The organism is Streptomyces sp. NPDC034670, assembly GCF_055574875.1.
The window spans coordinates 155,889-212,223 of sequence record NZ_JBVITR010000003.1; the positions used below are offsets into that span (position 1 = coordinate 155,889).

A 56,335-nucleotide genomic window follows, 5' to 3' on the forward strand; every position below is an offset into this window, starting at 1 on the left:
GGCGCGGGGGGGCCCCGGGCAAGGCGGGGTGCCGTACGGACCCCACCGGGGGAGACAGGGAGGGAGGAAGGGGGGGGGGGGACCCCCCCCCCCCCCCCCCCCCCCCCCCCCCCCCCCCCCGGTGCGTCAGGACCGGCCGAGCGCGTCCAGGAACGGCTCGATCGCCGCCCGCCAGGCCTCCGGCTGGTCGTAGTGGACGAGGTGGCCCGCGTCGGCCACCTCCGCGTACCGGCCGTGCGGCAGGACCCGCACCATCTCCTGGGCCTCCGCGCGGCCCAGCTCGCCGTCGAGGCCGCGGACCACCAGGGCGGGGCAGCGGACCTGGGCCAGTTCCTCCCAGTGGGCGTCGGTCACCCACGCCTCGCGCGAGCGGAGCATCTGCTCCGGGTCGAACACCGGACGCCAGCCGTCCGGGCCCTCGGCCATCACCTCGGCGTAGAACTCGCCGCGGGCGGGGTTGGGCCGCTCCACCCACGGGTCGTCCTCGCCGAACCACTTGCGCACGTCGGCGAGCGTGGCGAACGGGACCGGCCAGGTCCTGAACCACTCGGCCCACTCGTGCTGCGAGGCGCCGCCGAGGGCGGAGGCCCGCATGTCGCAGATGACCAGCCCGCGGACCAGGTCGGGCCGCTTGGCGGCCAGCTGCCACGCCGTCAGCGCGCCCATGGCGTGGCCGATGAGGACGGCCGGGCCGAGGCCGAGCTGCTCGAGGGCGGCCTCGGCGTCGTCGACGTAGGCCTCGCGGGTGAAGGCGGCCCGCGGGGGCTTGTCGCTGCGGCCGTGGCCGCGCTGGTCGAGGGCGACGGCGCGGTGGCGCTCGGAGAGCCAGCGGGCGGTGGGCGCCCAGTGCGAGGCGCGGCCCATCAGACCGTGCAGTAACAGCACGCCCGGGGCGCCCTGCGCGGCGCTCTCCGCCGGGCCGGTACCGCTCTTGACCGGATCGCCGAACTCCCAGGCGGCGAGTCGTACGCCGTCCGCCCCGGTCACGTCGATGCGTCGCGCCATGGTGGTGGCACCCCCAAGTTCCCTGACTGCCCGCTGTCTGCCGTGCTCGCCCTGCCGTTGCCGCTGTCGCCCGCAGGTTATCGAATGCACATTCGAGAATGCCGTTCCGCCTGGCAACACCCCTCGTTCGAGTGACACCTTCCGAGGATTGATCGCCGCGACCCGGGGGAGATCTTCAGCGGGGGGCGGACCGCTCGGGGAAACCGGTCCGCGGGGAATGACCCTGAGAGCTCGGGGCTCCGGGTCAGCGCAGGGGAGGACAGGCCCCGGCGCCGTACGGCGCCGGGGCTCCTCACGTGGTCACGGCACATCGCCCCGCCCCTCCCCGGCCGGGGGCAGCGCCGCCCGGCCGGCCAAGAACCTCTCAGGTCATATGCCCCGTGCAACAGCCTCGCACGCGAACCCGGCGGGCGCCGCGACCCGGCGCACCGGACCGCGGATCCGGCGCGCTCACGTCGCCGCGCCGGCGCGGCCGCGGACGGCGCGGCCGCGGACGGCGCGCCGGACCCCGGTCAGGGCTTGGCGACGAACACGTGGGAGGCGACGCCCGACTCCAGCTCGGCCGCCTCGCCGCCGCTGCCGACCAGCACCCCGCCCGCCGACTCCGTCACGCTCACCACCGAACCGGGCTGCACGCCCGCCCGGCGCAGCGTGTACATCAGCTGCGCGTCCGTCTGGATCGGCTCGCCGATCCGGCGCACCACGACCGTCTTGCCCTCGGGGCCCGGGTCGAGATCGGCCAGCGAGACCATGCCCTCGTGCAGGAACGGGTCGGCGCCGTCCTTCTCGCCGAGCTCCTCCAGCCCCGGGATCGGGTTGCCGTAGGGCGACTCGGTCGGGTGCCGCAGCAGCTCCAGCACGCGACGCTCCACGGCCTCGCTCATCACGTGCTCCCAGCGGCAGGCCTCGGCGTGCACCTGCTCCCACTCCAGACCGATCACGTCGACGAGCAGGCACTCGGCGAGGCGGTGCTTGCGCATCACGCGCGTGGCCAGCCGGCGGCCCTCCTCCGTCAGCTCCAGGTGGCGGTCGCTGGCGACGGACACCAGACCGTCGCGCTCCATCCGCGCCACCGTCTGGCTGACCGTCGGCCCGCTCTGGTCGAGCCGCTCGGCGATCCGGGCGCGCATGGGGACCACACCTTCCTCCTCCAGCTCGAGGATGGTGCGGAGATACATCTCCGTGGTGTCGATCAGTCCGGACATACGTGCCCCTCATGAGATCTGCGATCAGCCCTGCCGGAGGCTGGACGGCTCACCGGCGCGCGCCCCGGCCCAGGACTCAATTCTGACGCATGCGGCTGACAAGCGGGCCGCGCCGTGTCGACGGGGGCTCCCCGCAGGTGCCGCGGCCCCGGCGGACGGCCGCGCCGGCCCCGGGGAGCCGCGCCCCGGCCGCCGTATTGACACGGCACCGGTCCGGACCGCACGGTGATCCGCAGCAGAGCCACCCGAAGGGATGCCCCATGAGCGACCGCACGCCGGCCGGGCTGTTCCTCGACGCCGCGATCGAGCTGCTGCACCGCGTGCGCGACGAGGAGGCCGACGCCGTCGCGGCCGCGGGCACGCTGCTCGCCGACACCGTCGCGGAGGGCGGCCGGCTCTTCGCCTTCGGCGCCGGCCACTCCTCCCTCGCCGCACAGGACCTCGTCTACCGTGCGGGCGGCCTGGCCCTGGTGAACCTGCTCGCCGTCCCGGGCACCGTCGGCGTCGACGTGGTGCCGGCCACGCTGGGCTCCGCCCTGGAGCGGGTCGACGGGCTCGCGGGCGCCGTGCTCGACTCCTCGCCGGTCCGCGCGGGCGACGCCCTGGTGATCGTCTCCCTGTCCGGCCGCAACGCCCTCCCCGTGGAGATGGCCCTCGGCGCCCGCTCCCGGGGCGTGCGGGTCATCGGCGTGACCTCGGTGGCGTACGCGAGCGGGACGACGTCCCGGCACCCCTCCGGGACGTTCCTGAAGGACCACTGCGACCTCGTCCTGGATTCCAAGATCGCGGTGGGCGACGCGGAACTCACCCTCGACAACGTCCCCGCGCCCTTCGCCCCCGCGTCCACGGTCGTCACCACGGCCCTCCTCCAGGCCGTCGCGGCCACCGCCTCCGCCGTCCTGGCCGACCGCGGCATCGAGCCCCCGCTCCTGCGCTCCGGCAACGTGGACGGCGGCCACGAGTGGAACGGCCGCGTCCTCGAGGAGTACCGGGACCGGATCTTCTACCGGCACTGAGCCGCGGACACGGGGCCGCGGACACGGCCCCCGGCGCCGCGCCGCCGGAACCGGTGGGGCACCGCCGGGCCGGCGGGGCGGTCAGGGCCCGTCCGCACGCGTCCCGGTGCTCCCGGCCCCACCCGGCCGCGCGGGCCCCAGCCCCGCCAGGTCCAGCGCCGCGGCGATGTGCACCGCCACGTCCTCCGCGTACACCGCGTCGGAACGCTCGAACCCGTTCCGGCCCGCACCGCGCAGAAACGTCACGGCACCCAGGGTCCGGCCCCGGCTGCGCAGCACCGTGCACAGGGCGTGCACCGCGTCCGTCGGCCACTGCCGCGCCGACGCCCACGCCCGCGCCTCCTCGGCGGCCACGGGCCCCGCGCTCGCCCGCACCGACCCCATCCGCGCCACGCACTGCACCGCCGGGTGGTCCTCGCCGTACCGCACCGGCAGGCCCGCCCGGCCGGCGAGCCTGCTCGGCCCCGGGGCCCCGGACGGCGTGGCCGCGATCCGCACCAGCCGGACCCGCCCCCCGCTCTCCGCCTCCTCCGCCCCGCCGTCGGCGACCCGGTCGATCAGCGCGTGGTCGGCGAACCCGGCGAGCGCGAAGTCCAGGTGGACCGTGGCCGCCTCCGCCGGGTCCTCGCACTCCGCGGCCGCCCGCGCCGCCCGGTGCAGCTGCTGCGCGCGGAACCGCAGCAGCGACGCCTCCTGCTCGCCCTGCCGGGACTCGGTCACGTCCTGGAACATCCAGCCGACACCGAGCGGCACCGGCTCCTCCGCGAGCGGCGACGCCAGCCGCACGAACCCGCTGCGCCAGCACCGCCGCCGCTCGCCCTCCGGCGTCCGCACGCCCACCCACAGGTCGGCGGGCGCGGGCGGCGCGCCCTGGGCCAGCACGTGGGTGAGCGCGCTCTCCAGCTCCTCCACCCCCTGCGCCAGCAGCTCACCGAGCGGCCGCCCCAGCACGGACGTCCGCCCCGTGCCCAGCGCCCGCGCCGCGTGCGGGTTCACCACCGCGGGCCGCAGGTCGGCGTCGACCAGCACGACACCCCAGCTCGCGTCCTCCAGCAGCGCCTCGCTCAGCGCGATCGAACGCTCGAGGTCGATCTGCGTGTGCACCTCGCTGAACGCGCAGTACACCCCCGCCGGCTTCCCGTCCGGCCCGCGCACCGCCGCGGACTGCGTCCGCACCAGCACCCGGCCGCCGTCCTTCGTCAGCAGCGCGAACTCGTGCACCTGCCGGCCCGGCGCGTCCATGGCCGACATCAGCCGCGCCTCGACCTCCTCGGCGTCCGCACGGCGCACCGCCCACCCGGCGAGCCCCGGCCGGCCCACCGCCTCGGCCGCGGTCCACCCGAGGATCCGCTCCGCCTCGCGGTTCCAGTGCGTCACGACCCCGTCCGCGTCGAAGGCGCACAGGGCGGCGTCCATGCCGTCCAGCAACGCGGCGAGCAGATCGGACCCGTCCGGCCCCTCCCGCCCGGGCTCGGGCCCGTCCGGCCCCAGCTCGTCGGTGGCCCCACTACGCCGGGAAGCACTCACCTGGACCCCCTGCAGGCTGCGTCCGCACGTACGGCACGCCGGTTCGCTCACTTGCCACCATTGAACTTGAACGTGATGCAGCACACATCGAGTTCCCGCAAGATTGGGGGAATCGTTGTACGCCCGGCCCGCATGTGTCCACAAGGTGTGCGCGGGAGAGCGCGTCGCCGCAGGTCGCCCCGGTCAGCCCGCCGCCTGCCGCCCGGACGCCGCGGCCCCGCTCCCCCGGCGCGCGTCCACCTCGATCTCGATCCTCATGCGCGGGTCCGCGAGGCCGCACTCCAGCATCGTCGCGGCCGGGCGCACCTCGCCGAAGCACCGCCTCAGCACCGGCCAGCACGGCTCGAAGTCCTCCCGCGCGGGCAGCAGGTACCGCACCCGCACGACGTCGGCGAAGGTGCACCCCGCCTCCTCCAGCGCGGCCCCGATGTTCCGCAGGCACTGCTCGGCCTGCTCCACGACGTCGTCGGGGATCGTCATCGTCGCGTAGTCGAACCCGGTCGTCCCCGACACGTGCACCCGGTCGCCGTCGACGACGGCCCGCGCGTACCCGATCCGCTCCTCGAACACCGACCCGCTGAGAACCGCCCGCCGCATCCCGTCCATGCGCGGCACGCTAGGTGATCACCGCGTGGCCGGCACCGGGATCGCGAAAAAAAGAGGTTGATGTCAGGCGCGGTCGTTTCCTAGGGTTTCAGGTACACGAGAAGGGAGGTGGTTCGGCAGATGTGTGAATACCGGACGCGTGAGGTGGCTGCGGGCTAGCGGCCCGTCACCACATTCCGTGCGGTGCCGGACCAGCGTGCGAGACAAGCGCGCAGCCGGCCCAATCCCCAGCAGTCACCCGACCCGCGAGTCGCCGGTACGTCCGGCCGGCTCCTCCCGAGGGAGGAACCCGACTCGCGGGTCGTCTGCGTTTCCGGGGGCTTTCCCGGGGCCGCGGGGCCCGCTGGGTCAGCGGGTGAGGTCCGCGTAGCCCTCGATCTCGCGCGGGTCGCGGGGGCCCGGGCCGATGTAGCGGGCCGAGGGGCGGACCAGGCGGCCGGTGCGCTTCTGCTCCAGGATGTGGGCCGACCAGCCCGCCGTGCGGGCGCAGGTGAACATCGAGGTGAACATGTGGGCCGGGACCTCGGCGAAGTCCAGGACGATGGCGGCCCAGAACTCGACGTTGGTGGCGAGGACCCGGTCGGGGCGGCGGGCGTGGAGTTCGGCCAGGGCGGCCTTCTCCAGGGCCTCGGCGACCTCGTAGCGCGGGGCGCCGAGTTCGCGGGCGGTGCGGCGCAGGACGCGGGCGCGGGGGTCCTCCGCGCGGTAGACGCGGTGGCCGAAGCCCATGAGGCGTTCGCCCTTGTCGAGGGTCTGCCTCACGTACGCCTCGGCGTCCCCGGTGCGCTCGATCTCCTCGATCATGTGCAGCACCCGGGAGGGCGCCCCGCCGTGCAGCGGGCCGGACATGGCGCCGACGGCGCCCGAGAGGGCCGCCGCCACGTCCGCGCCCGTGGAGGCGATGACGCGGGCGGTGAAGGTGGAGGCGTTCATGCCGTGCTCGGCGGCCGACGTCCAGTACGCGTCGACGGCGGCGACGTGCTTGGGGTCGGGCTCGCCGCGCCAGCGGATCATGAAGCGCTCGACGACGGAGTGCGCCTTGTCTATCTCGCGCTGCGGGACCATGGGCAGGCCCTGGCCGCGGGCGGACTGGGCGACGTAGGAGAGGGCCATCACCGCGGCGCGGGCGAGGTCCTCGCGGGCCTGCTCGGCATCGATGTCGAGCAGGGGTTTCAGGCCCCAGACGGGTGCCAGCATGGCGAGCGCGGACTGGACGTCGACGCGGATGTCGCCGGAGTGCACGGGGATGGGGAACGGCTCGGCGGGCGGCAGGCCGGGGGCGAAGGCCCCGTCGACGAGCAGCCCCCAGACGTTGCCGAAGGAGACGTGTCCGACCAGATCCTCGATGTCGACGCCCCGGTACCGCAGGGCGCCACCCTCCTTGTCCGGTTCGGCGATCTCCGTTTCGAACGCGACGACTCCTTCGAGCCCGGGTACGAAGTCGGACATCAGGCGGCTCCTCGTCAGGTGGGTGACGGATGGGGTTGTGGGTGGTGCGGCCACGGGCCGGCCGACGGAAGGCGGGTGCGTCCGGTGGATCCGCGGTCGGCTCACGGGACTCGCGGTCCTGGACGTACCCCTGTGATGCCCGGCTGGCGGTCACCCAATCGGATCAGTGCCAGCACGATATCCCCGAGTGCCACTTTTGGGGAGGGCCTGCGGCACTGAGTGCCACTGGCATGGCTTCCGTCCGGTGGGGACGCCTCCTCCCCGCGGGGCGCGTCCATGCGGCAGGATGACGGCGTGACCGACCGAGACGCCGTTCCCTTCGATCTCGCCTCGATGCGCAAGCACTACCGGGCCGAGGGGCTCCTCGAGACCGACCTGGCCGCCACTCCCGTCGAGCAGTTCGCGCGCTGGTTCAAGCAGGCCGCGACGGAGGGCGGGCTGTTCGAGCCGAACGCCATGGTCGTCTCCACGGCGGACGCGGAGGGCCGGCCCAGTTCCCGCACGGTGCTGCTGAAGCACTTCGACGACGACGGGTTCGTCTTCTACACGAACTACGACTCCCGCAAGGGCCGCGACCTGGCGGCGAACCCGCACGTCTCGCTGCTGTTCCCCTGGCACCCGATGGCCCGGCAGGTCGTCGTCGCCGGCACCGCGCGGCGCACCGGCCGGGACGAGACGGCCCGCTACTTCCGCACCCGGCCGCACGGCTCCCAGCTCGGCGCGTGGGCCAGCGGCCAGTCGTCGGTGATCGCCGGCCGTGCGGAGCTGGACGCCGCCTACGCCGAGCTGGCCGCCCGGTACCCGGAGGGCGAGCAGGTCCCGGTGCCGCCGCACTGGGGCGGCTTCCGGGTGGTCCCGCGGACGGTGGAGTTCTGGCAGGGCCGCGAGAACCGGCTGCACGACCGGTTGCGGTATGTGGCCGGGGCGGACGGGGGCTGGCGGGTGGAGCGGCTCAGCCCGTGAACGAGCGGGCGCCCCGCGGGCGGGACGGGGCCGCGGGGCGCCCGCCGCGCGGTGCGCGGGGCACGCGGGCGGGCGTGACCGCGCGGGTTCTCACAGCTTGCCCCGCACGTACGCGGTGCGGTGCCCGCCCAGCGCCCCGGCCGTCCGGGCGCGGAACCGCGGGCTGAGCTCGGGCCGGTTGCGGAACTCCAGGCCCAGGTGGCCGACGGCGAGGGGCGCCTCGTCCCAGGTCCAGTCCGGGACGGGGACGGCCGCGGCGCAGGCGGGGCAGCCGACGGTGGCGGCGCCCTCGTCGTACCAGGTCCGCATGGCGGTGCCGAACCGCTGCCAGGCCGCGTCGTCCAGTGCGGTGGCCGATCCGCAGCGCGGGCAGAGGGCCGCGCCCGGCATGTCCGCGCCGCTGGTGAAGCCGGTGCGGCCGGTGCGCACGGCGAGGCCGTCGGAGGGGGGCCGGTCCCGGTCGTCGGTCACCGCCCGGTGCCAGAAGGGGCCCGGCGGGTGCCCCGGGGGTCCTCCCGGCACGCACGGGGTGCGCTCGGCGAGCACGACGCCCTCGGCCGCGAGCCACGCGACCGCGCGGGCCGCGAGCCGTTCCGCCTCCGTCCCGGCCGCGTCGAGGTCGACGATCACCTGCAGGAAGTCGCCCACGGGTCAGCCCAGCGCCGTGTCCAGCAGCGTCGCCCACTGCCCCACCACCCGTTCGCGGCGGGCCGTGTCGTCGGTGAGGAGGTTGGCCAGGCCCAGGCCGCGGGCCATGTCGAGGAGGCCCTGGACGGTCTCGCGGACGCCGGGGCGGGTCTCGTCGGCGCCGAGGAGTTCCACGGCGATGCGGTGGGTCTCGCGGCCGACGCGCGCCTCCAGCTCGGTCACCCGCGGGCGCAGCTGCTCCTCGTCGGAGGCGGCGACCCACAGGTGGAGGGCGGCGCGGAAGAGGGGGCCGGTGTAGAGGTCGACCAGTGCCGCGACCACCGCGCGGCGGTCCCCGGCCGCCGCGCCCTCGGGGAACAGCGCGCGCAGGGCGGTGGAGCGTTCCTCGGCGACGTACTCGACGGCGGCGGTGAAGAGGTCCTCGCGGGTGGGGAAGTGGTGCTGGGCGGCGCCCCGGGAGACGCCGGCGCGTTCGGCGACGACGGACACCGTGGAGCCCGCCCAGCCGTGCGCGGCGAGGCAGGCCACGGCGGCTTCCAGGAGCCGCTGCCGGGTGGCCCGGCTGCGGTCCTGCTTGGGGACTCGTTCCGCACGGTCGGTCGTGCTCACACCACCCACTCCGGATCCCGTCGTTCGAGGAAGGCCGTCATCCCTTCGCGCGCGGTGGCGGAGGAGAAGAGCCGGGCCGAGAGCGCGGTCAGGTCGGCCGCGTCCCGGTCGAAGGTCTCCAGCACCCTAGCCGTGAGCAGCCGTTTCGTCTCGGCCAGGGCTTCGGGGGCGGCTCTGCGCAGGCCGTCGAGGATCGGGGCGAGGACGGCGTCGACGTCGTCGCCGGCGGCGGTGAGCAGGCCGATGCGGGCGGCTTCGGCGGCGTCGAGGCGTTCCCCGGTGAGGTAGTAGCGGGCGAGGGCGCGCGGGTCGGTGCGGGGCACGACCGGCAGGGAGACGACGGCGGGGGCGACGCCGATGCGGACCTCGGTGAAGGCGAAGGTGGCGGTGTGGGCGGCGGCGGCGATGTCGCAGGCGGTCAGCAGGCCGAGGCCGCCCGCGCGCACGTGCCCGGTGACCCGGGCGACGACCGGCTTGGGCAGTTCGACGATCTGCCGCAGCAGGCCGGTCAGGGCCTCGGGCGCGGGCGGGTCGCGCAGGTCGGCGCCGGCGCTGAAGGCGGTGCCGGTGTGGGTGAGGACGACCGCGCGGACGGCGGTGTCCCGGCCGGTGTCGGTGAGCGCGTCGGCCAGTTCGCCGACGAGGGTCGCGGACAGGGCGTTGCGGCGTTCCGGGGCGTCGAGGCTGAGCGTTTCGACGCCCCGCTCGCGGGTGCGGCCGATCAGGGTCACGAGGGCTCCTCGTGCGTCGCGCGGAGTTCGCGGCGCAGGATCTTGCCGGAGGCGGCGCGGGGGACGGTGTCGAGGAAGGTGACCTGCCGGATCCGCTTGTAGGGGGCGACGCGTTCGGCGACGTACCCCATGACCTCCGCCGCGGAGAGGTCCGGGGCGGACGGCCGGCGCACCACGTGGGCGTGCGGGACCTCGTTGCCGTCCTCGTCGTGGACGCCGACGACGGCCGCGTCGGCGATGCCGGGGTGGGTGAGGAGCAGTGCCTCGAGTTCGGCGGGGGCGACCTGGAAGCCCTTGTACTTGATGAGTTCCTTCACGCGGTCGACGACGAAGAGCCAGCCTCCCCCGCTCCCGGCTCCGCTCGAGCGGGAGGTGTCGCCACCGTCCACGTACCCGACGTCCCCGGTGTGCAGCCAGCCGTCCCGGTCGATGATCGCGGCGGTGGCGTCGGGCCGGCCGAGGTAGCCCTTCATCACCTGGGGGCCGCGGATGAGGATCTCGCCGGGCTCGCCGGGCCCGAGGTCCTTGCCCGGGTCGTCGAGGGAGACGATCCGCATCTCGGTGCCGGCGAGCAGCTTGCCGACGGTGCCGGGCGGCGCGTCGTGCATCGCGTCCAGCGGGACGACGTGGGTGCCCGGTGACAGTTCCGTCATGCCGTAGGCCTGGCCGACGGGCGGCAGGCCGAGCCGCCGGGAGCAGGCGGCGGCGAGGCGCGCGTCCAGGGGTGCGGCGGCGCTGACGATGTGCTTCAGGGAGGACAGGTCGTACCGGTCGGCCAGCGGGTGCTTGGCGAGGGCCAGCACGATCGGCGGGGCGACGTACAGGCCGGTGATGCGGTGGTCCTGGATGGCCGCGAGGAACGTCTCGAGGTCGAAGCGGGGCAGCACGACGACGGTGGCGCCCTGGCTCAGGGGGGCGTTCATGAGGGCGGTCAGCCCGTAGATGTGGAAGAGGGGCAGCACGGCGAGGATGCGGTCGCCGGGGCCGGCCGTGATCGAGGGCTGGAGCTGGGCCAGGTTGGTGGCGATCTGGCGGTGGGTGAGCATCACGCCCTTGGGGGTGCCGGTGGTGCCGGAGGAGTACGGCAGGGCGGCGACGTCCTCGGCGGGGTCGATGTCGACCGCGGGCTCGGGGGCGGTGGAGCCCAGCATGTCGGTCAGGGACCGGTGTCCGGGCGCGTTGTCGCAGACGAAGACCTCCCGCACCCCGCTCGCGAGTTCGGCGGCCCTGCGCGCGGTGTCCAGCAGCGGCGAGACGGTGACGATCCAGCGGGCCGAGGCGTCCTCCAGCTGCTTGGCGAACTCCTCGGCGGTGGCGAGCGGGTGGACGGTGGTGACGGACGCGCCCGCGCGGGTGGCCGCGTAGAACGCGGTGGGGAAGGCGATGGTGTTGGGGCTGTGCAGGGCGAGCACGTCGCCCTTGCGCACGCCGGCCTCGGCCAGCCCGGCGGCGACCCGCCGGTGGAAGCGGTCGAGCTGCTCGTAGGTGAGGGTGGTGCCGTCGGTGCCGTCGACGAGCGCGGGGGTGCTCCCGAATTCGGCGGCCCGGCCCAGTACGGCTTCGTGGATGGGGAGTTCGACGGGTGGGACGTCTGCGTACTCGCTGCGGAACACGGTTCCTCCAAAGCGCTCAGGGGCTTTCGTCCGGACCGGGCCGGGCCCCGCGGGGTCCGGCCCGGTCCGGACGGAAGGCGCTAGTACGACTTGGGCAGGCCCAGCGTCTGGTGGGAGACGTAGTTGAGGATCATTTCCCGGCTCACCGGGGCGATGCGGGACACCCGCGCGGCCGTTATCAGCGAGGCGAGCCCGTACTCGCGCGTGAGGCCGTTCCCGCCGAGGGTGTGCACGGCCTGGTCGACGGCCTTCACGCAGGCCTCCCCGGCCGCGTACTTGGCCATGTTGGCGGCCTCGCCGGCGCCGGTGTCGTCACCGGCGTCGCACAGGTGGGCGGCCTTCTGCGTCATCAGGCGGGCCGTCTCCAGTTCGATGTGCGCCTGGGCGAGGGGGTGGGCGATGGCCTGGTGGGCGCCGATGGGGACCGTCCAGACGGTGCGTTCGCGGGCGTACGCGACGGCCCTGGCGAGGGCGTAGCGGCCCATGCCGATGGCGAAGGCGGCGCCCATGATGCGCTCGGGGTTGAGGCCGGCGAAGAGCTGGAGCAGGCCCGCTTCCTCGTCCCCCACCAACGCCCCCGCGGGGAGCCGCACGTCGTCGAGGAGCAGCTCGAACTGCTTCTCGGAGGCGTTGAGTTCCATGTCGATGACGTGCCGCCGGAAGCCGTCGGTGTCGCGCGGGACGATGAACAGGCAGGGTTTGAGCCTCCCGGTGCGGGCGTCCTCGGTCCGGCCGACGACGAGCGTCGCGTCGGCGGTGTCCACCCCGGAGACGAACACCTTGCGGCCGGTGAGCAGCCAGTCGCCGGTGCCGGTGTCGCGCCGCGCGGTGGTGGTGATGCGGTGGGAGTTGGAGCCGGCGTCGGGTTCGGTGATGCCGAAGGCCATGGTGCGGGTGCCGTCGGCGAGGGCGGGCAGCCACTCCCGTTTCTGCTCCTCGGTGCCGAAGCGGGCGATGACGGTGCCGCAGATCGCCGGGGAGACCACCAGCATGAGCAGGGGGCAGCCGGCCGCGCCCAGCTCCTCCAGGACGATGGAGAGTTCGGCGATGCCGCCGCCTCCGCCGCCGTACTCCTCGGGCAGGTTGACGCCGAGGTAGCCGAGCTCGGCGGCCTCCGTCCAGAGTTCCGCGGGGTGGCGGCCGGAGGAGACGGCGTCGGTGAGGTAGTCGCGGCCGTACTTGGCGCCCAGGGCGGCCACGGCCGCGCGGAGGGCCTGGTGCTCTTCTGTCTCGATCACGGGCATGAGCGCTCCTAGGGGGAGGGGCTTCGCGTCGTGCGGAGGGTGCGGGTGGTGCGGGTGGTGCGGGGCTCCCGCGCGGTGGCCGCGTGCCGGGCACGGCCGCGCGTGCCCCTACGGGGCCGCTTCCACGACCGCCAGGAGGGTGCCGACCTCCACCTGCTGTCCAGCCGTGACGTGGAGGGCGCTCAGGACTCCCGTGGCCGGCGCCGTGATCCGGTGCTGCATCTTCATGGCCTCCAGCCACAGCAGGGGCTGTCCGGCCTCCACCCCGGCTCCCGCGGCCAGGCCCTCCGCGACGCGGACGACCGTGCCCGGCATGGGGGCGAGGAGGGAGCCGGGGGCGTGCTGGGCGGTGGGGTCGGGGAAGCGGGGCAGGGCGGTGAGGGCGGTGGTGCCCGCGTACACGCGGTCGCCGTAGCGGCTGACCTCGTAGCGGTGCCGCACGCCGTCCACGTCGAGGATCACGAGTCCCGCGTCGGCGTGCACGACCCGCACCCCGTCGGCGGCGAGCCCCTCGCGCGTGTGCCGGTAGCGGACCTCGTGTTCCTCCCCCGCCGTCGCGTACCGCTTGACCTGCGGCCGGGAGGGGACGTTGCGCCAGCCGCCGAAGCGGGAGCGGCCACAGGCGTCGGCGAGGGCGGCGGCGAGCGGGGCGTGCGGATCCACGGCGGGGGTGGTCAGCCCGGGCAGGTGGCGGTCGTAGAAGCCGGTGTCCGTGCGGGCCCGGGCGAACTCCTCGTGCCGCAGGGAGCGGACGAGGAGGTCCCGGTTGGTGACGGGGCCGTGGATCACCGCGCGGTCGAGGGCGGAGGCGAGCTTGCGGACCGCCTCCGCGCGGGTGGGCGCGTGGGCGACGACCTTGGCGAGCAGGGGGTCGTAGTGGACGCCGACGTCGTCGCCGTCGGCGTAGCCGGTGTCCAGGCGCACGGCGCCGGGGACGGCGAGGCGGTGCAGGCGGCCGGTCTGCGGGGCCCAGTCGCGGGCGGGGTCCTCGGCGTAGAGGCGGGCCTCCACGGCGTGGCCGTGCGGGCGGGGAGGATCGCCCCGGAGGGCGTGGCCCTCGGCGACGCGGATCTGTTCGGCGACGAGGTCGATCCCGAACACCGCCTCCGTCACCGGGTGTTCCACCTGGAGGCGGGTGTTCATCTCCAGGAAGTGCGCCCGGTCGCCGGCGACGAGGAACTCCACCGTCCCGGCGCCGGCGTAGGAGACGGCACGCGCGGCGCGCACGGCGAGGGTGCGGAGTTCCTCGGTGAGCCGTGCGGACAGCCCGGGGGCCGGGGCCTCCTCGATCACCTTCTGGTGGCGGCGCTGGAGGGAGCAGTCGCGGGTGCCGAGCGTCCACACCGTGCCGTGCGTGTCGGCGAGCACCTGCACCTCGACGTGGCGTCCGCCCTCCACGTACGGCTCGACGAACACCTCGCCGTCGCCGAAGGCGCTCGCGGCCTCCGCGCGGGCGGCGGCCAGTTCGGCGTCCAGGTCCGCGAGGCGGCGTACGACGCGCATGCCGCGTCCGCCGCCGCCCGCCGCCGCCTTCACCAGCACCGGCAGGTCCGCCCCGGTGACCTCGCGCAGGGGCTCGACGCCCATCAGCTCCTTGGCGCGGGTCTTGGACGCCATCGCCTCGATCGCCTCCGGGGGCGGCCCGATCCACACCAGTCCCGCGTCCCGGACGGCCCGCGCGAAGTCCGCGTTCTCGGAGAGGAAGCCGTAGCCGGGGTGCACGGCGTCCGCGCCGGCCGCGAGGGCGGCCTTCACGATCAGGTCGCCGCGCAGGTAGGTGTCGGCGGGCGCCGCCCCCGGCAGCCGCACCGCCGTGTCGGCCCGGCGTACGTGCAGGGCGTCCCCGTCGGCGTCCGAGTGCACGGCGACCGTGCGGATGCCCAGCTCACGGCAGGTGCGGACGATGCGGCAGGCGATCTCGCCCCGGTTCGCCACCAGTACGGAAGCAATCATGGTCCCTCACATCCGGAAGACGCCGAAGCCGCCGCGCGCGCCCCGGTAGGGCGCGGTGTGGACGGCCGACAGGCACAGGCCGAGGACGGTGCGGGTGTCGCGCGGGTCGATGACGCCGTCGTCGTACAGCCGCCCGGACAGGAACATCGGGAGTGACTCGGACTCGATCTGCTGCTCCACCACGGCGCGCAGCGCCGCGTCCGCCTCGTCGTCGTAGGGCCGTCCCTTCGCCGCCGCGGACTGCCGGGCGACGAGGGAGAGCACCCCGGCGAGCTGCTGCGGGCCCATGACGGCGGACTTGGCGCTGGGCCAGGCGAACAGGAACCGCGGGTCGTAGGCGCGGCCGCACATGCCGTAGTGCCCGGCGCCGTAGGAGGCGCCCAGGAGGACGGACAGGTGGGGGACCTTCGAGTTGCTGACCGCGTTGATCATCATCGCGCCGTGCTTGATGATGCCGCCCTGCTCGTACTCCTTGCCGACCATGTAGCCGGTGGTGTTGTGCAGGAACACGAGCGGGATGTCGCGCTGGTTGGCGAGCTGGATGAACTGGGCGGCCTTCTGGGACTCCTCGCTGAACAGGACCCCCCGGGCGTTGGCGAGGACGCCGACGGGATAGCCGTGCAGGGCGGCCCAGCCGGTGGTGAGGCTGGTGCCGTACAGCGGTTTGAACTCGTCGAAGTCGGAGGCGTCGACGATCCGCGCGATCACCTCGTGCGGGTCGAAGGGGGTCCTCAGGTCGTCGGGGACGACGCCGAGGAGTTCGTCCTCGGCGTGCGCGGGGGGCGCCGCCGGACCCGGATCGGGGTACGCCTTGCGGTGGTTGAGGCGGGCCACGACCCGGCGGGCCTGGCGGAGCGCGTCCGGCTCGTCGACGGCGAAGTGGTCGGCGAGGCCCGACACCCGCGCGTGCATGTCGGCGCCGCCCAGGGACTCGTCGTCGCTCTCCTCCCCGGTGGCCATCTTCACCAGCGGCGGGCCGCCGAGGAACACCTTCGCCCGCTCCTTGACCATGATCACGTGGTCGGACATGCCGGGGACGTACGCGCCCCCGGCCGTGGAGTTGCCGAAGACGACGGCGATCGTGGGGACGCCGGCCGCCGACAGCCGGGTCAGGTCCCGGAAGAGCGCGCCGCCGGGGATGAAGATCTCCTTCTGGGAGGGCAGGTCGGCGCCGCCGGACTCCACCAGGCTGATCACGGGCAGCCGGTTGGCGAGCGCGATGTCGTGGGCGCGCAGGGCCTTCCGCAGGCTCCAGGGGTTGCTGGCGCCGCCGCGCACGGTCGGGTCGTTGGCGGTGATCAGGCACTCCACGCCCGCGACGACGCCGATGCCGGTGACCAGTGAGGCGCCGACGGTGTAGTCGCTGCCCCACGCGGCCAGCGGGGACAGCTCCAGGAAGGGCGTGTCGGGGTCGAGGAGCAGCTCGACGCGTTCGCGGGCGAGCAGCTTGCCGCGCCCCCGGTGCCGCTCGACGTACTTCTCGCCGCCGCCCGCGAGGGCCTTGGCGTGCTCGGCGTCGAGCGCGGCGAGCTTGGCGAGCATGGCCTCGCGGGCGGCCCGGTAGTCGGGGCCCGTGGTGTCCAGGGCGGAGCCGAGGACCGTCACAGCAGCACCTCCGGGATGTCCAGGTGGCGGGAGCGCAGCCATTCGCCGAGCGCCTTGGCCTGCGGGTCGAAGCGGGCCCGTGCGGCGACGCCCTCGCCGAGGAGGCCCTCGACGAGGAAGTTCACGGCGCGCAGGTTCGGCAGGACGTGCCGGGTGACGGGCAGTGCGCGGGTCTCGGGGAGCAGTTCCCGCAGCCGCTCGGCGGTCAGCTCGTGCGCGAGCCACCGCCAGGCGTCGTCGGAGCGGACCCAGACGCCGACGTTGGCGTTCCCGCCCTTGTCGCCGCTGCGGGCGCCGGCGAGGAGGCCGAGGGGTGCTCTCCTCGTGGGCCCCGGGGGCAGCGGCTCGGGGAGCGCGGGCTCCGGTACGTCGGCGAGTACGGCGGTGTCGTGGGCCGGCGGCACGGGGACACGGCGTCCGTCGTGGAGGACGGCCACATGGTCGACAGCGCCCTGGGGGACGTACGTCTCCTCGAAAACCCCGTAGGGGGAGCCCCTCCCCGGGGGTGCGAGCACGTGGAACCCGGGGTAGCTGGCCAGCGCCAGCTCGACGGCGGCCCCGGTCAGGGCCCGCCCGACCGCCTCCTGGCCGGGGTCCCGGACGACGAGCCGCAGCAGTGCGCTGGCGGTCTCCTCGGTGGCGGCGTCGGGCCGGTCGGTGCGGACGAGGTCCCAGCGCACCTCGGCGGGCGGCGCCCCGGCGAGCGCGTCGGTCATCTGCTCCTTCACCAGGTCCGCCTTGGCCTCGACGTCGAGGCCGGTGAGGACGAACACGACCTCGTTGCGGAAGCCGCCGAGCCGGTTGACCCCGACCTTGAGCGCGGGCGGCGGGGCCTCGCCCCGGACCCCCTCGACGCGCACCCGGTCGGGCCCGTCCTGCCGCAGCCGCACGGTGTCCAGCCGCGCGGTGACGTCCGGCCCGGCGTACCGGGCGCCGCCCGTCTCGTACAGCAGCTGCGCGGTGACCGTGCCGACGTCGACGAAGCCGCCGGTGCCGGGGTGCTTGGTGACGACGCAGGTGCCGTCGGCGTGGATCTCGGCGAGCGGGAAGCCGGGCCGCCGGACGTCGCGCGGGCGTTCGCCGAAGAAGGCGTAGTTCCCGCCGGTGGCCTGCGTCCCGCACTCCAGCACGTGCCCGGCGACGACGGCCCCCGCGAGCCGGTCGTGCTCCGTCGGCGCCCAGCCGAAGTGCGCGGCGGCGGGCCCGGTGACCAGGGCCGCGTCGGTGACCCGCCCGGTGACGACCACGTCGGCGCCCGCGCGCAGGCACTCCGCGATGCCGAAGCCGCCGAGGTAGGCGTGGGCGGCGAGGCTGCCGGGGTGGCGCGCGGTGAGGTCGTCGCCCTCGACGTGGGCGACCCGGACGGGGAGGCCGAGCCGGCCGGCCAGGGCGCGCACGGCGCCGGCGAGTCCGGCCGGGTCGAGCCCGCCCGCGTTGGTGACGATCCTGACGCCCCGCTCGCGGGCGAGGCCGAGGGTCTCCTCCAGTTGCCGCAGGAAGGTGCGGGCGTATCCGGCGGCGGGGTCCTTCAGCCGGTCGCGGGCGAGGATCAGCATGGTCAGTTCGGCGAGGTAGTCGCCGGTGAGGACGTCGGCCCCGCCGCCGGTGAGCATCTCGCGCAGGGCGTCCGCGCGGTCGCCGTAGAAGCCGGAGAAGTTGCCGACGCGCAGGGGCGCGGCCGTCACGGGGCGTCCCCCTTCGGCGCCCGCCCGCCGCCGGGCGGACCGGCGAAGGCCTGGGCGATGTCCAGCCAGCGGTCGGCGTCGGGGCCGTCGGCGGTGAGGGCGAGGTCGGCGCGGTGGGCGCGCCGGGTGACCAGGAGGCAGAAGTCGAGCGCGGGGCCGGTGACGCGCTGGGGGGCGTCCTCGGGGCCGTGGGCCCACACCTCGCCGCCCGGTCCGGTGAGCTCGACCCGGAAGGGGTCGGCGGGCGGGGTGAGCCCGTGCGCCCCGTGGGCGAAGTCGCGGGTGCGCACCCCGAGCCGCACCACGTGCCGGAGCCGGTCGGTGGGGGGTCGCACCACACCGAGCGCGTCGGCCACGTCCAGTCCGTGGGCCCAGGTCTCCATGAGGCGGGCGGTGGCCATGGATGCGGCGGACATGGGCGGCCCGTACCAGGGGAACCGCGCCCCGGCCGGGGCCCGGCGCAGCGCCTCCTCCAGCGCCGCGCGCCCCTCGCGCCACCGTGTGAGCAGCGCGCCGGGCGCGGACCGGGCGTACTCCTCGGCGCCGTCGTCGACGAAGGTGTCCGGGGCGGCGAGGGCCCCCTCGGCCAGGGCGCGGAACCCGTCCGCGTCCGTGACGGCGAGCAGCGCCGAGCGGTCGGTCCAGGCGAGGTGGGCGATCTGGTGGGCCACGGTCCAGCCCGGGGAGGGCGTCCCCCGCGCCCACCGCTCCGGGTCCAGAGCGGCCACCAGCCGGTCGAGCTCCTCGCTCTCCTCCCGCAGATCGTCGATCACGGGCGTCGGATCGGACACGGTGCGCTCCCCTCGGGGCACGGACACGGCGGTGTGCGGCGCGGTTGCGGGGAGCATGGCAGCGGGACGGGAAACAAGCAAGCGCGCTTGCATGAATTTATCCGCGCAGCGGGCCGTGACGGCGACGGGAAGACGCCCGGCCGCCGCCGGAGAAGCGGATCGGGCCTCTCCTGCCGGATCGTGACGGGTGCCGAACGGGGCGTGGCCAGGTGGACGAAGAAGCCCCCGGCACGAACGCGTGCTTCGCGCCCTCGTCCGCCCCTCGTCCACCCCTTCGTCCGCGGGCCCGTGGACGAAGGGGTGCCTCCGCCGCCCCGGCCGGTTCGTCCGGGACGCGGGGACGGCTCCGGTCCCGCCGCGTCCTTGCGCGTCGCGGCGTCCGTCAGGAAGCGGTTCCCGGCCCCTTCGCGCGCCCCCGGCCCACCTGGCTCCGCACCGCCCCCATGCTCGCCGCGATGACCAGGGCGATGGCGGCGGCCTCGGTGGTGGTCAGGGCCTGGTCGAGGACGAGGAAGCCCGCGGTGGCCGCGAGGGCCGGTTCCAGGCTCATCAGGATCGCGAAGGTGGACGCGGGCAGCCGGCGCAGGGCGAGGAGCTCCAGGGTGTAGGGCAGGACGGACGACAGCAGGGCGACCGCCGCGCCCAGGGCGAGGATCACGGGGTCGACGAGCCTGGCGCCGGACTCGGCGATGCCCAGCGGCAGGAAGAGCAGCGCGCCCACCGCCATGGCGAGGGCGAGCCCGTCGGCCTGCGGGAAGCGGCGGCCGGTACGGGCGCTGAAGACGATGTAGGCCGCCCACATGGCGCCGGCGCCCAGGGCGAACGCGGCGCCCGCGGGATCGAGGCCGCCGAGGCTCCCGCCGCCCAGCAGGAACACGCCGGCCAGGGCGAGGGCGGCCCAGAGGAGGTTGATCGCCCGCCGGGAGGCCAGGACGGACAGCGCGAGCGGGCCGAGGACCTCCAGGGTGACCGCCGTGCCGAGGGGGATGCGGGCGGCGGCCTGGTAGAAGAGGCCGTTCATCCCGGCCATGGCGACGCCGAAGACGATCACCGTGCCCCAGTCGGCCCGGGAGTGGCCGCGCAGCCGGGGGCGGCAGACCAGGAGCAGGACGACGGCCGCGACCGCCAGGCGCAGGGCGACGATGCCGAGGGCGCCGGCCCGGGGCATCAGCGTCACCGCCAGCGCCCCGCCGAACTGCACGGAGACGCCGCCGGCGAGGACCAGGCCCACCGGGCCCAGGGAGCCCCAGCGGCCCGGTCCGGGGGCGGGGCCGACGGACCGCGCCGCCTCGGGGACGGCGGTGGCCGGGATCGGGGGGCCGGGGGTGGCGCTGGGGCTGCTCACGGGACCTTCCGGGGACGGGACGGGGGGTGTCCATTCCACTGTATGGGCCGGTTCACGGTGATGGACTCGGTCAGGTACGTACCTCTGTCATGCAACTGTCGCGGCCCCGGGGCGCGGCTGTCAACGGACTTCCACGGGGTGACCGGCCGGCCGCCGGGTACCGCGACGGGTGGGGCGACCGGTCGGCCGGGTACCGCGACGAACGGGCCGGCCGGGTACCGTCCCCACCGGCGAAGTCCTTGTCCACCCCCGTCCCCGTCCTCCCGAGGTCCCGTGCACCGACTCCTTGCCCGTCTCTGGCGCCTCCTGCGCCCCCTCCAGAGCCGCATCGTGTGGTTCCTGAACGCCAAGTTCGTGGTCGGCGTGACCGGCGTCGTGCGCGACGACGAGGGGCGGGTCCTGCTGCTCCGGCACCGGATGTGGCCGCCGGGCCGCCAGTGGGGCCTGCCGAGCGGCTTCGCGCGCAGGGGCGAGGACTTCCGGCGGACCGTGGTGCGCGAGGTCAAGGAGGAGACCGGCCTCGACGTGGAGGCGGGCCGCCTCGTCCTGCTGAACAGCGGCCCGCGCACCCGCCTGGAGGTGGCCTACGAGGCCCGTCTGCTGGGCGGCGAGCTGCGCCTGGACCCCCTGGAGATCCTGGAGGCCCGCTGGTGCCGCCCGGACGACCTCCCCGAGGACGTCCAGCCGGTGTGCGGCCCGCTGGTGCGGGGCGAGACGGTGCCGTGACGGCCGCCGCCCGCCGGGGAGACCGGCGGGCGGCCCCCGGTCTCCCCGGTGGAGCACCCCGCCACCCCGCCGGGCGCCCGAGCGGCGCGCCGCGGGTGGCGCGCCGCGGGTGGCGCGCCGCGGGTGGCGCGCCGCGGGTGGCGGGGAGCCGGGGCGAAGACCGCGACGGGTGGGTTCGGCCGAGCGCGCCGTGCACACCGGGCGGCGACCGCTCACGCCTCTTCGTCCAGGGCGGCCGCCAGCACCTCCGCCAGGTGCCTCCCCCGCACCCCGGCCAGCTGCTCCAGCTGCGTCCGGCAGGAGAAGCCGTCGGCCAGGACCACCGCGTCCCCGGGCGCCTCCCGCACCGCCGGCAGGAGCCGTTCCTCCGCGCAGGCCGCGGAGACCTCGTAGTGACCGGCCGCGAAGCCGAAGTCGCCCGCCAGGCCGCAGCAGCCGCCGCTCAGCTCGCCGGTGAGGCCGGCGGCCGTGCGCAGCCGGCGGTCGGCCGCATCGCCGAGGACCGCGTGCTGGTGGCAGTGGGTCTGGCCGACGACGGGGCGGTCCAGCGAGGGCGGGGCCCAGTCGGGCGCGTGCCGCTCCAGGGTCTCCGCGAAGGTGAGGACCCGTGCGGCGAGCCGGGCCGCGCGGGGGTCGTCGTGCAGCAGTTCCGGCGCGTCCGTGCGCAGGGCCGCCGCGCAGCTCGGCTCCAGGACGACCAGCGGGGCGTCCGCGGCCAGCACCGGCTCCAGCAGGTCCAGCGTGCGGCGCAGCACCGCGCGGGCGCGGTCGAGCTGGCCCGTGGAGAGGTACGTCAGGCCGCAGCAGACCCGCCCCCGGCGCGCCGTCGGCAACGACAGCGCCGACCGCGACCGCCCGTCCCCCACCGGGCGCCGCCCCGGCCGCAGCGTCGGGGGCAGCGCCACCCGCAGCCCGGCCGCCTCCAGGACCCGCACCGCCGCCCGGCCCACGGAGGGCGACAGGTGCTCGGTGAAGGTGTCCGGCCAGAGGACCGCCAGCGGGCCGTCCCCCGGGGGCGCGGGGGTCCGCCGGCCCCGCCACCACCGCGTGAACGTCTCCCCCGCCACCCGGGGGATCTCCCGCTCCCCCGCGATCCCGCCCAGCCGTTTCGCCGCGCTCGCGAGCGGACCCACCGAGGCCAGGGCGTTCACCGCCCCCGCCGTCCGCGTCCGCGCCACCCAGGCCAGCCACACCGGCAGCCACCCCATCGCGTAGTGGGCGGCCGGGCGGCGGCGGCCCGCGTAGTGGTGGTGCAGGAACTCCGCCTTGTACGTGGCCATGTCGACCCCGACCGGGCAGTCCGAGCGGCAGCCCTTGCAGGACAGGCACAGGTCCAGCGCGTCCCGCACCTCCGTGGACCGCCAGCCGTCGGTCACCAGCTCACCGGCGAGCATCTCGTGCAGCAGGCGGGCGCGTCCGCGCGTGGAGTGCTCCTCCTCGCCCGTCACCCGGAACGACGGGCACATCACCGCCGGCCCCGACGCGGACGCCGTACGGCACTTGGCGACCCCCACGCAGCGGCGCACCGCCGCCCGGAAGTCGCCGCCGTCGGCCGGGTAGCCGAAGGCCACGTCCACCGGTCCGCGCGGCAGGGCGGCGAAGCGGAGGTTCGCGTCCAGGGGCGCGGGGCGCACCAGCACGCCCGGGTTGAGCAGGTCGTCCGGGTCCCACAGGCCCTTCACGCGCTCGAAGAGGGCGACCGTCCGCGCGCCGTACATCCGCGGCAGCAGCTCGGCCCGCGCCTGCCCGTCCCCGTGCTCCCCGGACAGGGAGCCGCCGTGCGCCACCACCAGGTCGGCCAGCTCCTCGGAGAAGCGCCGGAAGCGGGCGACGCCCGGCCCGGTCAGCAGGTCGAAGTCGATCCGGACGTGGACGCAGCCGTCCCCGAAGTGCCCGTACGGGGCGCCGCGCAGCCCGTGGCCGGCCAGCAGGCCCCGGAAGTCCCGCAGGTACGCGCCGAGCCGGGCGGGCGGCACCGCGCAGTCCTCCCAGCCGGGCCAGGCCTCCGTGCCGTCCGGCATCCGGGTCGCCGTGCCGGCCGCGTCCTCCCGGATCCGCCACAGCGCGCGCTGCCGGGCGGGGTCGGTGATCACCAGGGCGTCCAGGGCGTCCGCCGCGCGGACGACCGCCTCCGCCCGCGCGCGTGCCTCGGCCCCCGTCTCCCCGCCGGTCTCCACGAACAGCCAGGCGCCGCCGCGCGGCAGGTCCGCGGCGGCCGGCACCAGGTCCGCCGCCATGCCCTCCACGGTCAGCGGCCGGTGCGCCCGCAACCCGGCCGCCGCCTCGGCGGCCCCGCTCTCGTCGGCGTACGCCAGCACGGCGAGCGCCCGCGCGCGGGGCGCCGGCACGAGGTCCACGACCGCCTCCGTCAGCACGCCCAGCGTGCCCTCCGAGCCGCACAGGAAGCGGGCGACGTCGGCGCCCCTCTCGGGCAGCAGGGCGTCCAGCGCGTAGCCCGAGATGCGACGGGGCAGCTCCGGGAAGCTGGTGCGCAGGCCGGCCAGTTCGCCGTCCACCAGCTCCCGCAGTCCCGCCGGGGCCCCGGCCCACCCCGGTCCGGGCCGCAGCCGCTGCCCGCGCGGGGTGAGGACCGACAGCTCCCGCACGTTGTCCGCCGTGGTGCCCCAGGCGACGGAGCGGGAGCCGCAGGAGTTGTTGCCGATCATGCCGCCGAGGGTGCAGCGGCCGTGCGTGGAGGGGTCCGGTCCGAAGCGCAGGCCGTGCGGGGCGGCGGCCTCCTGGAGGCGGTCGAGGACGAGGCCGGGCTGGACGACGGCCGTGCGGCTCTCCGGGTCGAGGGAGAGCAGGCGGTTCATGTGCCGGGTGAAGTCGAGCACCACCCCGGTGCCGGTCGCCTGGCCCGCGATCGACGTGCCGCCGCCGCGCGCCACCACCGGGACGCCGTGCGTCCGGCACACCGCCAGGGCCGCCGCCACGTCGTCGGCGTCCCGGGGGGACACGACGCCCAGCGGCACCCGGCGGTAGTTGGAGGCGTCCATGGTGGTCAGCGCCCGCGCGGTCGTGCCGAAGTCCACCTCGCCGCGCACGGCCGCCGCCAGCCCGGCCCGCAGTTCCCGCAGATCCGTCATGTCCTCAGGATGCCTCCGCCCGGCCGGTCCGAAGGCGGCGCGGGGCCCGCGGCGCACGGCCCGCGGCCGGCCCCGCACGACGCCTCGTGCGGGGCCCGGACCACCCGCGGGTTGGTCGAATAACGAGAACAGGATCAGATTCTTCCCAAGACGATCACGAACTCTCATATAGTGACCGCGAGTTGCGCGCAGTTGTCGGCTCTCCTCCGGAAGCGACCCCGGAATCGGTCCGACGACCCATGGAACCGACCGAGGGCCGCGCGGACGACGGTGCACGCCCGCGGACCCGACCGAGGATTCGACCGAGGACCCTGATTGATGACCTCCCCCCTGCTCCCCGGCGACCGCCCCACCCCCCGCAGTCTCCTGCCCGTCCCGTTGCTCACCCTGGTGCTCTCCGCGGCGGCGGTCGTCGCGGCCGTCCTCGCCGGACCGGAGCCCGCGCGGGGCGCCGTCGGGTGGACCGGGCTGGTCGCCGCCCTGCTGCTGTGCGCGGCCGTCACCGCGGCCACGTACGCCGTGCTGTCGGCGCGGGCGGCCCGCGGGCGGCTGGAGGCCGTCACCCAGGACGTCGGCCGGCTGCTCCAGGAGCGGGCACGGCTGGCCGAGGAGTCGCGCCGCCAGCACGAGCGGCTGACCGGCGAACTCAACCGCGAGCGCGCCCGGTTGTCGGCCGAACTGGACCGCGAGCGCGACCACCTCGCGAAGACCCTGACGGCCGAGCGCGACCGGTTCGCCGAGCAGCGCGCCGCCGACGCCGCCCGCCTGGAGCAGGAGCACGGCGAGGAGCTGACCCGGCTCACGGACGCCCACGCCGCCGAGCTGAAGCGGCTCGCCGAGGAGCACGCCGAGAAGCTGCGCCTCATCACCGAGGAGCACGGCGCCCACACCGACCGGCTGGCCCGTGACCACGCGGAGCGGATCGAGCGGCTGACCGAGGAGCGCGACCGGCTGGCGCAGGACCGGGACCGGCTCACCGACGGGAACGCGCGGCTGGCCGCCCGGCTGCGCGAGGCCACCGGCGCCCGCGCCGCCGCGCTGTCCGCGACCGCCAACGCGGCCGGCCGGATGCAGGCGCTGGCCACCGGCATGCTCGCGGACCTGCGCGCGATGGAGGACAAGCACCACGACGAGGAGGTCCTCGCCGACCTGCTCCACCTCGACCACCGCACCGCGCAGGCCGGCCGGCTCGCCGACTCCATCGCCGTCCTCACCGGCGCCCGCTCCGGCCGCCGCTGGGCCCGGCCCATCGCCATGGAGTCGATCCTGCGCGGCGCCATGGGCCGGATCAGCGGCTACCAGCGGGTCCGCGTCCACTCCGCCAGCGACACCGCCGTCGCCGGGCACGCCGCCGAGGGCGTGATGCACGCGCTCGCCGAACTCCTCGACAACGCCGCCAACTTCTCGCCGCCGACCGCCGAGGTCCACGTCTACGTCGAGGAGGTCCCGGCCGGGGTCATCGTGTCCGTCGAGGACAGCGGGCTCGTCATGGGCGAGGCCCAGCTGCGCCGCGCCGAGCGCGCGGTCTCGGGCCAGTCCGCCGAACTCGGGGGCCTCACCGGCACCCGGCTCGGCCTCGCCGTGGTCGGCCGGCTGGCCCGGCGCTACGGGCTCAGGGTCTCCTACCGTCCCTCGGCCCGCGGCGGCACGGGGGTGCTGATGCTCATCCCGCAGGACATCCTCGTACCGCCGGACGCGGCCCCGGCCGCCGTGCCGGCCATCGCCGCGCCGCCCACCGCCGCGCCGGCCGCGCCCACCGGGAGCGCCGCGCCCCCCGCACGGACCCCGGCGGCCGGGTCGCCGGCGGCCGCGGACCTCCCCCGCCGCCGGGACGGCCGCACGCAGACCGCGCGGGCGGACGCCGGCGGCGGGACGGAGCCGGAGACGAGCCACGGCACCGCGCACGAGACCGCCCCGGCGGAGCGCGCGGCGGCCCGCGACACCGCGCCCCCCGCGGCCGCCTCCTACGCGGCCTCCCGGGCCGGGGCCGACCTCGACCCCGACCCGGTGCCCACGCACGGGTCCGCGGGCCGGGACACCGGTGAGTACCCGCTGGTGCTGCCCCGCCGGCGCCGGGGCCGCACCCTCGCCGAGGCCGAGCGCGCGCGTTCCGGCAGCCGCGGCGCCGCCCCGAGGCCGGCGCCGACCGCCGAGGAGACGAAGGCGCGCACGGCCCGCTTCAGCAGCTTCCGCCAGGCCGTGCGCGCCACCGCCCCGGACGCCTGCCCGGACGACCCGGCCGCCCCCGGCCCCGACACGACCACCACCGACACCGCCGGCCCCTCCGTCGGCGCCGCTCCCGATCCGACCCCCGAAGCACGATCCACCCCCGAAGCACAGCCCACCCCCCCGACCCCGGAAGGCGACACCACCTCATGACCGGCACGACGACCGCCGACGAGAAGCTCACCTGGCTGATAGAGGGCCTGTTGGAGCGCACGCCGGGCGCGCGGCACGCGCTCGTGCTGTCCCGCGACGGCCTGAAACTGTGCCGTACCCCCGAGCTCTCCGCCGACCAGGCCGACCAGCTCGCCGCGATCGCCGCCGGCATCCAGTCCCTGTCGCACGGCGCCTCGGTGGAGTTCGGCGACGGCAGCGGCGGCGTGCGCTCGGCGATGACCGAGTTCTACGGCGGTGTGCTGTTCATCGTGGAGGCGGGTGAGGGCGCGCACCTGGCCGTCGTCACCACGGAGGACGCGGACGCCGGGCTCGTCGGGCACAACATGAGCGAGCTCGTGGAGCAGCTCGGTGAGCACCTGACCGCCCGGCCGCGCACCTCATGAGCAGGCCCGGCAGGGACGACGCCCCGGACCGGCTCTACACCCTCACCCAGGGGCGCAGCAGCTCGGGGCCCGACAACCCCTTCGACCTGGTGACCCTGGTCGTCGCCGAGTGCGATCCGGTGCCCGGCATGCAGTCCGAGCACGCGGCGATCCTGCGCATGACCGAACGCCCCACGGCGGTGGTGGAGATCGCGGCCGAGCTGAAGCTCCCCGTGAGCATCACCCGGATCCTGCTGGCCGACCTCCTCGCGGCGGGACGGGTCAGCGCCCGTCACCCCCGCAGGGCCGCCGTTCCCGACCCCGACATCCTGGAGCAGGTGCTCGTTGGACTCCGCAACCTCTGAGACGCACACGGCGTCCGAGACGCGCACGCCGCTGGGCGCGTCGGCCGACAACGGCCTCAAGATCGTGGTCGTGGGCGGCTTCGGCGCCGGCAAGACGACGATGGTCCGCTCGGTCAGCGAGATCCGTCCCCTCAACACCGAGGAGACGATGACCCAGGCCGGCGAGGCCGTCGACGACGTCACCGGCGTGCGCGGCAAGACCGCGACCACCGTCGCCTTCGACTTCGGCCGCATCACGCTCGACGCGCGCAACGTGCTGTACCTGTTCGGCGCGCCCGGCCAGGAGCGCTTCTGGTTCCTGTGGGACCGGCTGTTCTCCGGGACGCTGGGCGCGGTGGTCCTGGTGGACACCCGGCGCATCGACGACTCCTGGTACGCCATCGACCGGCTGGAGAAGCACGGCACGCCGTTCATCGTGGCCTGCAACGACTTCGGCGGGCCCGCCTTCGCCCCGGAGCAGATCCGCGAGGCCCTCGACCTCGACCCGCACGTCCCGCTGGTCAGCTGCGACGCGCGGTCCCGGGAGTCGAGCAAGCTGGTGCTGATCACGCTGGTGGAGCACGTCCGGGCCCTGTACGCCGATCCCGCCCGAGCCCCCCGTCAGGAGCTGGTGTGAGCCCCACCCCCGACCCGGTCCGCTTCAGCGGGCCCCTGCTCCAGGACGACCCGGCCCGGGTGTACCGGGAGATGCGGCGCGAGCACGGCAGCGTGGTCCCGGTGCTGCTGGACGGCGACGCGCCGGCCTGGCTGGTGCTCGGCTACCGCGAGCTGCACCAGGTCACCGGGGACCCGGTGCTGTTCAGCCGCGACTCCGAGCTGTGGAACCAGTGGGAGGACATCCCCGACGACTGGCCGCTGCTGCCGATGATCGGCCGCAGGCAGCCGTCGATCCTGTACACGGTCGGCGAGCGGCACCGTGAGCGGGCCGGGATGATGGTGCACGCGCTGGAGGCGGTGGACCCGTTCGAACTGCGCGCGCACGCCGAGAACTTCGCGGACGAGCTGATCGACGGCATCTGCCCGCGGGGCAGGGCGGACATCATCGCCGAGTTCGCGATGCTGCTGCCCGTGCGGGTCCTCGCCCGGCTCTACGGCTTCACCGACGAGGAGGGCCCGGCGCTGGTCACCGCCCTCAACGACATGATCGACGGGCGGGAGCGGGCGCTGGCGGGCCAGGCCCACCTGTTCACGTCGATGACGGAGCTGGTGGCGAGCCGCCACAAGGAGCCCGCCGACGACGTCGCGTCCCGGATGCTCGCCGACACCTCGGGCTTCACCGAGGAGGAGATCGTCCAGGACCTGATGGTGATGCTGGCCGCCGGGCACCAGCCGACCGCCGACTGGATCGGCAACTCCCTGCACCTGATGCTCACCGACGGCCGGTTCGCCGCCTCCCTCTTCGGCGGCCGCAACAGCATCGCCGAGGCCATGAACGAGGTGCTGTGGGAGGACACCCCCACCCAGAACGTGGCCGCCCGCTGGGCGTCCCGCGACACCCAGCTCGGCGGGCGCCGCATCCGCGCGGGCGACATGGTGCTGCTCGGCCTCCAGGGCGCCAACTCCGATCCCCAGGTGCGCACCGACGGCTCGGCCCTGACCGGCGGCAACAGCGCGCACTTCTCCTTCGGCCACGGGGAGCACCGCTGCCCGTTCCCGGCGCAGGAGATCGCCGAGGTGATCGCGCGGACCGGCATCGAGGTCGTCCTGGACCGGCTGCCCGACATCGACCTCGCGGTCCCGGCCGCGTCCCTGACCCGCCGCCCGTCGCCGTGGCTGCGCGGGCTGTCCGAACTTCCGGTCACCTTCACACCCACCCCCGCCCTTGGAGGCACGCGCGCATGACGGCTGGCACGCAGTCCCCGACGTTCACGCCCGGCACCGAGCAGAACCCCCTCCACCTCGACCCGCTCGTCGGCGACCTGGACGGGGAGAGCGAGGCGCTGCGGGCCGCGGGCCCCCTGGCCGCCGTGGTGCTGCCGGGCGGTGTCCCGGTGTGGGCGGTCACGCACCACGCCGAGGCGAAGAGGCTGCTCACCGACCCCCGGGTGGTGAAGGACATCAACGTCTGGGGCGCCTGGCAGCGCGGCGAGATCGCCCCGGACTGGCCGCTGATCGGCCTGGCCAACCCGCCCCGCTCCATGCTCACCGTGGACGGCGCCGACCACCGCCGGCTGCGCACCCTGGTCGCCCAGGCGCTCACCCCGCGCCGGGTGGAGCGGATGCGGGAGCGGATCACCGAGCTGACCGAGGGCCTGCTGGACCAGGTGGCGGCCCACCCCGGCGACACGGTCGACCTGAAGGCGGCGTTCGCCTACCCGCTGCCGATGTACGTCGTCGCCGACCTGATGGGGCTGGCGGAGGAGCGGCTGCCGCGGCTGAAGGAGCTCTTCGAGAAGTTCTTCTCCACGCAGACCCCGCCCGAGGAGGTCATCGCGACCCTCACCGAGCTGGCGCAGATCATGACCGAGACGGTCGCGCGCAAGCGGGAGCACCCCGGCGACGACCTGACCTCCGCGCTGATCCAGGCGTCCGAGGGCGGCGACCACCTCACCGACGAGGAGATCGTCTCCACGCTCCAGCTGATGGTCGCGGCCGGCCACGAGACGACGATCTCCCTCATCGTCAACGCGGTGGTCAACCTCTCCACCCACCCCGACCAGCGCGAGCTGGTGCTGTCCGGCGAGGCGGACTGGTCGGCGGTGATCGAGGAGACCCTGCGCTGGTCCACGCCCACGTCCCACGTGCTGATCCGGTTCGCCACCGAGGACGTGCCGGTCGGCGACAGGGTCCTGCCCGCCGGGGACGCGCTGATCGTGTCGTACGCCGCGATCGGCCGCGACGAGCGGGCCCACGGTCCCACGGCCGGCGCCTTCGACATCACCCGCGAGACCGCCCACCGCCACATCTCCTTCGGCCACGGCCCGCACGTGTGCCCCGGCGCGGCCCTGTCCCGCCTGGAGGCGGGCGTGGCGCTGCCCGCCCTGTACGCGCGCTTCCCCGGGCTGGACCTGGCGGTCCCGGCGGGCGAGCTGCGCAACAAGCCGGTGGTCACCCAGAACGACCTGTTCGAGCTTCCGGTGAAGCTCGGCGGATGAGGGGGGCGGGCGGTGGACGGGCCGGGGAAGGCCCGCCCACCGCCCGTCTCAGCCGACGGACGACGTTTCACCCGGGTTTCGCCGAGCCGCTAGGCTCCCTTCGTGGCTGAGATCCAGATTCCCGCTGACATCAAGCCCGCCGACGGTCGATTCGGCGCGGGCCCCTCCAAGGTGCGGACGGAAGCGCTGGACGCGCTGGCCGCGACCGGCACGTCCCTGCTGGGCACCTCCCACCGCCAGGCCCCGGTGAAGAACCTGGTCGGCAAGGTGCGCGAGGGCATCCGCGACCTGTTCCGGCTGCCCGACGGCTACGAGGTGGTCCTCGGCAACGGCGGCTCCACCGCGTTCTGGGACATCGCGACCCACGGCCTGATCGAGAACAGGTCGCAGCACCTCAGCTTCGGCGAGTTCAGCTCCAAGTTCGCCAAGGCCGCGAAGCTCGCCCCCTGGCTCGCCGAGCCGGACGTGATCTCCGCCGACCCGGGCACGCACCCCGAGGCGCGGGCGGAGGCGGGCGTGGACGTCTACGCCCTCACCCACAACGAGACCTCCACCGGCGTCGCCATGCCGATCCGGCGCGTCGCCGGGGCCGACGAGGGCGCCCTCGTCCTGGTGGACGCCACCTCCGGCGCGGGCGGCCTGCCGGTCGACATCGCCGAGACCGACGTCTACTACTTTGCCCCGCAGAAGTCCTTCGCCGCCGACGGCGGCCTGTGGATCGGCGTGTTCTCCCCGGCCGCGATCGAGCGCGCCGAGCGGATCCACGCCTCCGGCCGCCACGTCCCGGAGTTCTTCTCGCTGCCCACCGCGATCGACAACTCCCGCAAGAACCAGACGTACAACACCCCCGCCCTCGCGACGCTGTTCCTGCTGAACGAGCAGCTGGAGTGGCTCAACGGCCAGGGCGGTCTCGACTTCGCGGTCCGCCGCACGGCCACCTCCGCCCGCACCCTGTACGGCTGGGCGGAGGACGTGAAGTTCGCGAGCCCCTTCGTCACCGACCCGGCCAAGCGGTCCCAGGTCATCGGCACCATCGACTTCACGGACGAGGTGGACGCCGCCGCCGTCGCCAAGGTCCTGCGCGCCAACGGCATCGTCGACACCGAGCCCTACCGCAAGCTCGGCCGCAACCAGCTCCGGGTGGCGATGTTCCCGGCGATCGACCCGGCGGACGTCGAGGCACTGACCAAGTGCGTCGACTACGTGATCGAGAAGCTGTAGCCGCACCCGTCGGAAGAGGGGCGCCCGGTCCGACGACCGGGCGCCCCTCGGCCGCTCACCGGCCGAGCCGCTGGAACCTGCGCACCGCGAGCGGCAGGAAGACCGCCGTCAGGACCAGCGGCCACACGCCCGCCATCAGCAGCGCGTGCCGCTCGACCCAGGAATCGCCGCCACCGGCCGGTGTGCCGAACAGGTCCCGGGCCGCGGCGGCCGTGGAGGAGATCGGGTTCCAGGCGGCCACCCAGCCCAGCCAGTCCGGCATGAGCTGCGGCGCCACGAAGATGCTGGAGATCATCGTGAGCGGGAAGGCGACCGCGAACAGGCCGCCCGCCGCCTCCGGGTCGGGCACCAGCAGCCCCAGCCAGACCCCGAGCCAGATCAGCGCGAACCGCAGCCACAGCAGCAGGCCGAACGCCGCGAGGAAGCCCCAGCCGCCGTCCGGGCGCCAGCCCATGGCCAGTGCGGTCAGCATCAGGATCCCCAACTCCGCGCAGGCGACGATCAGATCGGTCACGCCGCGCCCGGCCACCACCGCGGACGAGGCCATCGGCATCGAGCGGAACCGGTCGATCACGCCCTTGGTGGAGTCGTACACCACGACGGTCGCGGTGTTGATGAAACCGAACGCCATCGTCATCACGAACATGCCGGGCATCAGGAAGTCCTTGTAGTCCCTGTCGCCGGGCACCTTCATCGCGCTGCCGAAGACGTAGCCGTAGAGCAGCACCGACAGGATCGGGAAGCCCAGCTGCCAGGCGATGTTGACGGGCTGGCGCCGGTAGTGGGTCAGGCTGCGGCGGACGATGTTCCAGCAGTCCGCGAGCGCCCAGTACGTACGGCCGTGCACGGCCGGTCCGGTCGGGTCGAGCGCGCTCATGCCGCCGCCTCCTCCTCCGTGCGGTGCCCGGTCAGGCGCAGGAACACGTCGTCGAGGCTGGGCCTGCGCAGCCCGATGTCCTCGACCCGCACGCCCTCGTCCTGCAGGGTGCGCGCCACCTCCGTCAGCGCGGCCACCCGGTCGGTCACGGAGGCGTACACCCGCAACTCGGTGTCGTCCACCTCGGGTTCGCCGTCGACGACCCGCGCGACCGCCTTCACGGCCCGGGGGATCCCGGACCGCTCGGCGACCACGACCTCGATCCGGTCGCCGCCGACCAGGTTCTTCAGTCCGTCCGGGGTGTCGTCGGCGATGGCCCTCCCCTGGTCGATGACGGTGATCCGGGAGGCGAGCCGGTCGGCCTCCTCCAGGTACTGCGTGGTCAGCAGCACGGTCGTCCCGCCGGCCACCAACGCCCTCACCGAATCCCAGACCTCACCCCGGCTGCGCGGGTCCAGTCCCGTCGTCGGCTCGTCCAGGAACAGCACGGCCGGCGCGAGGATCATCGAGGCGGCGAGGTCGAGGCGCCGCCGCATGCCGCCGCTGTAGTCGCCCACGCCCTTGTCCGCGGCGTCGGTGAGGCCGAACCGCTCCAGCAGCTCGGCGGCCCGCGCCCTGGCCCGCCGGCCGCCCAGGTGGAACAGCCTGCCGAACATCTCCAGGTTCTGCCGGCCGGTGAGCACCTCGTCCACGGCCGCGTACTGCCCGGTGAGCCCGATCCGCGCCCGCACCTCGCGCGCCTGCCGGGCGACGTCGAGCCCGGCCACCACGGCCCGGCCGCCGTCGAGCCGGGTCAGCGTCGACAGGATGCGCACGGCCGTGGTCTTGCCGGCGCCGTTCGGTCCGAGCAGTCCGTGCACCGTGCCCTCGCGGACGACGAGGTCGAAGCCGTCCAGGGCGCGCTGGTCGCCGTAGCGCTTCTCCAGGCTTTCGGCCCGGACCGCGCAACCGTCGTTCATGGGTCCCCCTTCCAGTAACTGGGTACACCGTACCCGATGGCGCGTACGCCGTACTCAGTTTTTGCGCGCGGATCTAGACTGCTCCCATGACGAGTGGCAGGGGCGGTACGGAGAGCAGCGGCAGCGGCGACATCGCCCGCACCCTCGACCTGCTGTGGGACACGGGCCGGCGGCCCAGCCGGGGACCGAAGCCCGGCCTGACGCTGGACCGCATCGTCGAGGCCGCCGTCGAGGTCGCGGACCGGGACGGGCTGGGCGCCGTCTCGATGCGCCGGATCGCCGCGGAGCTCGGCACCGGCACCATGTCCCTGTACCGCTACGTCCCCGGCAAGGGCGAGCTGCTCGACCTGATGCTGGACCGCGTGCAGCGCCCCGCGCAGGACCCCGCCGGCTTCGGCGACGGCGGCTGGCGCGCGGCCCTGGAGGCCCTGGGGCGGGCCACCCTCGCCCTGTACCGCCGCCACCCCTGGCTGCTGGAGGTCAACCAGTCGCGCCCGATCCTCGGCCCGGGCGCGCTCGACGGCATGGAGAAGGTGCTCGCCCGGATCAAGCCGATGGGCCTGTCCGACCCCGAGCTGGTGTCGGCGGTCGTCCTGATCGACGGGTACGTCGTCGGGGCCGCCCGCACCCAGCTGTACGAGCGGGAGGCGGAGCGCACCTCCGGGCTGACGGACGCGGAGTTCTGGGAGGCCCAGCGCCCGGCGCTGGAGAAGGCCATGCACAGCGGGCGCTACCCCGTCCTCGCCGCCCTCTCCGAGGACACCTTCGGCCCCGACTTCGACCACTTCGAGTTCGGGCTGCAGCGCATCCTGGACGGCCTGGAGGTACTCGTGGCCCGGCGGGCCGGTGAGCGGGCCGGCGAGGCCGGCGAGTGACGGCCGTCCCCCGCCTCAGCGCCGGCGCCGCAGCCGGCCCAGTCCGAAGAGGGCCGCGACGACGACGGCCACGGCGACGAGCGTCCCGCCCTCGATCTCGATCCCGGTCCCGCCGCTCCCGTCGGCGGCGCCCTCCCCCTTCTCCGCGCCCCCGCCGGACGGGGACGCCTCCCCGCCGCCCCCGCCGGGCGCCTCCCGGGACTCGACCGTGCTCCGGGCGCCCTCGCTCCCGTACAGCAGCCGGGACCCGTCCGCGGAGTAGCTGACGGACTCCCCCTGCCGCTGCAGCGGTACGCTCAGCCGCCCCTCGCGCCGCGGCTTCCCGTCGTTCCAGGCGTAGTGGATCCCGCCGAAGTACCCGCGCACGGCGAGGTGCTCCCCGTCCGGGGAGAACGCGGCGTCGGTCGCCCACAGCTCGATCGGGGCGACCGGCCGGAAGACGTTCTTCCCCGAGGCGGAGAGTTCGGCGGGCCCCTCGTACAGGTGCCCGCCCTCCTCCTTCTTGTCGATGAGGTACACCCGCCCGGTCTTCGGGTGGACCACCAGGGACTCGGCGTCCCGCGGCCCGTCGGAGTACGTCACGACGTACTGCGTGGCCCGCACGGTCCGGTCCCCGAGCTCCTCCGGTTCGGGCAGCTCGTAGATCCACACGTGCGGCCAGGTGCCCCCGAGGTTGTCCCCGATGTCCCCGACGAAGATCCTGTTGCCGGGCCCGACGGAGATGGCCTCGACGTCCCGGGGCGTACCGATCCCGGTGAGGGTGAGACGGGCCACGGTCTCGCCGGTCGCGCCGTCGACGGCGTAGAGGTGGGGGCCGTCGTCGCTGTCGTTGTGGGTCCAGTAGACGCCGGGGTGGAGGCGGGAGGCGGCGAGTCCGCTGGACTCGGTGATGCGCGGGTCCTCGATCGTGAACCCGCCGTTCCCGGTGCCGTCGCCGGCCGCCCCGGCCGCTGGGGCGGACACGGCGAGCGCCCCCGTGAGAAGGGCGGCGGCGAGGAGGACGGAGCGTCGGCGCATGCCCCAAGACTGCCATCCCCCGGGGCACTTCACCGCGGGTGTCCGGTCTCACATCGCGGCGGCCGGACCGATCGTCCATGATGATCGGGTGCTCAGGTTCATGCCCGTCGGTGACTCGATGACGATCGGGAGCGCGGGTGAACACACCTGGCGCTACCGGCTGTGGCGGCACCTGTGCACGGCGTACGGCGGTCCGTTCACGTTCGTCGGCCCGCGCGAGACGCTGCACGACCCCGCGACGGACGCCCCCACCTCGTACGCGTACGCCGAGCCCGACTTCCCCCGCGCCCACCTGGCCGGCTGGGGCGAGGGCTGGCACCACATGGTCCCGCTGATCGGCGAGGCGGTGCGCGCGCACCGGGCGGACGTGCTGCTGGTGTCGCTGGGCCTGATCGACCTGGGCTTCTACACCAACGCGGAGCAGACTGCGGACAACGTCCGGGCCTTCGTCGCCGAGGCGAGGGCGGCCCGCCCGCGCGTCCGGATGGTCCTGCTGCCGGTGATACCCAACATCCGGGCGGAGGCGGAACCGTCCTTCGCCGCGCAGGTCGCCCGCTTCAACGACCTGCTGGCCAAGACGGTCGTGGACCTGGACGCGCCGTCCTCCTCCCTCCTGCTGGCCGCCCCCTCCCCCTCCTACGACCTCCACACCGACACCTACGACGGCACGCACCCCGACGCGAGCGGCGAACACAAGATCGCGGCGGCCTTCGCGGAGGCGCTGTGGCGGGGGTGGGACCTGGGCGGGCCGTACGAGGCGGCGTGAGCGGCCGCCGGGCGGCCCCCGGCGGGTGCGCCCCGCCCCGTGCCCCGCTCACCGTGCGCGTCGTCGTACCGCGCGGCCGCGCTCGTCCGTGGAGCGGCCGGGAGCGACCGGGAAGGGGCGCGACGACGACCGTCCGCGACGACGGGGCCGCCGACCACCACGCCCCTCGGTCCCGTCCTCAGGACGGACGACTCCCCCCGTGAATGATCGTCGTCCTCTTGCATAGAGCGCACTCCAAGCCGTTGGCTTGACGAACATGAAGTACACGCAGCTCGGACGCACCGGACTCAAGGTCAGCCGCCTCGTCCTCGGGACGATGAACTTCGGCCCGCAGACCGACGAGGCCGACAGCCACGCCATCATGGACGCGGCACTGGACGCAGGCATCAACTTCTTCGACACCGCCAACGTGTACGGCTGGGGCGAGAACAAGGGCCGGACGGAATCGATCATCGGCAACTGGTTCGCGCAGGGCGGCGGACGGCGCGACAAGGTCGTGCTCGCCACCAAGGTGTACGGGAACATGGGACCCGACGGCGAACCGTGGCCCAACCACGACAAGCTCTCCGCGGTCAACATCCGCCGGGCCGTCGACGCCAGCCTGAAGCGGCTGCGGACGGACCACATCGACCTCTACCAGTTCCACCACATCGACCGCGACACCCCGTTCGAGGAGATCTGGCAGGCGATCGACGTCCTGGTCCAGCAGGGCAAGGTCCTCTACGCCGGGTCCTCCAACTTCCCCGGGTACAAGATCGCCCAGGCCAACGAGATCGCGGCCCGGCGCGGCGGCACCATCGGGCTGGTCAGCGAGCAGTGCCTGTACAACCTCGCCGAGCGCCGCGCCGAGATGGAGGTCATCCCGGCCGCGCGGGACTACGGCCTCGGCGTCATCCCGTGGTCGCCGCTGCACGGCGGTCTGCTGGGCGGGGTGCTCAAGAAGGAGGCCGAGGGCGTGCGCCGCGCCTCCGGGCGGGCCGCCGAGACGCTCGCCGACCCCGCCGGCCGCGCGCGGATCCAGGCGTACGAGGACCTGCTCGACAAGCACGGCCTCGAGCCCGGCGAGGCGGCCCTGGCCTGGCTGCTCACCCGGCCGGGGGTGACCGGCCCGATCGTCGGTCCGCGCACCGCGCAGCAGCTGGAAAGCGCGCTGCGGGCGGTCGAGCTGGAGCTGGGCGAGGAGCTGCTGGCCTCACTGGACGAGGTCTTCCCCGGTCCGGGGCCGTCCCCCGAGGCCTTCGCCTGGTGAGCCGGGCACGGTGAGGGCGCCGGCGGCGGCGCTACTGTCCGAGCGCCGCCGCCAGCGCCACCACGGCGAACATCAGCACGAGCGCACCGGCCATGATCCGGTTCCGGGTTTTCGGGTCCACGCCCTCGAGCCTAACCGGCCGCCCCGAGCGGCCTGCGCGCGACCGTCTCGTAGCGGGGCTGTTCGCCCGGCACGCCCGACCTCGGCAGGTTGCTGCGCACCAGGGCCAGCTCGCCCACGGTCCAGGTGCGGCCGCGGAACCCGTGCAGGACGTCCAGGTAGGGCCGTGTGTCGACGCCGTCCCGGCTGCGGGCCAGCGTCAGGTGGGCCTTGTAGCGGCGGTGCTCCCCCATCGGCACGCCCGCCCTGCGCGCCGCCGCCTCGGCGCGCTCGGCCAGCAGGCGCAGGGCGCGCAGGTCGCCGTCCGCGCCGGTCCACAGGGCCCTGCCGTGCCCGAACTGGCCGCCTCCGCCGAGCGCCAGCCCGAACGGCTCGGTACGGGCCGCGACCCGTTCCAGGCGGGCGGTCAGGTCGGGCACGAGCGCGTCGTCGACCTCGCCGTAGAAGGCGAGCGTGAGGTGCCAGCCGGGGCGGCCGGTCCAGCGCAGGCCGTCCGCGCCGGGCAGCTCCTTCAGCCGGGCCACCTCGGCGGCGAGCTCGCGGACGACGTCCTCGGGGGGCAGCACGGCGGCGAAGAGTCTCATGCGTCCAGTCTGACCGGGGAACGCACGGACGCTCCCGCGTGCCCCGGTCACCGTGGGCACCGTCCGCCGTGCCGCGCGGCCGCGCGCGGCGAGCGGCCGCGCGGCGAGCGGCGGCCGGGGAGGAACGCCGCGCGGGGGGCACCCGCCGGCCCCGGACACAGGGCCGGCGGGTGCCCCCCCCGCGGCCGGACCGCCGGACCGCCCGGCGCCCGTCACACCGCCGGGGCCAGCGTCTCCTGCCGTTCCCGGGGCACGAACCGCACCCGCGGGTGGCCCTTGTGCCAGCCGACCGAGAGGCGGAGCCTGCCGACCCTGGCCAGGATCAGGCCGATCACGGCCGCGGCGGCCATCGCGACCGCGCCGCCCGCCGCGAGGCCGATCCGGGCGCCGTAGGTGTCGGTGACCCAGCCGACGATGGGGGCGCCGACGGGCGCGCCGCCGAGGAAGACCATCATGTACAGGGCCATCACGCGGCCCCGCACGGTCGGGTCGGTGGACATCTGGATGCTGGTGTTGGTGGTGACGTTGACCGTCATGGCGAACAGACCGACGGGCACCATGAGCAGGGCGAACATCCACAGGGACGGCGCCCCGGCGGCCACGACCTCCAGCGCGCCGAAGGCCAGTGCGGCCAGGACGAGCAGCCGCAGCCGCGCCGTGCCGCGCCGGGCGGCGAGCAGCGCGCCGATCAGGGAGCCGACCGCCATCAGGGTGTTGAACATGCTGTAGGCGCCCGCGCCCCCATGGAAGACGTCGTCCGCGAAGGCCGAGAGGTAGACCGGGAAGTTGAAGGCGAAGGTGCCGATGAAGCCGATCAGGACGATCGGCCAGAGCAGGTCGGGGCGCCCGGCGACGTAGCGCAGGCCCTCCCGCAGCTGCCCCTTGCCGCGCGGGGCGCGCTCGACGGTGTGCAGTTCCCGGGCCCGCATCAGCAGCAGGCCGGTGAGCGGCGCGATGAAGGACAGGCCGTTGAGCAGGAACGCCCAGCCCGTGCCGACGCCGGTGATCAGCAGGCCCGCGACGGCGGGGCCGACCAGGCGGGCGGACTGGAAGTTCGCGGAGTTCAGGCTGACCGCGTTCTGCAGGTGGCGGGGGCCGACCAGCTCGGAGACGAAGGACTGGCGGGCCGGGTTGTCGACGACGGTCGCGAGGCCGAGGGCGAAGGCGGCGACGTAGATGTGCCAGACCACGACCTGGTCGGTCAGCGTGAGGACGGCGAGCACCAGGGAGGTGAGGGCCATCGCGGTCTGGGTGACGAGCAGCGTGGGGCGCTTGCGCAGCCGGTCGACGAGGACGCCGCCGTACAGGCCGAACAGGAGCATCGGCAGGAACTGCAGGGCGGTGGTGATGCCGACGGCGGCGGCGGAGCCGGTGAGGCTGAGCACCAGCCAGTCCTGGGCGATGCGCTGCATCCAGGTGCCGATGTTGGAGACCACCTGGCCGAGGAAGAACAGGCGGTAGTTCCTGACCCTCAGGGACGAGAACATCGAGGAGGTGCGGCGGTCGGTGCCGGGGTCGGCCGGGGTGTCGTGGGGATTAGGTGCGGGGGCGGAAGGTGCTCCGGATCCCGTACTCAAAGGGTTTCGCCTCCTAGTGGCTGCTACGGCTTTCCTAGACGTGTGCGAGCTTCTCCAGCACGGGGGCGGCGGCGCGGAGTTTCGCCCACTCGTCCTCGTCGAGTCCTTCGGCCAGCGACGCCAGGAACGCGTTCCGCTTGCGGCGGCTCTCCTCGAGCATGGCCTCGGCCTGCTCGGTCTGCGTCACGACCTTCTGGCGCCGGTCGTCGGGATGCGGCTCCAGCCTGACCAGACCCTTGGCCTCCAGCAGGGCCACGATGCGGGTCATCGAGGGGGGCTGGACGTGCTCCTTGCGGGCGAGCTCGCCCGGGGTGGCCCGGCCGCAGCGGGCGAGGGTGCCGAGCACCGACATCTCGGTGGGGCTGAGCGACTCGTCGACGCGCTGGTGCTTGAGCCGACGGGACAGCCGCATCACGGCGGATCGGAGGGCGTTCACGGCGACCGCGTCGTCGCCCTGGCTGAAGTCCGGCATGGTCGTTAGCGTAACTCATTACTCTCGCTAAGGAGTACCCGGAACGGCCCTCCGCGCCCGTGACTCCTGCCACTTCCCTGACAGCACCCCGCCATCCCTCCTCCGGGGTCACTCGTACGGGTGATCAATCCGCGGAATGCCACACATCGCACCGAAGAATGCGGCAAGGCTCATGCCCATGGGGACCGAGGTGCTCAGCCTGCGCATGGACCACGAGCTGCTGGAGCGGCTCCGCCACCATGCCGCCAAACGCGGCATGAGCGTCCAGGACTACGTCGTCCGGACGCTCATGCGCGATGACTTCGACCAGCGGTTCCAGGCCGCCGTCGAGGAGACGGAGAAGTTCTACGGCGTCCCCTGACCCGGCACCGGGCGGCCCGGGACGGCTCAGGGCGGCCCGGGGCGGCTCAGGTCAGGCCCAGCGCCGGCATCAGGTAGTAGAAGGCGAAGACCGCCGACACCGCGTACATCGCCACCGGGACCTCCCGGCCGCGCCCGGCCGCCAGGCGCAGCACCACGAAGGTGACGAAGCCCATGCCGATGCCGTTGGTGATCGAGTAGGTGAACGGCATCATCACCATCGTCACGAAGGCCGGGATGGCGATCGTGTGGTCCGCCCAGTCGATCTCCCTGATCGAGCCCGCCAGGATCAGGAAGCCCACCGCGAGCAGCGCCGGGGTGGCCGCCTGGGACGGGACCATCGTGGCGACGGGCGTGAGGAACAGCGCCACCGCGAACAGCGCGCCGGTGACGACGTTGGCGAAGCCGGTGCGCGCGCCCTCGCCGACGCCCGCCGTGGACTCCACGAAGGCGGTGGTGGCGGAGGCGGAGCTGGCGCCGCCCGCGGCGACCGCGACGCCGTCGATGAACAGGACCTTGTTGACGCCGGGCATCTGGCCCTCGCCGTCGGTCAGCTTCGCCTCGTCCGAGACGCCCATGATCGTGCCCATCGCGTCGAAGAAGCACGACAGCAGCACGGTGAAGACGAACAGGACGCCGGTCAGCACGCCGACCTCGGAGAAGCCGCCGAACAGGCTCACCTCGCCGATCAGGCCGAAGTCGGGGGTGGAGAACGGGTTGCCGGGCCAGGTGGGGTTCGTCAGGCCCCAGGAGGGGACGTCGGCCACGGCGTTGACGACCATCGCGACGACCGTCATCGCGACGATCGAGAGCAGGATCGCGCCGGGCACCCTGCGCGTGATCAGCGCCAGCGTGAGCAGCGCGCCGAGGACGAAGACGAGCACCGGCCAGCCGGTGAGGTGACCGGTGCCGCCGAGCTGGAGCGGGACGGTGGTCTGGGCGGCGTCCGGGATGCGGGAGACGAAGCCGGAGTCGACCAGGCCGATCAGCATGATGAACAGGCCGATGCCGATGGCGATGGCCTTGCGCAGGCCGTACGGGACGGCGTTCATCACGCGTTCGCGCAGGCCGGTGGCGACCAGGAGCATGACCACGAAGCCGGCCAGCACCACCATGCCCATGGCGTCCGGCCAGGACATGCGCGGCGCGAGCTGGAGGGCGACGACCGAGTTCACGCCCAGGCCCGCGGCCAGGGCGATCGGGACGTTGCCGATGACGCCCATGAGCAGCGTGGTGAACGCCGCCGTCAGGGCGGTCGCGGTGACGAGCTGGCCGTTGTCGAGCTGGTTGCCGTACAGGTCCTTCGCACTGCCCAGGATGATCGGGTTCAACACGATGATGTAGGCCATCGCGAAGAAGGTGGCGAAACCGCCGCGGACCTCGCGGGCCAGCGTGCTGCCGCGCTCGGAGATCTTGAAGTAGCGGTCGAGGGCGCTGGGCGCGGGCCCGGACCCCGGCTGAGCGGGAAGGGGGGCCTTGGCGGGGGCCGAGGTGGACATGCGGGACCTCATCACCGGTGGGCTTTCCGCGAAGCCCTTTGGTGTTTTCTACGAAGGAAAGCGGTCAGAAGCAAACTGTTTCAGTATGAACATATGACGACGGTTGCGCTATCTCCATGGTGGACCGGTGTGCCCGATGCGGCGCATCTCACGTGCGCCGCCCCTCGTAAGCTGTCCGCATGGCCGGACTTTTCTCGGGATCCCCCCAGCACGAGGCGCCGGAGCCCCTGGAGGGCCCCGTGGTCGCCACCATCACCGGCGGCACGATCGTCTGGTTCGTCCTCTTCCTGGCGCAGCTGCCGTTCTACGGCTGGTTCGAGGAGCACGGCCACACCTGGTGGCTGTGGACGTGCCTGGCCGGCGGCGGGCTCGGGCTCATCGGCATCTGGTACGTCCGCAGGCGGGACGCCGCGCTCAAGCGCGCGCGGGCCGAACGGGACGGGCGGCCGGCCGGCCACTCCCCCGCACCCACCGCCGACTGACGCGCGCCGCCGCGGGCGGACCGCCCGGCGGCGCCCCGCCGGCGGGCCGCGACCGCCGTACGACCGGGGTACCACGACCGTCCTCCCCCGGTCGGATCTTCCGCGCGCACACGGGTGAACCGGGGGAACCGCACGTACCGTCGGAGGCATGACGCATCTCGACGCGGGCGCCCAGGTCGATGTCGCGCGCCCCGCCACGCCCACCTCGCCGGTGACCGGACTGACCTCGGCCCAGGTGGCCGAACGGGTGGCCCGCGGGCAGGTCAACGACGTGCCGGTGCGCAGCAGCCGGTCCCTGGCCGAGATCGTCCGTGCGAACGTCCTCACCCGGTTCAACGCGATCATCGGCGTGCTCTGGGTGATCATGCTGGTCGTCGCGCCCATCCAGGACAGCCTGTTCGGCTTCGTGATCCTCGCCAACACCGGCATCGGCATCGTCCAGGAGTGGCGGGCGAAGAAGACCCTCGACTCCCTCGCGCTGATCGGCGAGGTGCGGCCCACGGTGCGGCGGGACGGGGTGGCCGCCGAGGTCGGCACCTCCGAGATCGTGCTGGACGACCTGATCGAGATCGGGCCGGGCGACAAGGTCGTCGTCGACGGGGTGTGCGTCGTCACGGACGGGCTGGAGATCGACGAGTCGCTGCTCACCGGCGAGGCCGACCCCGTGGTGAAGCGGCCGGGGGACCCGGTCATGTCCGGCAGCTTCGTGGTCGCGGGCGGCGGCTCGTTCCAGGCGACCAAGGTGGGGCGCGAGGCGTACGCCGCCCAGCTCGCCGAGGAGGCGTCCCGGTTCACGCTGGTCCACTCCGAACTGCGCTCCGGCATCTCCACGATCCTCAAGTACGTGACGTGGATGATGGTCCCGACCGCGATCGGGCTGGTCGTCAGCCAGCTGGTCGTCGAGGACGGCGAGCTGAAGGACTCCGTCGCCCGCACCGTCGGCGGCATCGTGCCGATGGTCCCCGAGGGGCTGGTGCTGCTCACCTCGGTCGCCTTCGCGATCGGCGTGATCCGGCTGGGCCGCAAGCAGTGCCTGGTGCAGGAGCTGCCCGCCATCGAGGGGCTGGCCCGCGTCGACACGGTCTGCCTGGACAAGACCGGCACCCTCACCGAGGGCGGCATGGACGTCACCGAGCTGCGGGTGCTCGGCGACGGCGACGAGGCGTACGTCCGCAAGGTGCTGGGCGAACTCGGCTCGGCGGACCCCCGCCCGAACGCCTCCCTGAAGGCGATCGTCGACGCGTACCCGGACACCACCCGGTGGCGCCTCACCGACACCCTGCCCTTCTCGTCCGCCCGCAAGTACAGCGGGGCGACGTTCGACGAGGGCACGGGCGAGGAGGCCGTGACCTGGTTGCTGGGGGCGCCCGACGTGCTGCTGGAACCGGACGACCCGGCGCTGGCGGAGACCGTGCGGATGAACGAGCAGGGGCTGCGCGTCCTGCTGCTCGCCCGCGCCCGCGCCGGCGTGGACGTCGACGACCCCGAGGCCGCCCGGGGCGTCCGGCCGGTCGCGCTGGTGGTGCTGGAGCAGCGGCTGCGTCCGGACGCGGCCGACACCCTGCGCTACTTCGCCGAGCAGGACGTCCGCGCCAAGGTCATCTCCGGCGACAACGCGGTGTCGGTCGGGGCGGTCGCCGCCAAGCTCGGGCTCGAGGGGACGACGGTGGACGCGCGCCGGCTGCCCGCCGACCCGGACGGCATGGCCGGGGCGCTGGACGGGGGAACGGTGTTCGGGCGGGTCACCCCGCAGCAGAAGCGGACCATGGTGGGCGCGCTCCAGTCGCGCGGCCACACGGTCGCGATGACCGGGGACGGCGTGAACGACGTGCTGGCGCTGAAGGACGCCGACATCGGGGTCGCGATGGGCTCCGGCTCGGAGGCCACCCGGGCGGTGGCCCAGATCGTGCTGCTGAACAACAGCTTCGCCACGCTGCCGTCGGTGGTGGCGGAGGGGCGGCGGGTGATCGGCAACATCACCCGGGTCGCGACGCTGTTCCTGGTGAAGACCGTCTACTCGGTGCTGCTGGCGGTGCTGGTGGTGTGCTCGCAGGTGGAGTACCCGTTCCTGCCGCGCCACCTGACCCTGCTGTCCACGCTCACCATCGGCGTCCCGGCGTTCTTCCTGGCCCTCGCCCCCAACACGGAGCGGGCGCGGCCGCACTTCGTGCGCCGGGTGATGCGGTACGCGATCCCGGGCGGGGTGCTGGCCGCGCTGGCGACCTTCGCCACGTACCTCCTCGCCCGGCACCACTACGGCGGCGAGGGCGCGCTGGAGGCGGAGACGAGCGCGGCGACGCTGACGCTGTTCCTGATCTCGATGTGGGTGCTGGCCATCATCGCCCGGCCCTACACCTGGTGGCGCGTCGGCCTGGTGGCGGCGATAGGGACGGCGTTCCTGGTGGTGCTGGTGGTGCCGTGGCTCCAGGAGTTCTTCGCGCTGCGGCTGGTCGGCATGACGATGCCGTGGGTCGCGGTCGGCGTCGCGGTGGTGGCGGCGGCCGTCCTGGAGTTCCTGTGGAGGTGGGTGGACCGCCGCGTACCGGCCTGACGGGCCCCCGGGCGGGCGGACACGGGCCCGACGGGACTCCCGCGGACCCGTCTCCGGCGGGACTCCCGCGGACCCGTCTCCGGCGGGGCTCCCGCGGATCCGGACCCGACGAGACCCGCGCGTCCGGGCCCGTCCCGGCACCTGCGGGTCCGCCCGGCGCCCGCCCGCCCGGCGCGGAGGCCCCCTCGGTCCAAAACCGTGAGCACTCCGGCCTCCGCTGTCCTCGAGGCGCTCACGTGAGCAGCCGGTGGACATCCGCCCACCGACTGCTCACGCCCGCGGAGAGACCCCGGCCGGATCAGTCGAACCAGCGGTCCCGCGCCAGTTCCTCCGTCCGCGACGGGTCCTCCAGCAGCGCCGCGACCTCGAAGCGGCGCGGCCACTGGCCGGCCGCCCAGGCGAGTCCGGCGGCGACGCCCTCCAGGGTGGCGGCGTGCAGCACGCCGTCGTCGGTCAGCCGCCAGTCGATCCCCACGCCGTCCACGACGAGTTCCCCGTGCTCGACGTACGAGGACGGGGTGCGCGGACCGAGCAGCACCCGCACCGGCCCGGGCACGTCGTGCTCCGTGCCCTCGGAGTCGACCCGCCCGGTGACGGACTCGCTCAGCCTGCGCACCTGGAACAGCTCCGCCAGGTCGGCGGCGCGCGAGGGCCTCACGGGCAGCAGCGGCGTGTTCCCGGTGAACGGCAGCAGGTCCGGCGAGTCGACGACCACCGCGTCGGCGGCGTCCACCACCTCCACCCGGCCGTCGACCACCGCGCGCACCTCGTCCGGCAGGGTCACCCGCTCCGGGTCCAGTTCGGCCAGCGCCCCGTACAGCGCGTGCAGCTGGGCCGCCGTGACCTCGCGGTCGGGGTCGGCGAGCCGGTCGAGGAGTTCGGCGGCACCCCCCGGTTCGTCGAGCAGGGCGGACACCGACGTCCGTACGCCGAGCGCGTGCAGCACCTGCGCGTCGTCGAAGCCGGTCGCGTCGGCCTCGTCGTACAGGCCGCGCAGCAGCGGGTCGCCGCCTGCGGCGCGCAGTCCGGCCGGGCGGCGGCCGCCGAGCACGGGGTGGCCGCGCAGCCACCAGGCGGTGTAGGGGCGGACCACCTCGTGGGTGCCGTCGTGCAGCAGGATCCGCACCGGCTGGGTCAGGGCGTCCCGCAGCGGCGGCCGGGCGAGCAGGGCGAGGGCCTCGGGCCACCGGTCGTCGTCCACGAGGTCCAGGTCGCGCACGGCGACGATCTCGGTGGCGACCGGCGGCACCGGGCTGTCGGGGAAGCGGTCGAGGACGTCCTCGCACCACACGTCCACGGCGTCCAGCAGGCCCGCGTCGTCGGGCTCGGGGAAGTCCCCCTCGCGGGGTTCGAGTTCGTCCGGGTCGAGGACCACGTCGGTGGCGCGGACCAGGGCGAAGTCCACCAGCACCCCGCAGGCGGCCAGCGGCTGCTCGCCCCACCGGTCGGCCAGTTCGACGTCCACGGCGGCGAGTTCCCCCTCCCGCATCACGCGGGCGAACGGGCCGCCGGGGAAGACGAGTTCGCAGGCCGGGGACAGTTCGCCGTCCTCGTCGGGCAGGGCGAGGGCGCCCAGCCAGGGCTCGTCACCGGGTTCGAGGCCGGCGTCGCGCACCAGGGCGAGCACGAGGTCGGCGAGCTCCTCGGCGTCGGGGGCGTCCTCCTCCCAGTTCACCCCGCCCTCGTCGTCGAGGGACGCCGCGACGGCGGCCCGCACCTGCGGGGTGGTGAGCACCGCGCGCGGGGTCGCCGGGAGGGCGCCGAGCTTCTCCAGGAGGGGGTGGGCGGCGTCCGGGTGGGCGACCTTGAGGCCGAGCCGGGCCAGCACCCCGGGGTCGGTCCGGGCGGCCTCCGCACCCGGCAGCAGCACCTGGCGGGGTCCGATCGTGGTGCGGCCGTCGGCCAGCGGCACCGGCAGCCCGGACAGCCGGTCCGGGTCGACGCCCGCGAGGCTCTCGTACAGCCGCCGCCACCAGTCGGGCGCCTTCTCCAGTCCCGCGAGCCGGTCGATCGCGTCGGCGAGCGGGAGGCGGGCGACGCCGAGGGTGCGCAGCTCGGCGCGGCGTTCCAGCCCGGCGGGCAGCAGGGTCGGCAGCACCTCGGCGAGCACCCGCACGGTGTCCGCGCCCGCGCCCTCGACGACCTCGGCGTCCCGGGGCCGCAGGGACTCGGGCAGGCCGGCGTCCGGGTGGTCGTCGTCCGGTGCGCGCGACGTGACGGCGGGCGGCAGGAAGGAGGTGCGCGGCAGCCGGTCGAGCACCGCCCGCCGCAGCGCGCCGTCCAGCTCGCCCTTGCCGAGCGGGCCGGGCACGAGGTCGATGATCCCGGCGGTCACCGGACGCCACTCGGCGAGGAGGCCGGCGTAGGCGTCCGCCGCGCGCTGCACCAGGAAGTCGGTGAGCGGGCCGGGGGCGGTGTGCCGGCGGGTGGAGTCCAGCGGGAAGGAGGCGATGAGCAGGGCGGGGACGCCCAGGGGCTCGTCGCTCGGGGTGGGGGCGTGCAGGACGGGGCTGGTGCGGGGCCGGGCGGGGGTGCCGTCGGTGTCGACGGGGACGGCCCAGGTGACCGACCAGTGGGGCCGCAGCCGCTCCTCCACCGGGCGGTCGGCGAGCAGGTCGGGGGTGAGCGGTCCGTGCGCGGCGGCGGTGCGCCAGCGGGTGGTGCCCCCGGCGGAGTCCTCGACGACGGTGAGGGTGCCCTCGGTCCGGCGGCTCAGGGTGCGGGGCGCCTCGTCGCCGATCTCGACGACGACCTCCTGGAGGCCGGGCAGGGCGAGCAGCAGGGCGTCGTCGACGGCGCGCAGCAGCCGCTCGGCGAGGTCGGCGGCGGCCGTGTCGCGCAGGGGCAGGATGACGACCGTGTCGTACGGGACGGGTGCGGTGCCCTCGGCGGCGAAGGGCAGGCGCAGCAGCGGGACGTGCCCGTCGCGGCGGCGGATCTCGTCCCCGAGGCCGGGGCTGTGCCGGGCGGTGTCGCCCGCGAGTTCGCGGGCCTCGGCCAGCGACCAGCGCACGCCGCCGTGCCGGCCGACGACGGCGGGCTCGTCGGTGACGGCGAGGACGGCGGCGAAGCCGACGCCGAACCGGCCCACGGACCGCTCCGGGGCGTCCCGCTTGGCGGAGGCCCGCAGGGTGGACAGCGACTCGACCCCGGCCGCGTCCAGCGGCGCACCGGTGTTCGCGGCGACCAGGACGCCGTCGCGCAGGGTGAGCCTGAAGCGCCCCGGCACCCCCGCGCGGGCGGCGGCGTCGGCGGCGTTCTGGGCGAGTTCGACGACGAGGCGGTCCCGGTAACCGCCGAGGACGAGGTCCTCCTCGGCGTTGGCGTCCTCCCGGAACCGGGCGGGGCTGGTGGCCCACGCGTCCAGGACACCGCGCCGCAGACGCGCCGTACCGAACGGGTCGGCCCCCTCGGCGGCGGGCCGCACGTACTTGCTCACGTTGACTCTCCTCATCGGCCCTCATCAGCCCTGTCGGCGTGAGACCGAAGGTACCCCTCCGCGGCGCCCCGGCGAGCAGGACGGCCCCGACCCCGGACCGCGTACGGGACGGGACGCCTCCGCCCCCGGCCGGGGCGGCGGACGGAGACGCGCGCCACATTCACGAAACGGCGGACGGAGACGCGCGCCACATTCACGAAACGCCCGAACCGGGCCTCTCCGTGACAAGCCGCACAGGCCGCCCGCCCGGTACTAGCCGGAATAGTGGAAAAACACTCGAAACCAAAACGGACATTTACGACGAATGACTAATCGATCAGCCCGAAATGGCGACTTCCGCCCGATTGGCGCCCTCCGTCAAGAGACGTGCATCTCACGCCCCGCCTACGACGTTTCGTCGTAGGTCACACCTTTGCGGCTTTTGCGCGGACCGGGCTACCAAGGAACGGCCACCGCGGCACGGACCCGTTCCGCCGGTGGTTTTCCTCTGTCCCTCTCCCCCCTGAGGTTTCGATGTCCCAGCGCGTCACGTCCCGTTCCTCCCGTACGTCCCCGATCCGCACCCGCGCGGCCGTGCTGGCCGCCGGCCTGGGCGCCTCGGTCGTGCTGGGGGCCGGGGTCGCGGCCGCCGACGCCCCGGCCGCGTCCGGCCCCACCACCGCCGTCCAGGCCGCGGCCGCGCAGCAGGCGTCCTGGGTCGACCCGGTGAAGAACTACAAGCTCACCGCGAGCTTCGCCCAGAACGGCGGCATGTGGGCCGCCAAGCACAGCGGCCAGGACTACGCCGTGCCCACCGGCACCCCGGTCCACGCCACCCACGGCGGCACCGTCGTCAAGGCCGGCGGCAACGGCGCCGGCGACGGCCCCGCCTACGGCAACGCCGTCGTGATCAAGCACGGCAACGGCGTCTACTCCCAGTACGCCCACCTGTCGCAGGTCGGCGTGAAGGCCGGCCAGGTCGTCAAGACCGGCCAGCAGATCGCCCTGTCCGGCAACACCGGCAACTCCAGCGGCCCCCACCTGCACTTCGAGATCCGCACCACCCCGAACTACGGCTCGGCGATCGACCCGATCCAGTTCCTGCGCTCCCACCGCTGACCCCCACGGGGGCCCGGAGACTCCCCGGGCCCCCGAACCCCTCGGGCATCCCGGCACACCGGGATGCCCGTCGGCGTCGGACCGCACGCACGCACTCGCTCGCCTCGGCTTCCCTCGGCTCTCCTCGACGGCCCTCGCCGGCGCGAGGCCGGAGGCACCGTTCCGCGGCGCCCCGGCGAGGAGGGCGGCCCCGTGCCGGGGCCGGGACGGAACGCGTGCGACCGGCCGGGGCGGTGGGCGGGTACGGCCGGCCCGCGTGGATGATCGTTCCCGTGCTGCAGGAGTCCCTGTCCGTCACCGCGCTGGTCGTGGTGCTGGTGTGTGCCGTCGTCCGTCCCTTCCGGTGGCCGGAGGCGGCCTTCGCGGTGCCCGCGGCCGGTGTCGTGATCGCGGCCGGCGCGATCTCCCCGGACACGGCGCGGGAGGAGGCCGCCCGGCTCGGGCCGGTGGTCTGGTTCCTCGCCGCCGTGCTGGTGCTCGCCCGGCTCTGCGCCGACGAGGGCCTCTTCCACGCCTGCGGGACCTGGATGGCGCGCTGGGCCCGCCGCCGGCCGCGCCGGCTGCTGGGCGCGGTCTTCGCCCTCGCCTCGGCGATCACCGCCGTGCTCAGCCTGGACGCCACCGTGGTCCTGCTGACGCCGGTGGTGTTCGCCACCGCCACCCGCATGGGCACCCGGCCCCGCCCCCACGTCTACGCCGGCGCACACCTGTCGAACACGGCGTCCCTGCTGCTGCCGGTGTCGAACCTGACCAACCTGCTCGCGTTCACCGCCACCGGGCTGACCTTCACCCGCTTCGCGCTGCTGATGCTCCTGCCGTGGCTGGCGGCCGTCGCCGTCGAGTACGCCGTCTTCCGCCGCTTCTTCGCCGCCGACCTCGACGCGCCCGTCACCGGGGCCGAGGCGGAGGAGCCGGTGGAGCTGCCGCTGTTCGCGCTGGTGACCGTGGGCGCCACGCTGGCCGGGTTCGCCGTGGCGTCCGCGCTCGGCATCGACCCGGCGTGGGCCGCGACGGCCGGCGCGGCCGTACTGGCCGTCCGCGCCCTGGCGCGCCGGCACACCACCCCCGCCGCGCTGGTGCGCGCCGCCGACCTGCCGTTCCTCGCCTTCGTCCTCGCCCTCGGCGTGGTGGTGCGGGCCGTGCTGGACCACGGCCTGGAAGGCGCCCTCGGGGCCGTCCTGCCCGACGGCACCGCCCTCCCCGCCCTGCTGGGCACCGCCGCGCTCGCCGCGCTGCTCGCGAACCTGATCAACAACCTGCCGGCCGTCCTCGCCCTCGTCCCCCTGGCGGCGCCCTCCGGCCCCGGCGCGGTCCTGGCCGTCCTGCTGGGCGTCAACATCGGCCCGAACCTCACCTACGCCGGCTCCCTGGCCACCCTGCTGTGGCGGCGCGTCGTCCACCACCACGACCACGAGGTCCGGCTGGGGGAGTTCACCCTCCTCGGCCTGCTCACCGTCCCGGCGGCGCTGCTGGCGTCGACCGTCGCGCTGTGGGTGTCGCTGGAGGTCCTGGGCGGGTGAGCGGGGGCGTCCTCACGGCCCGGGCATTCTTGTTATGTACTCGTCATTTTCCTACGTTGGACCGTGCCCCGCGGTCCGGCCGGATCGCGGCTCGCCGCTGCGTTCCCACGGAAGGGACGATTCCCCATGCCCCTCAGACGCCTCTGGATCCCGGCCGCCACCGCGCTGCTGGCGCTGGCCGCACTGCTGATCGGTCCCGTCCCGTCAGCCGGCGCCGCCACCACCGCGACGCCGAACTTCAAGGCGCCCTTCCCCTGCGGCCAGAAGTGGACCTACAGCCACCACTCGGCCGAGGTCCGCCGCGCACTGGACTTCGTCCGGGCGGACGGCGGCGCCACCGACGGCACCCCCGTCCTCGCCTCCGCCGCGGGCACCGCCTACCGCCACTACCAGGCGGGGGGCGCCGGAAACTACGTCTCCATCGACCACGGCGGCGGCTGGACGACCTACTACTTCCACCTGTCCGCGTACTCCGTCGCCCACGGCGCCCGGGTCGCGCAGGGACAGCAGATCGGCACCACCGGCAGCACCGGGGGCTCCACCGGCCCGCACATCCACTACGAGCAGCTCCTCAACGGCGTCGGCCAGAACATCCGCATCAACGGCAGCGCGCTGGCCTACCCCGGCAGCTACCACCAGTACTACCTGACCAGCGACAACGCCTGCGGCGGCGCGGGCGTGCCGTTCACGACCTGGGGCAGCGGCGTACGGGTGCGCAGCGACGCCCGCCTCAGTTCCCCGGTGGTGACCACGCTCGGCGGCCCCACCCACGTCCGGGTCCTGTGCCAGAAGCAGGGCGACACGGTGAACGCCGAGGGCTACACCAACAACTGGTGGAGCAAGCTGCGCGACCAGAACGGCTTCATCAGCAACATCTACATCGACCACCCCGCCCACCAACTCCCGGGCGTCCCCCTCTGCTGACCCCGCCCGCGGCCGGCGGCCGGCCGGTCCGCCCCCTCCCCTGAGGCAGGCGGGCCGCACGCCCCGCTCAGCCCCCGGACGCGTACGGCACGAAGCGCGCCCACGCGTCCGGGGCGAAGGCGAGGCGGGGACCCGTGACGTCCTTGGAGTCGCGGACGTGGACCGTGCCGGGGGTGAGGGCGAGTTCGACGCAGGAGTTGCCGTCGGTGCCGTCGCTGTAGCTGCTCTTGAACCATGCCAGCTCGGAGGCGCCACCGGCGGAGACCTTGCGGATCATTTTTCTCCCAGCAGTAGTTGCTCGATGAAGGCCAGCGACTCCCGGGGCGAAAGTGCCTGCGCCCGGATGGCGCCATACCGCAACTCGAGAATGCGCAGTTGCTTCGGTTCGGAGGTGGGCCGACCGTTGAACGCGCCGTCAGAGCGCCCCACCGCCGTGCCGTCCGCGAACTTCAGCACCTCGATCCTGCCGTCCACCCCCGGGTGAGCTTCGGTCTTCGTCGGCATCACCTGAAGCATGACGTTGTGCAACCGCCCTACTTCAAGCAGACGTTCGAGTTGCTGTCGCCACACCATTGTGCCTCCGACCTCCCTCTGCAAGGTCGCTTCTTCCAGGACGAAACTGATGGAGGGAGCCGGGTCACGTTCGAACACCGACCGTCGGGCCATGCGAGCGGCCACCATCCGCTCCACTTCGTCCGGAGGGTACGGCGGCTGCGCGGCCTGGAACAGCGCTCGCGCGTGTTCAGGCGTCTGCAACAACCCGCTGACGCTGTTGCACACGTACAACCCGATCTCGACCGCCCGCTCCTCCAACTTCGCAATGTCCCGCACTGTTTTCGGGTACCGGACCTTCTTCACGTCCTCCCAGGCCGCCGCGACGAGTCCGCCCGCCCCCAGCACCTCGTCCGCCTTGTCCAGGTACTCCTGACGGGGAATCCGCTTGCCGCCCTCGACCTTGTAGACGAGGTCCTCGCCGTAGCCGACCGCCCTGGCGAAATCGACCACCCGCATCCCCACCGCCTCGCGGCGCAGCTTCAACTGCCGCCCGACGGTCGTGATGACCGCGACGCCCCACTCGTCGTCCGGGTCCACCTCCCAGCCCGGCTCGTCCGCCTCGCCCCTGAGCCGTACCGCATCGCCGTCCACCGACATGTCGCGCCCCTCCGTCGTGCCGCGCCGTACCGCGACGCCCTACCCGTACCAACCGCCCCGACCGTCCGGACAGCACCGGACAACACCCGCACGGTGGCCGGACACACGCACCGGGTGACGCGAGCCGGGAAATCGCCGATGCCCACGCCTTACGTCACCGGAACCCGATTCCCCACGTTCCGGTGCCGTCGGCGCCTTTCCCGAAGAAACGTGAGAGGGAAAAGACCCTCGCCGAACCCACCCTTTCCCGCCCGGGACCTGCGCTCACTCGGGCGGGTGAACATCACCGGCTCGGCTGGCTTTTCGGGTACCCCACGGCTCTACGCTCAGCGGACACCACCCGGAAAAGACTTCGGCCCCCGCCGGGACTGGCATCCCACTGCGAGGGCCTGACCACCAAGGAAGAAGCACCTTCCCGATGGATACGCAAAACCCTAGCGCGCCTGCGCGCTCCCGGTCAGCCCTTGACGGCAACCGGCCCCCCGCCCGGGCGAACCGGCGCTCTCCTGTGCGCCCCTCCTCCGCCCACCCCTCGGGCGTCACGCACGAGAACACCCGCCACACCACCCGCTTCACGGTGATCGGCAACCACCTCACCCAGCACCGGGAGCTCTCCCTCCTGGCGATCGGACTGGCCTGCCACCTCCAGTCCCTCCCCACCGGCGCCCCGGCCGACATCAAGTCGCTCGCCGCCCGCTTCCCGGAGGGCCCGACCCGCATCGCCGCCGCCCTGCGCGAGCTGGAGACCCACGGCTACCTGCGCCGCGAACGCGTCCGCACCCCCGCCGGCCGCATCGTCACCCGCACGGTCTCCTGCAACCAGCCGAGGACCCGCGAGGCCACCCGCCGCCACGAACCGGTGCCCGTGCCCGAGACCGTCCCGGCCCTTCCCCCGGCCCAGGCCCCCGCCCGGAGCGAAAAGCCCCGCACCCCGCGCAAGAAGCGCCCCCTGCCGCCCGTCCCCCAGCCCGCCCGTCCCGCCCCCGCCCTCCTCCAGCAGGCCACCGACCTCCTCTCCGGCCTGCGCCGCCACCACCCGGACCTGCTCCTCTCCGTCTGCGACACGACCCACCTGGCCCCCGGCGTCGCCGCCTGGCTCGAACGCGACGTCACCCCCACCGCCCTGCGCCACGCCCTGACCGCCGACCTCCCGCCCGAGGGCATGCGCCGCCCCGCCGCCCTCCTCGCCCACCGCCTCACGGCGCACCTGCCGCCCCCGCCCCCGTTCCGCGCCCCGGCCGACCCCCCGCCCGTCCGCCACCCACTGCGCAACTGCGACGGCTGCGACCGCGCCTTCCGCGCCCCCGAGGCCGAAGTCCTCTGCCGCGACTGCCGTACGTCGGCAGGCGACGCCCGCACCGGGACACCGCCCGGCCGCACTCCGCCCACATCCACTGATCAGGAGAAAGACGCTTCGATGTCCGCCCCCGGACTCCCCGACCGCCCCGGACGACCGACCTGGCCGATGCGCTCCCGGGAGGACTCCATGAGCACGCGGGCCGACCACGGACACGAACTGGTTCCCCGCCCCGAACAGACCCCCGACGCCTTGCCGGCCGCCCGCGCCGTCACCGCACCGAAGGCCGAGGAGATCCTCGGAGACGGGTGACCGGGCTCCCCGGGCGCCCGTCCCGCCGGAACCGCCGGGACGGCGGGCGGGCGCCCGGAGGAGAGGACCCCCGCCCGGCTCCGTGACGCAGGACACATCCGGAGATTGCTAATCAAGTTTTACTAGACGACCGGAGAGGTATACATTCCTCGCTCGGCCGACTACTCAAACTTGTCCAGTCGACGGCCCCACCCCGTCCTCTCCCGAAGGAGCCCGCATGACCTTCCTCCCCGACACCGGATACACCCCGACCCCCGAGGACCGCGCGAGCCTGGACGCCTGGTTCGCGGAGTACGACGCGGCGAGCGGCAAGCGGGACGTCGAGCGGATGGCGGACCTGGCGGTGTTCCCGCTCAACCTGGTCAGCGACGACTCCGCGGGCGACGGCCGGTCGGCGCAGTGGGACCGGGAGCGGTTCGTCGCGACCATGACCCAGGTGATGGGAGAGGGGAGCGAGGACATCACCTTCGAGTCCACCCGGACCCCGGTGTTCCTGTCCCCCTCGATGGCCGTGGTGTTCACGGACTCGACCATGACCGCGGGCGGCCACTCCCAGCAGCTGCGGTACGCCGACATCCTCATCAGGCGGGACGGGAGGTGGGCGTTCCAGACCATGATCCAGGGCGGCTGGGGGGACAACCTCTAGCACCGGCCTCCGGCACCGGGCGGCGCCGCCGGGTGGCACAGTGGGTGGGGACGTCACCAGCGACCCCGGAAGTAGGCCCTTACATGCGTCTGCTGCTCATCCGCCACGGGCAGACCCCCTCCAACCTCAAGCACCTCCTGGACACCGCGGAGCCGGGCCCCGGACTGACCCCCTTGGGGGAGCGGCAGGCCGCCGCGCTGCCGGAGGCGCTGGCGGCGGAGGAGATCGACGCCCTCTACGCGTCGACGCTGGTGCGCACCCAGCTCACCGCCGCGCCGCTGGCCGCCGCCCGGGGGCTGGAGGTCCGGGTCCGGGACGGGATCCGGGAGGTCGCCGCCGGCGATCTGGAGATGCGCGGCGACGACGAGGCCGCCCGGACGTACCTCGCCACCGCCCTGGCCTGGTCGGCGGGGGACACCGGGCTGCGCATGCCGGGAGGGGAGAACGGCGTGGAGGCCCTCGGGCGCTTCGACGCCGTCGTCGAGGAGGCCGCCGGGACCGGGGCGGGAACGGTGGCGATGGTCAGCCACGGCGCCGCGATCCGCATGTGGGTGGCCGCCCGGGCGGAGAACGTCGGCGTGTCGTACGCGGCCGGGCACCAGTTGCGCAACACCGGCGTCGTCGTCCTCTCCGGGTCCCCCGACCGGGGCTGGCGGGCGCTGCACTGGGAGGGCCGCCCCCTCGGGCCCGAGGGGAGCGTCCCCGGGGCGGACGGCCCCGCCGGCGAGACGGTCGGCGCGGCCGACCGCTGAGCGCGGTCCGGGGCCCGGGGCGCTCCGGGAAGTGCCCCGGCTCCGGGGGCCGGGAGTGCCCCGGCTCCGGGGATCAGGGGTGCCCCGGGTCCGGGGGTCAGGAGTGTCCCAGCTCCGCCGACGCCTCGTCCTCGGTCGCCGGGACCGACCCCGAGTCCGACGCCGGACGCAGCGGGAACGGGTCGACGCGGGTCTCGTCGATCACCGGCGGGGCGGGCTGCGGCGGCTTGGGCATGACCGCGGCCTCGGAGTGGCCGCCGCAGCCGTACCCCAGGGAGACCACGCGGCCGTCCGCCGGGGAGAACTCGTTGGCGCACACGCCGAAGGCCTGGCCGAGCGAGCCGCCGATGGGGACGAGGAAGCCGCAGCTGACGCAGGAGGCGGGGGCCGCCTGGGCCATCGGGGTCTTGGCGCCGAACGCCTCCTCCCAGCGGTCGGCGGCGGTGTGCAGGCCGTACCGGGACAGCACCCGGGCGCGGCGCATGCCGAGTTCCTCCGCGACGGCCGCGATGGAGCCGCGCGAGGGGGCGGTGACCGGTTCGGCCGGGGAACCC

The 56,335-nt window shown here is 74.6% G+C and carries 48 protein-coding genes and 1 pseudogene (1 of these 49 running past the window's edge); 22 read left to right on the forward strand and 27 right to left on the reverse strand.

Annotated features, from left to right (window positions below; genetic code table 11):
- Positions 1–126 precede the first annotated feature (126 nt).
- Both ACZ56B_RS03420 and ACZ56B_RS03425 read right to left on the reverse strand, forming a co-directional pair.
- Complete coding sequence (locus ACZ56B_RS03420) at positions 127–1,005, reverse strand: alpha/beta fold hydrolase (protein ID WP_468785741.1); 879 nt, start codon at positions 1,003–1,005, stop codon at positions 127–129.
- A 512-nt stretch (positions 1,006–1,517) separates the two neighbouring features.
- Positions 1,518–2,210: a metal-dependent transcriptional regulator gene (locus tag ACZ56B_RS03425; RefSeq protein WP_468785743.1), complete on the reverse strand. Its 693-nt coding sequence runs from the start codon at positions 2,208–2,210 to the stop codon at positions 1,518–1,520.
- A 260-nt stretch (positions 2,211–2,470) separates the two neighbouring features.
- On the opposite strand from ACZ56B_RS03425, the gene ACZ56B_RS03430 reads away from it, so the two are divergent.
- Positions 2,471–3,226 (forward strand): SIS domain-containing protein, encoded by a 756-nt coding sequence (locus ACZ56B_RS03430; protein WP_468785745.1) that lies wholly within the window; start codon positions 2,471–2,473, stop codon positions 3,224–3,226.
- Positions 3,227–3,307: 81 nt separating this feature from the next.
- Here the strand turns inward: ACZ56B_RS03430 and ACZ56B_RS03435 are convergent, their stop codons facing one another.
- The 3 genes from ACZ56B_RS03435 to ACZ56B_RS03445 all read right to left on the reverse strand — a co-directional run bounded on the left by ACZ56B_RS03435 (position 3,308) and on the right by ACZ56B_RS03445 (position 6,808).
- Positions 3,308–4,753: a PAS domain-containing protein gene (locus ACZ56B_RS03435; protein WP_468785747.1), complete on the reverse strand. Its 1,446-nt coding sequence runs from the start codon at positions 4,751–4,753 to the stop codon at positions 3,308–3,310.
- Between the two features lie 183 nt (positions 4,754–4,936).
- Positions 4,937–5,359, reverse strand: a complete 423-nt coding sequence (locus ACZ56B_RS03440; protein WP_468785749.1) for a RidA family protein — start codon at positions 5,357–5,359, stop codon at positions 4,937–4,939.
- 348 nt (positions 5,360–5,707) lie between these two features.
- Positions 5,708–6,808 carry a citrate synthase 2 gene (locus ACZ56B_RS03445; RefSeq protein WP_468785751.1) on the reverse strand — a complete coding sequence of 367 codons (1,101 nt, stop codon included), beginning with the start codon at positions 6,806–6,808 and terminating at the stop codon, positions 5,708–5,710.
- Between the two features lie 276 nt (positions 6,809–7,084).
- Here ACZ56B_RS03445 and pdxH point away from each other — a divergent pair, with 276 nt between their 5' ends.
- Positions 7,085–7,771 (forward strand): pyridoxamine 5'-phosphate oxidase, encoded by a 687-nt coding sequence (gene pdxH, locus ACZ56B_RS03450; protein ID WP_468785753.1) that lies wholly within the window; start codon positions 7,085–7,087, stop codon positions 7,769–7,771.
- 90 nt (positions 7,772–7,861) lie between these two features.
- On the opposite strand, the gene ACZ56B_RS03455 is transcribed toward pdxH, so the two are convergent.
- The 10 genes from ACZ56B_RS03455 to ACZ56B_RS03500 form a co-directional block, all read right to left on the reverse strand.
- A complete protein-coding gene (locus ACZ56B_RS03455) occupies positions 7,862–8,419 on the reverse strand; it encodes a hypothetical protein (protein WP_468785755.1) in 558 nt (185 codons plus the stop codon).
- 3 nt (positions 8,420–8,422) lie between these two features.
- Positions 8,423–9,037 (reverse strand): TetR/AcrR family transcriptional regulator, encoded by a 615-nt coding sequence (locus tag ACZ56B_RS03460; protein ID WP_468785757.1) that lies wholly within the window; start codon positions 9,035–9,037, stop codon positions 8,423–8,425.
- Positions 9,025–9,759: an enoyl-CoA hydratase family protein gene (locus ACZ56B_RS03465; protein ID WP_468785759.1), complete on the reverse strand. Its 735-nt coding sequence runs from the start codon at positions 9,757–9,759 to the stop codon at positions 9,025–9,027. The genes ACZ56B_RS03460 and ACZ56B_RS03465 overlap by 13 nt, the downstream gene beginning before the upstream one ends.
- Complete coding sequence (locus tag ACZ56B_RS03470; RefSeq protein ID WP_468785761.1) at positions 9,756–11,372, reverse strand: 4-coumarate--CoA ligase family protein; 1,617 nt, start codon at positions 11,370–11,372, stop codon at positions 9,756–9,758. The genes ACZ56B_RS03465 and ACZ56B_RS03470 overlap by 4 nt, the downstream gene beginning before the upstream one ends.
- 80 nt (positions 11,373–11,452) lie before the next feature.
- Positions 11,453–12,616: an acyl-CoA dehydrogenase family protein gene (locus ACZ56B_RS03475; RefSeq protein ID WP_468785763.1), complete on the reverse strand. Its 1,164-nt coding sequence runs from the start codon at positions 12,614–12,616 to the stop codon at positions 11,453–11,455.
- Positions 12,617–12,724: 108 nt separating this feature from the next.
- The gene (locus ACZ56B_RS03480; protein ID WP_468785765.1) at positions 12,725–14,569 is read right to left on the reverse strand and encodes an acetyl/propionyl/methylcrotonyl-CoA carboxylase subunit alpha; all 1,845 of its coding nucleotides are present in this window, start codon (positions 14,567–14,569) and stop codon (positions 12,725–12,727) included.
- A gap of 6 nt (positions 14,570–14,575) precedes the next feature.
- Positions 14,576–16,174 carry an acyl-CoA carboxylase subunit beta gene (locus ACZ56B_RS03485; protein ID WP_468785767.1) on the reverse strand — a complete coding sequence of 533 codons (1,599 nt, stop codon included), beginning with the start codon at positions 16,172–16,174 and terminating at the stop codon, positions 14,576–14,578.
- Positions 16,171–17,859 carry an acyclic terpene utilization AtuA family protein gene (locus tag ACZ56B_RS03490; protein ID WP_468785769.1) on the reverse strand — a complete coding sequence of 563 codons (1,689 nt, stop codon included), beginning with the start codon at positions 17,857–17,859 and terminating at the stop codon, positions 16,171–16,173. Before ACZ56B_RS03490 ends, ACZ56B_RS03485 begins: the two co-directional genes overlap by 4 nt.
- A complete protein-coding gene (locus ACZ56B_RS03495) occupies positions 17,856–18,650 on the reverse strand; it encodes a TIGR03084 family metal-binding protein (protein WP_468785771.1) in 795 nt (264 codons plus the stop codon). Before ACZ56B_RS03495 ends, ACZ56B_RS03490 begins: the two co-directional genes overlap by 4 nt.
- 382 nt (positions 18,651–19,032) lie before the next feature.
- Complete coding sequence (locus ACZ56B_RS03500; protein WP_468785773.1) at positions 19,033–19,995, reverse strand: EamA family transporter; 963 nt, start codon at positions 19,993–19,995, stop codon at positions 19,033–19,035.
- 273 nt (positions 19,996–20,268) lie between these two features.
- Here ACZ56B_RS03500 and ACZ56B_RS03505 point away from each other — a divergent pair, with 273 nt between their 5' ends.
- Positions 20,269–20,721: an NUDIX hydrolase gene (locus tag ACZ56B_RS03505; protein WP_468785775.1), complete on the forward strand. Its 453-nt coding sequence runs from the start codon at positions 20,269–20,271 to the stop codon at positions 20,719–20,721.
- Positions 20,722–20,933: 212 nt separating this feature from the next.
- On the opposite strand, the gene ACZ56B_RS03510 is transcribed toward ACZ56B_RS03505, so the two are convergent.
- The gene (locus ACZ56B_RS03510; RefSeq protein WP_468785777.1) at positions 20,934–23,810 is read right to left on the reverse strand and encodes an FAD-binding and (Fe-S)-binding domain-containing protein; all 2,877 of its coding nucleotides are present in this window, start codon (positions 23,808–23,810) and stop codon (positions 20,934–20,936) included.
- 318 nt (positions 23,811–24,128) lie between these two features.
- On the opposite strand from ACZ56B_RS03510, the gene ACZ56B_RS03515 reads away from it, so the two are divergent.
- The 7 genes from ACZ56B_RS03515 to serC all read left to right on the forward strand — a co-directional run bounded on the left by ACZ56B_RS03515 (position 24,129) and on the right by serC (position 31,253).
- Entirely contained in the window at positions 24,129–26,189 is a 2,061-nt protein-coding gene (locus ACZ56B_RS03515; protein ID WP_468785779.1) for a sensor histidine kinase, read from the forward strand.
- The gene (locus ACZ56B_RS03520) at positions 26,186–26,593 is read left to right on the forward strand and encodes a roadblock/LC7 domain-containing protein (protein ID WP_004986664.1); all 408 of its coding nucleotides are present in this window, start codon (positions 26,186–26,188) and stop codon (positions 26,591–26,593) included. The genes ACZ56B_RS03515 and ACZ56B_RS03520 overlap by 4 nt, the downstream gene beginning before the upstream one ends.
- Positions 26,590–26,937, forward strand: a complete 348-nt coding sequence (locus tag ACZ56B_RS03525) for a DUF742 domain-containing protein (protein ID WP_468785781.1) — start codon at positions 26,590–26,592, stop codon at positions 26,935–26,937. Before ACZ56B_RS03520 ends, ACZ56B_RS03525 begins: the two co-directional genes overlap by 4 nt.
- Positions 26,938–26,968: 31 nt before the next feature.
- Positions 26,969–27,553 (forward strand): GTP-binding protein, encoded by a 585-nt coding sequence (locus ACZ56B_RS03530; RefSeq protein WP_468785928.1) that lies wholly within the window; start codon positions 26,969–26,971, stop codon positions 27,551–27,553.
- Entirely contained in the window at positions 27,550–28,779 is a 1,230-nt protein-coding gene (locus tag ACZ56B_RS03535; protein ID WP_468785783.1) for a cytochrome P450, read from the forward strand. The genes ACZ56B_RS03530 and ACZ56B_RS03535 overlap by 4 nt, the downstream gene beginning before the upstream one ends.
- Positions 28,776–30,032 carry a cytochrome P450 family protein gene (locus ACZ56B_RS03540; RefSeq protein WP_468785785.1) on the forward strand — a complete coding sequence of 419 codons (1,257 nt, stop codon included), beginning with the start codon at positions 28,776–28,778 and terminating at the stop codon, positions 30,030–30,032. The genes ACZ56B_RS03535 and ACZ56B_RS03540 overlap by 4 nt, the downstream gene beginning before the upstream one ends.
- A gap of 102 nt (positions 30,033–30,134) precedes the next feature.
- Entirely contained in the window at positions 30,135–31,253 is a 1,119-nt protein-coding gene (serC, locus tag ACZ56B_RS03545; protein ID WP_468785787.1) for a phosphoserine transaminase, read from the forward strand.
- 55 nt (positions 31,254–31,308) lie between these two features.
- On the opposite strand, the gene ACZ56B_RS03550 is transcribed toward serC, so the two are convergent.
- Positions 31,309–32,130 carry an ABC transporter permease gene (locus ACZ56B_RS03550; RefSeq protein WP_468785789.1) on the reverse strand — a complete coding sequence of 274 codons (822 nt, stop codon included), beginning with the start codon at positions 32,128–32,130 and terminating at the stop codon, positions 31,309–31,311.
- On the reverse strand, positions 32,127–33,089 hold the full coding sequence (locus tag ACZ56B_RS03555) for an ATP-binding cassette domain-containing protein (RefSeq protein ID WP_468785791.1): 963 nt from the start codon (positions 33,087–33,089) through the stop codon (positions 32,127–32,129). Before ACZ56B_RS03555 ends, ACZ56B_RS03550 begins: the two co-directional genes overlap by 4 nt.
- 86 nt (positions 33,090–33,175) lie before the next feature.
- Here ACZ56B_RS03555 and ACZ56B_RS03560 point away from each other — a divergent pair, with 86 nt between their 5' ends.
- Positions 33,176–33,964: a TetR/AcrR family transcriptional regulator gene (locus tag ACZ56B_RS03560; protein ID WP_468785793.1), complete on the forward strand. Its 789-nt coding sequence runs from the start codon at positions 33,176–33,178 to the stop codon at positions 33,962–33,964.
- Between the two features lie 15 nt (positions 33,965–33,979).
- Here the strand turns inward: ACZ56B_RS03560 and ACZ56B_RS03565 are convergent, their stop codons facing one another.
- Positions 33,980–34,981: a WD40 repeat domain-containing protein gene (locus ACZ56B_RS03565; RefSeq protein ID WP_468785795.1), complete on the reverse strand. Its 1,002-nt coding sequence runs from the start codon at positions 34,979–34,981 to the stop codon at positions 33,980–33,982.
- A gap of 88 nt (positions 34,982–35,069) precedes the next feature.
- On the opposite strand from ACZ56B_RS03565, the gene ACZ56B_RS03570 reads away from it, so the two are divergent.
- A complete protein-coding gene (locus tag ACZ56B_RS03570; protein WP_468785796.1) occupies positions 35,070–35,747 on the forward strand; it encodes a GDSL-type esterase/lipase family protein in 678 nt (225 codons plus the stop codon).
- A gap of 256 nt (positions 35,748–36,003) precedes the next feature.
- A complete protein-coding gene (locus ACZ56B_RS03575) occupies positions 36,004–36,996 on the forward strand; it encodes an aldo/keto reductase (RefSeq protein WP_468785797.1) in 993 nt (330 codons plus the stop codon).
- Positions 36,997–37,127: 131 nt separating this feature from the next.
- Here ACZ56B_RS03575 and thpR read toward each other — a convergent pair whose 3' ends face one another.
- From thpR to ACZ56B_RS03590, 3 genes are all read right to left on the reverse strand, one after another.
- On the reverse strand, positions 37,128–37,700 hold the full coding sequence (gene thpR / locus ACZ56B_RS03580) for an RNA 2',3'-cyclic phosphodiesterase (protein ID WP_468785798.1): 573 nt from the start codon (positions 37,698–37,700) through the stop codon (positions 37,128–37,130).
- A gap of 212 nt (positions 37,701–37,912) precedes the next feature.
- Entirely contained in the window at positions 37,913–39,277 is a 1,365-nt protein-coding gene (locus tag ACZ56B_RS03585) for an MFS transporter (RefSeq protein WP_468785799.1), read from the reverse strand.
- 34 nt (positions 39,278–39,311) lie between these two features.
- Complete coding sequence (locus tag ACZ56B_RS03590) at positions 39,312–39,749, reverse strand: MarR family winged helix-turn-helix transcriptional regulator (protein WP_468785800.1); 438 nt, start codon at positions 39,747–39,749, stop codon at positions 39,312–39,314.
- A 172-nt stretch (positions 39,750–39,921) separates the two neighbouring features.
- Here ACZ56B_RS03590 and ACZ56B_RS03595 point away from each other — a divergent pair, with 172 nt between their 5' ends.
- Complete coding sequence (locus ACZ56B_RS03595; RefSeq protein ID WP_468785802.1) at positions 39,922–40,110, forward strand: ribbon-helix-helix protein, CopG family; 189 nt, start codon at positions 39,922–39,924, stop codon at positions 40,108–40,110.
- A gap of 46 nt (positions 40,111–40,156) precedes the next feature.
- Here ACZ56B_RS03595 and ACZ56B_RS03600 read toward each other — a convergent pair whose 3' ends face one another.
- Complete coding sequence (locus ACZ56B_RS03600) at positions 40,157–41,608, reverse strand: NCS2 family permease (RefSeq protein ID WP_468785803.1); 1,452 nt, start codon at positions 41,606–41,608, stop codon at positions 40,157–40,159.
- 179 nt (positions 41,609–41,787) lie between these two features.
- Between ACZ56B_RS03600 and ACZ56B_RS03605 the strand changes: the two genes are divergently transcribed.
- Both ACZ56B_RS03605 and ACZ56B_RS03610 read left to right on the forward strand, forming a co-directional pair.
- Complete coding sequence (locus ACZ56B_RS03605) at positions 41,788–42,090, forward strand: DUF2530 domain-containing protein (protein ID WP_468785805.1); 303 nt, start codon at positions 41,788–41,790, stop codon at positions 42,088–42,090.
- A gap of 148 nt (positions 42,091–42,238) precedes the next feature.
- Positions 42,239–44,641, forward strand: a complete 2,403-nt coding sequence (locus ACZ56B_RS03610; RefSeq protein WP_468785807.1) for an HAD-IC family P-type ATPase — start codon at positions 42,239–42,241, stop codon at positions 44,639–44,641.
- Between the two features lie 298 nt (positions 44,642–44,939).
- On the opposite strand, the gene ACZ56B_RS03615 is transcribed toward ACZ56B_RS03610, so the two are convergent.
- Positions 44,940–48,080, reverse strand: coding sequence for a sacsin N-terminal ATP-binding-like domain-containing protein (locus ACZ56B_RS03615; protein WP_468785809.1), 3,141 nt, complete (start codon positions 48,078–48,080; stop codon positions 44,940–44,942).
- Positions 48,081–48,593: 513 nt separating this feature from the next.
- Between ACZ56B_RS03615 and ACZ56B_RS03620 the strand changes: the two genes are divergently transcribed.
- The 3 genes from ACZ56B_RS03620 to ACZ56B_RS03630 all read left to right on the forward strand — a co-directional run bounded on the left by ACZ56B_RS03620 (position 48,594) and on the right by ACZ56B_RS03630 (position 51,622).
- Positions 48,594–49,178: a M23 family metallopeptidase gene (locus ACZ56B_RS03620; protein ID WP_468785811.1), complete on the forward strand. Its 585-nt coding sequence runs from the start codon at positions 48,594–48,596 to the stop codon at positions 49,176–49,178.
- A gap of 260 nt (positions 49,179–49,438) precedes the next feature.
- Positions 49,439–50,698, forward strand: coding sequence for an SLC13 family permease (locus ACZ56B_RS03625; RefSeq protein WP_468785930.1), 1,260 nt, complete (start codon positions 49,439–49,441; stop codon positions 50,696–50,698).
- Positions 50,699–50,824: 126 nt separating this feature from the next.
- Entirely contained in the window at positions 50,825–51,622 is a 798-nt protein-coding gene (locus tag ACZ56B_RS03630) for a peptidoglycan DD-metalloendopeptidase family protein (RefSeq protein WP_468785813.1), read from the forward strand.
- Positions 51,623–51,689: 67 nt separating this feature from the next.
- Here the strand turns inward: ACZ56B_RS03630 and ACZ56B_RS03635 are convergent, their stop codons facing one another.
- A complete protein-coding gene (locus ACZ56B_RS03635; RefSeq protein ID WP_468785815.1) occupies positions 51,690–51,899 on the reverse strand; it encodes a DUF397 domain-containing protein in 210 nt (69 codons plus the stop codon).
- Positions 51,896–52,774, reverse strand: a complete 879-nt coding sequence (locus ACZ56B_RS03640; RefSeq protein WP_468785817.1) for a helix-turn-helix domain-containing protein — start codon at positions 52,772–52,774, stop codon at positions 51,896–51,898. Before ACZ56B_RS03640 ends, ACZ56B_RS03635 begins: the two co-directional genes overlap by 4 nt.
- 418 nt (positions 52,775–53,192) lie before the next feature.
- Between ACZ56B_RS03640 and ACZ56B_RS03645 the strand changes: the two are divergent.
- The 3 genes and pseudogenes from ACZ56B_RS03645 to ACZ56B_RS03655 form a co-directional block, all read left to right on the forward strand.
- Positions 53,193–54,128: pseudogene (locus ACZ56B_RS03645) on the forward strand (hypothetical protein); the annotation flags it as partial.
- 472 nt (positions 54,129–54,600) lie between these two features.
- A complete protein-coding gene (locus ACZ56B_RS03650) occupies positions 54,601–55,029 on the forward strand; it encodes a nuclear transport factor 2 family protein (RefSeq protein ID WP_468785819.1) in 429 nt (142 codons plus the stop codon).
- An 83-nt stretch (positions 55,030–55,112) separates the two neighbouring features.
- On the forward strand, positions 55,113–55,781 hold the full coding sequence (locus ACZ56B_RS03655; protein ID WP_468785821.1) for a histidine phosphatase family protein: 669 nt from the start codon (positions 55,113–55,115) through the stop codon (positions 55,779–55,781).
- A gap of 97 nt (positions 55,782–55,878) precedes the next feature.
- On the opposite strand, the gene ACZ56B_RS03660 is transcribed toward ACZ56B_RS03655, so the two are convergent.
- A protein-coding gene (locus ACZ56B_RS03660) for a DUF3027 domain-containing protein (protein ID WP_468785823.1) crosses the window boundary here: on the reverse strand, positions 55,879–56,335 show its 3' portion. The gene runs 470 nt beyond the window's last position; the window shows 457 of its 927 coding nt (coding positions 471–927); its start codon lies beyond the right edge, outside the window; its stop codon occupies positions 55,879–55,881.

Bases quoted from the DNA above. Each gene is read 5' to 3' on its own strand.
- ACZ56B_RS03480 (WP_468785765.1), bottom strand. From the start codon at position 14,569: ATGATTGCTTCCGTACTGGTGGCGAACCGGGGCGAGATCGCCTGCCGC.
- ACZ56B_RS03430 (WP_468785745.1), top strand. From the start codon at position 2,471: ATGAGCGACCGCACGCCGGCCGGGCTGTTCCTCGACGCCGCGATCGAG.
- ACZ56B_RS03635 (WP_468785815.1), bottom strand. From the start codon at position 51,899: ATGATCCGCAAGGTCTCCGCCGGTGGCGCCTCCGAGCTGGCATGGTTC.
- ACZ56B_RS03510 (WP_468785777.1), bottom strand. From the start codon at position 23,810: ATGACGGATCTGCGGGAACTGCGGGCCGGGCTGGCGGCGGCCGTGCGC.
- thpR (WP_468785798.1), bottom strand. From the start codon at position 37,700: ATGAGACTCTTCGCCGCCGTGCTGCCCCCCGAGGACGTCGTCCGCGAG.
- ACZ56B_RS03605 (WP_468785805.1), top strand. From the start codon at position 41,788: ATGGCCGGACTTTTCTCGGGATCCCCCCAGCACGAGGCGCCGGAGCCC.
- ACZ56B_RS03555 (WP_468785791.1), bottom strand. From the start codon at position 33,089: ATGAACGACGGTTGCGCGGTCCGGGCCGAAAGCCTGGAGAAGCGCTAC.
- ACZ56B_RS03620 (WP_468785811.1), top strand. From the start codon at position 48,594: ATGTCCCAGCGCGTCACGTCCCGTTCCTCCCGTACGTCCCCGATCCGC.
- ACZ56B_RS03650 (WP_468785819.1), top strand. From the start codon at position 54,601: ATGACCTTCCTCCCCGACACCGGATACACCCCGACCCCCGAGGACCGC.
- ACZ56B_RS03475 (WP_468785763.1), bottom strand. From the start codon at position 12,616: ATGCCCGTGATCGAGACAGAAGAGCACCAGGCCCTCCGCGCGGCCGTG.
- ACZ56B_RS03425 (WP_468785743.1), bottom strand. From the start codon at position 2,210: ATGTCCGGACTGATCGACACCACGGAGATGTATCTCCGCACCATCCTC.
- ACZ56B_RS03565 (WP_468785795.1), bottom strand. From the start codon at position 34,981: ATGCGCCGACGCTCCGTCCTCCTCGCCGCCGCCCTTCTCACGGGGGCG.
- ACZ56B_RS03575 (WP_468785797.1), top strand. From the start codon at position 36,004: ATGAAGTACACGCAGCTCGGACGCACCGGACTCAAGGTCAGCCGCCTC.
- ACZ56B_RS03590 (WP_468785800.1), bottom strand. From the start codon at position 39,749: ATGCCGGACTTCAGCCAGGGCGACGACGCGGTCGCCGTGAACGCCCTC.
- ACZ56B_RS03600 (WP_468785803.1), bottom strand. From the start codon at position 41,608: ATGTCCACCTCGGCCCCCGCCAAGGCCCCCCTTCCCGCTCAGCCGGGG.
- ACZ56B_RS03420 (WP_468785741.1), bottom strand. From the start codon at position 1,005: ATGGCGCGACGCATCGACGTGACCGGGGCGGACGGCGTACGACTCGCC.
- ACZ56B_RS03550 (WP_468785789.1), bottom strand. From the start codon at position 32,130: ATGAGCGCGCTCGACCCGACCGGACCGGCCGTGCACGGCCGTACGTAC.
- ACZ56B_RS03520 (WP_004986664.1), top strand. From the start codon at position 26,186: ATGACCGGCACGACGACCGCCGACGAGAAGCTCACCTGGCTGATAGAG.
- pdxH (WP_468785753.1), top strand. From the start codon at position 7,085: ATGCGGCAGGATGACGGCGTGACCGACCGAGACGCCGTTCCCTTCGAT.
- ACZ56B_RS03515 (WP_468785779.1), top strand. From the start codon at position 24,129: ATGACCTCCCCCCTGCTCCCCGGCGACCGCCCCACCCCCCGCAGTCTC.
- ACZ56B_RS03625 (WP_468785930.1), top strand. From the start codon at position 49,439: ATGATCGTTCCCGTGCTGCAGGAGTCCCTGTCCGTCACCGCGCTGGTC.
- ACZ56B_RS03525 (WP_468785781.1), top strand. From the start codon at position 26,590: ATGAGCAGGCCCGGCAGGGACGACGCCCCGGACCGGCTCTACACCCTC.
- ACZ56B_RS03595 (WP_468785802.1), top strand. From the start codon at position 39,922: ATGCCCATGGGGACCGAGGTGCTCAGCCTGCGCATGGACCACGAGCTG.
- ACZ56B_RS03655 (WP_468785821.1), top strand. From the start codon at position 55,113: ATGCGTCTGCTGCTCATCCGCCACGGGCAGACCCCCTCCAACCTCAAG.
- ACZ56B_RS03630 (WP_468785813.1), top strand. From the start codon at position 50,825: ATGCCCCTCAGACGCCTCTGGATCCCGGCCGCCACCGCGCTGCTGGCG.
- ACZ56B_RS03560 (WP_468785793.1), top strand. From the start codon at position 33,176: ATGACGAGTGGCAGGGGCGGTACGGAGAGCAGCGGCAGCGGCGACATC.
- ACZ56B_RS03445 (WP_468785751.1), bottom strand. From the start codon at position 6,808: ATGTCCGACTTCGTACCCGGGCTCGAAGGAGTCGTCGCGTTCGAAACG.
- ACZ56B_RS03540 (WP_468785785.1), top strand. From the start codon at position 28,776: ATGACGGCTGGCACGCAGTCCCCGACGTTCACGCCCGGCACCGAGCAG.
- ACZ56B_RS03610 (WP_468785807.1), top strand. From the start codon at position 42,239: ATGACGCATCTCGACGCGGGCGCCCAGGTCGATGTCGCGCGCCCCGCC.
- ACZ56B_RS03640 (WP_468785817.1), bottom strand. From the start codon at position 52,774: ATGTCGGTGGACGGCGATGCGGTACGGCTCAGGGGCGAGGCGGACGAG.
- ACZ56B_RS03440 (WP_468785749.1), bottom strand. From the start codon at position 5,359: ATGGACGGGATGCGGCGGGCGGTTCTCAGCGGGTCGGTGTTCGAGGAG.